At 70.0% G+C, this 53,092-nt stretch carries 61 protein-coding genes, 3 tRNA genes, 1 pseudogene and 1 riboswitch (1 of these 66 running past the window's edge); of the genes and pseudogenes, 28 read left to right on the plus strand and 37 right to left on the minus strand.

The window, feature by feature from the left end:
• Positions 1 to 152: 152 nt before the first annotated feature.
• Positions 153 to 431 (minus strand): acylphosphatase, encoded by a 279-nt coding sequence (locus ABFX50_RS17640; protein ID WP_346147672.1) that lies wholly within the window; start codon positions 429 to 431, stop codon positions 153 to 155.
• The gene (locus ABFX50_RS17645; protein ID WP_346147674.1) at positions 424 to 1,302 is read right to left on the minus strand and encodes a LysR family transcriptional regulator; all 879 of its coding nucleotides are present in this window, start codon (positions 1,300 to 1,302) and stop codon (positions 424 to 426) included. The genes ABFX50_RS17640 and ABFX50_RS17645 overlap by 8 nt, the downstream gene beginning before the upstream one ends.
• 79 nt (positions 1,303 to 1,381) lie before the next feature.
• On the opposite strand from ABFX50_RS17645, the gene ABFX50_RS17650 reads away from it, so the two are divergent.
• Positions 1,382 to 2,530: an MFS transporter gene (locus tag ABFX50_RS17650; protein WP_346147676.1), complete on the plus strand. Its 1,149-nt coding sequence runs from the start codon at positions 1,382 to 1,384 to the stop codon at positions 2,528 to 2,530.
• On the opposite strand, the gene mutM is transcribed toward ABFX50_RS17650, so the two are convergent.
• The 9 genes and pseudogenes from mutM to ABFX50_RS17695 form a co-directional block, all read right to left on the minus strand.
• Positions 2,478 to 3,305 carry a bifunctional DNA-formamidopyrimidine glycosylase/DNA-(apurinic or apyrimidinic site) lyase gene (mutM, locus tag ABFX50_RS17655; RefSeq protein WP_346147678.1) on the minus strand — a complete coding sequence of 276 codons (828 nt, stop codon included), beginning with the start codon at positions 3,303 to 3,305 and terminating at the stop codon, positions 2,478 to 2,480. The genes ABFX50_RS17650 and mutM overlap by 53 nt on opposite strands.
• Before the next feature lies 1 nt (position 3,306).
• Positions 3,307 to 4,026, minus strand: a complete 720-nt coding sequence (gene rnc, locus ABFX50_RS17660) for a ribonuclease III (RefSeq protein WP_183660455.1) — start codon at positions 4,024 to 4,026, stop codon at positions 3,307 to 3,309.
• Between the two features lie 213 nt (positions 4,027 to 4,239).
• Entirely contained in the window at positions 4,240 to 4,419 is a 180-nt protein-coding gene (rpmF, locus tag ABFX50_RS17665) for a 50S ribosomal protein L32 (protein WP_183656428.1), read from the minus strand.
• A 1-nt stretch (position 4,420) separates the two neighbouring features.
• The gene (locus ABFX50_RS17670) at positions 4,421 to 4,972 is read right to left on the minus strand and encodes a YceD family protein (protein ID WP_183656425.1); all 552 of its coding nucleotides are present in this window, start codon (positions 4,970 to 4,972) and stop codon (positions 4,421 to 4,423) included.
• A gap of 70 nt (positions 4,973 to 5,042) precedes the next feature.
• Positions 5,043 to 5,519, minus strand: a complete 477-nt coding sequence (gene coaD / locus ABFX50_RS17675; protein ID WP_183656422.1) for a pantetheine-phosphate adenylyltransferase — start codon at positions 5,517 to 5,519, stop codon at positions 5,043 to 5,045.
• Between the two features lie 14 nt (positions 5,520 to 5,533).
• Positions 5,534 to 6,097, minus strand: a complete 564-nt coding sequence (rsmD, locus tag ABFX50_RS17680; protein ID WP_346147681.1) for a 16S rRNA (guanine(966)-N(2))-methyltransferase RsmD — start codon at positions 6,095 to 6,097, stop codon at positions 5,534 to 5,536.
• Positions 6,098 to 6,487: 390 nt separating this feature from the next.
• A complete protein-coding gene (recG, locus tag ABFX50_RS17685) occupies positions 6,488 to 8,662 on the minus strand; it encodes an ATP-dependent DNA helicase RecG (protein ID WP_346147682.1) in 2,175 nt (724 codons plus the stop codon).
• Positions 8,663 to 8,696: 34 nt separating this feature from the next.
• On the minus strand, positions 8,697 to 9,479 hold the full coding sequence (locus ABFX50_RS17690; RefSeq protein ID WP_346147683.1) for a hypothetical protein: 783 nt from the start codon (positions 9,477 to 9,479) through the stop codon (positions 8,697 to 8,699).
• Positions 9,443 to 10,405, minus strand: a pseudogene (locus tag ABFX50_RS17695) (DAK2 domain-containing protein); the annotation flags it as partial. The gene ABFX50_RS17690 and the pseudogene ABFX50_RS17695, both read right to left, overlap by 37 nt.
• A gap of 40 nt (positions 10,406 to 10,445) precedes the next feature.
• Here ABFX50_RS17695 and rpmB point away from each other — a divergent pair.
• Positions 10,446 to 10,631, plus strand: coding sequence for a 50S ribosomal protein L28 (rpmB, locus tag ABFX50_RS17700; RefSeq protein WP_183656410.1), 186 nt, complete (start codon positions 10,446 to 10,448; stop codon positions 10,629 to 10,631).
• 73 nt (positions 10,632 to 10,704) lie between these two features.
• On the opposite strand, the gene thiD is transcribed toward rpmB, so the two are convergent.
• The 3 genes from thiD to ABFX50_RS17715 form a co-directional block, all read right to left on the minus strand.
• Complete coding sequence (gene thiD / locus ABFX50_RS17705) at positions 10,705 to 11,502, minus strand: bifunctional hydroxymethylpyrimidine kinase/phosphomethylpyrimidine kinase (protein WP_346147685.1); 798 nt, start codon at positions 11,500 to 11,502, stop codon at positions 10,705 to 10,707.
• A gap of 16 nt (positions 11,503 to 11,518) precedes the next feature.
• Positions 11,519 to 12,886 (minus strand): hypothetical protein, encoded by a 1,368-nt coding sequence (locus ABFX50_RS17710; protein ID WP_346147687.1) that lies wholly within the window; start codon positions 12,884 to 12,886, stop codon positions 11,519 to 11,521.
• 221 nt (positions 12,887 to 13,107) lie between these two features.
• Complete coding sequence (locus ABFX50_RS17715) at positions 13,108 to 14,145, minus strand: thiamine-phosphate kinase (protein ID WP_379505394.1); 1,038 nt, start codon at positions 14,143 to 14,145, stop codon at positions 13,108 to 13,110.
• Between ABFX50_RS17715 and ABFX50_RS17720 the strand changes: the two genes are divergently transcribed.
• Entirely contained in the window at positions 14,129 to 14,362 is a 234-nt protein-coding gene (locus ABFX50_RS17720; RefSeq protein ID WP_183656398.1) for an Lrp/AsnC family transcriptional regulator, read from the plus strand. The two genes, ABFX50_RS17715 and ABFX50_RS17720, sit on opposite strands and share 17 nt — an antisense overlap.
• Complete coding sequence (locus ABFX50_RS17725) at positions 14,359 to 14,781, plus strand: DUF3515 family protein (RefSeq protein ID WP_346147691.1); 423 nt, start codon at positions 14,359 to 14,361, stop codon at positions 14,779 to 14,781. The genes ABFX50_RS17720 and ABFX50_RS17725 overlap by 4 nt, the downstream gene beginning before the upstream one ends.
• Here ABFX50_RS17725 and ABFX50_RS17730 read toward each other — a convergent pair.
• The 4 genes from ABFX50_RS17730 to ABFX50_RS17745 are packed head-to-tail and all read right to left on the minus strand — an operon-like array spanning position 14,778 to position 18,548.
• Entirely contained in the window at positions 14,778 to 15,872 is a 1,095-nt protein-coding gene (locus ABFX50_RS17730) for a D-alanine--D-alanine ligase family protein (protein WP_346147693.1), read from the minus strand. The two genes, ABFX50_RS17725 and ABFX50_RS17730, sit on opposite strands and share 4 nt — an antisense overlap.
• 11 nt (positions 15,873 to 15,883) lie before the next feature.
• Entirely contained in the window at positions 15,884 to 16,822 is a 939-nt protein-coding gene (locus ABFX50_RS17735; RefSeq protein WP_346147695.1) for a PLP-dependent transferase, read from the minus strand.
• Entirely contained in the window at positions 16,819 to 17,829 is a 1,011-nt protein-coding gene (locus ABFX50_RS17740) for an NAD(P)H-dependent glycerol-3-phosphate dehydrogenase (RefSeq protein WP_183656390.1), read from the minus strand. Before ABFX50_RS17740 ends, ABFX50_RS17735 begins: the two co-directional genes overlap by 4 nt.
• A 5-nt stretch (positions 17,830 to 17,834) precedes the next feature.
• Positions 17,835 to 18,548, minus strand: a complete 714-nt coding sequence (locus ABFX50_RS17745) for a lysophospholipid acyltransferase family protein (protein WP_346147698.1) — start codon at positions 18,546 to 18,548, stop codon at positions 17,835 to 17,837.
• A gap of 80 nt (positions 18,549 to 18,628) precedes the next feature.
• Here ABFX50_RS17745 and cofC point away from each other — a divergent pair, with 80 nt between their 5' ends.
• On the plus strand, positions 18,629 to 19,276 hold the full coding sequence (gene cofC / locus ABFX50_RS17750; RefSeq protein WP_346147700.1) for a 2-phospho-L-lactate guanylyltransferase: 648 nt from the start codon (positions 18,629 to 18,631) through the stop codon (positions 19,274 to 19,276).
• A 42-nt stretch (positions 19,277 to 19,318) separates the two neighbouring features.
• On the opposite strand, the gene ABFX50_RS17755 is transcribed toward cofC, so the two are convergent.
• Positions 19,319 to 20,548, minus strand: a complete 1,230-nt coding sequence (locus ABFX50_RS17755) for an MFS transporter (RefSeq protein WP_346147701.1) — start codon at positions 20,546 to 20,548, stop codon at positions 19,319 to 19,321.
• Positions 20,549 to 20,604: 56 nt separating this feature from the next.
• On the opposite strand from ABFX50_RS17755, the gene ABFX50_RS17760 reads away from it, so the two are divergent.
• Entirely contained in the window at positions 20,605 to 20,805 is a 201-nt protein-coding gene (locus tag ABFX50_RS17760) for a hypothetical protein (protein WP_346147703.1), read from the plus strand.
• A 64-nt stretch (positions 20,806 to 20,869) separates the two neighbouring features.
• Here ABFX50_RS17760 and ABFX50_RS17765 read toward each other — a convergent pair whose 3' ends face one another.
• The 4 genes from ABFX50_RS17765 to leuC all read right to left on the minus strand — a co-directional run bounded on the left by ABFX50_RS17765 (position 20,870) and on the right by leuC (position 23,474).
• Positions 20,870 to 21,169 carry an HU family DNA-binding protein gene (locus tag ABFX50_RS17765; protein ID WP_183656376.1) on the minus strand — a complete coding sequence of 100 codons (300 nt, stop codon included), beginning with the start codon at positions 21,167 to 21,169 and terminating at the stop codon, positions 20,870 to 20,872.
• Positions 21,170 to 21,288: 119 nt separating this feature from the next.
• Positions 21,289 to 21,510 (minus strand): SCO5555 family protein, encoded by a 222-nt coding sequence (locus tag ABFX50_RS17770; protein ID WP_183656373.1) that lies wholly within the window; start codon positions 21,508 to 21,510, stop codon positions 21,289 to 21,291.
• Positions 21,489 to 22,076, minus strand: coding sequence for a 3-isopropylmalate dehydratase small subunit (gene leuD, locus ABFX50_RS17775; RefSeq protein ID WP_183656370.1), 588 nt, complete (start codon positions 22,074 to 22,076; stop codon positions 21,489 to 21,491). The genes ABFX50_RS17770 and leuD overlap by 22 nt, the downstream gene beginning before the upstream one ends.
• Positions 22,077 to 22,088: 12 nt before the next feature.
• Positions 22,089 to 23,474 carry a 3-isopropylmalate dehydratase large subunit gene (gene leuC / locus ABFX50_RS17780; RefSeq protein WP_346147705.1) on the minus strand — a complete coding sequence of 462 codons (1,386 nt, stop codon included), beginning with the start codon at positions 23,472 to 23,474 and terminating at the stop codon, positions 22,089 to 22,091.
• Positions 23,475 to 23,538: 64 nt separating this feature from the next.
• Here leuC and ABFX50_RS17785 point away from each other — a divergent pair, with 64 nt between their 5' ends.
• The gene (locus ABFX50_RS17785) at positions 23,539 to 24,255 is read left to right on the plus strand and encodes an IclR family transcriptional regulator (RefSeq protein WP_183656364.1); all 717 of its coding nucleotides are present in this window, start codon (positions 23,539 to 23,541) and stop codon (positions 24,253 to 24,255) included.
• A gap of 316 nt (positions 24,256 to 24,571) precedes the next feature.
• A complete protein-coding gene (locus tag ABFX50_RS17790; RefSeq protein WP_346147708.1) occupies positions 24,572 to 26,296 on the plus strand; it encodes a hypothetical protein in 1,725 nt (574 codons plus the stop codon).
• 107 nt (positions 26,297 to 26,403) lie between these two features.
• On the opposite strand, the gene ABFX50_RS17795 is transcribed toward ABFX50_RS17790, so the two are convergent.
• Positions 26,404 to 27,102 carry a CTP synthase C-terminal region-related (seleno)protein gene (locus ABFX50_RS17795; RefSeq protein WP_346147710.1) on the minus strand — a complete coding sequence of 233 codons (699 nt, stop codon included), beginning with the start codon at positions 27,100 to 27,102 and terminating at the stop codon, positions 26,404 to 26,406.
• Between the two features lie 70 nt (positions 27,103 to 27,172).
• Between ABFX50_RS17795 and ABFX50_RS17800 the strand changes: the two genes are divergently transcribed.
• The gene (locus ABFX50_RS17800; protein ID WP_346147711.1) at positions 27,173 to 28,018 is read left to right on the plus strand and encodes a LysR family transcriptional regulator; all 846 of its coding nucleotides are present in this window, start codon (positions 27,173 to 27,175) and stop codon (positions 28,016 to 28,018) included.
• A gap of 46 nt (positions 28,019 to 28,064) precedes the next feature.
• Here the strand turns inward: ABFX50_RS17800 and ABFX50_RS17805 are convergent.
• The 3 genes from ABFX50_RS17805 to ABFX50_RS17815 all read right to left on the minus strand — a co-directional run bounded on the left by ABFX50_RS17805 (position 28,065) and on the right by ABFX50_RS17815 (position 28,440).
• Positions 28,065 to 28,137: transfer RNA gene (locus tag ABFX50_RS17805), tRNA-Glu, on the minus strand.
• A gap of 17 nt (positions 28,138 to 28,154) precedes the next feature.
• Positions 28,155 to 28,230, minus strand: a tRNA-Glu gene (locus tag ABFX50_RS17810).
• A gap of 138 nt (positions 28,231 to 28,368) precedes the next feature.
• Positions 28,369 to 28,440, minus strand: a tRNA-Gln gene (locus ABFX50_RS17815).
• Positions 28,441 to 28,595: 155 nt separating this feature from the next.
• Here ABFX50_RS17815 and ABFX50_RS17820 point away from each other — a divergent pair.
• Complete coding sequence (locus ABFX50_RS17820; protein ID WP_346147713.1) at positions 28,596 to 30,563, plus strand: M3 family metallopeptidase; 1,968 nt, start codon at positions 28,596 to 28,598, stop codon at positions 30,561 to 30,563.
• Here ABFX50_RS17820 and ABFX50_RS17825 read toward each other — a convergent pair.
• Positions 30,541 to 31,092 (minus strand): PadR family transcriptional regulator, encoded by a 552-nt coding sequence (locus ABFX50_RS17825; protein ID WP_346147715.1) that lies wholly within the window; start codon positions 31,090 to 31,092, stop codon positions 30,541 to 30,543. The two genes, ABFX50_RS17820 and ABFX50_RS17825, sit on opposite strands and share 23 nt — an antisense overlap.
• Positions 31,093 to 31,122: 30 nt before the next feature.
• Between ABFX50_RS17825 and ABFX50_RS17830 the strand changes: the two genes are divergently transcribed.
• Complete coding sequence (locus ABFX50_RS17830; RefSeq protein ID WP_346147717.1) at positions 31,123 to 32,400, plus strand: MATE family efflux transporter; 1,278 nt, start codon at positions 31,123 to 31,125, stop codon at positions 32,398 to 32,400.
• Here ABFX50_RS17830 and gltX read toward each other — a convergent pair.
• Both gltX and ABFX50_RS17840 read right to left on the minus strand, forming a co-directional pair.
• Positions 32,294 to 33,655: a glutamate--tRNA ligase gene (gene gltX / locus ABFX50_RS17835; RefSeq protein ID WP_346148069.1), complete on the minus strand. Its 1,362-nt coding sequence runs from the start codon at positions 33,653 to 33,655 to the stop codon at positions 32,294 to 32,296. The genes ABFX50_RS17830 and gltX overlap by 107 nt on opposite strands.
• A 64-nt stretch (positions 33,656 to 33,719) precedes the next feature.
• Positions 33,720 to 34,484 (minus strand): fumarylacetoacetate hydrolase family protein, encoded by a 765-nt coding sequence (locus tag ABFX50_RS17840; protein WP_183656342.1) that lies wholly within the window; start codon positions 34,482 to 34,484, stop codon positions 33,720 to 33,722.
• A gap of 149 nt (positions 34,485 to 34,633) precedes the next feature.
• Between ABFX50_RS17840 and ABFX50_RS17845 the strand changes: the two genes are divergently transcribed.
• Genes ABFX50_RS17845 through ABFX50_RS17870 form a run of 6 tightly spaced genes read left to right on the plus strand, consistent with a single transcriptional unit; the run spans position 34,634 to position 37,118 of the window.
• Positions 34,634 to 35,107, plus strand: a complete 474-nt coding sequence (locus ABFX50_RS17845) for an Asp23/Gls24 family envelope stress response protein (protein WP_346148071.1) — start codon at positions 34,634 to 34,636, stop codon at positions 35,105 to 35,107.
• Positions 35,108 to 35,160: 53 nt separating this feature from the next.
• Complete coding sequence (locus ABFX50_RS17850) at positions 35,161 to 35,382, plus strand: hypothetical protein (protein ID WP_246452260.1); 222 nt, start codon at positions 35,161 to 35,163, stop codon at positions 35,380 to 35,382.
• Positions 35,379 to 35,567, plus strand: coding sequence for a hypothetical protein (locus ABFX50_RS17855; protein ID WP_183660650.1), 189 nt, complete (start codon positions 35,379 to 35,381; stop codon positions 35,565 to 35,567). The genes ABFX50_RS17850 and ABFX50_RS17855 overlap by 4 nt, the downstream gene beginning before the upstream one ends.
• On the plus strand, positions 35,564 to 35,905 hold the full coding sequence (locus ABFX50_RS17860; RefSeq protein WP_346147719.1) for an Asp23/Gls24 family envelope stress response protein: 342 nt from the start codon (positions 35,564 to 35,566) through the stop codon (positions 35,903 to 35,905). The genes ABFX50_RS17855 and ABFX50_RS17860 overlap by 4 nt, the downstream gene beginning before the upstream one ends.
• A complete protein-coding gene (locus tag ABFX50_RS17865) occupies positions 35,902 to 36,540 on the plus strand; it encodes a DUF6286 domain-containing protein (RefSeq protein WP_346147721.1) in 639 nt (212 codons plus the stop codon). The genes ABFX50_RS17860 and ABFX50_RS17865 overlap by 4 nt, the downstream gene beginning before the upstream one ends.
• A complete protein-coding gene (locus tag ABFX50_RS17870; protein WP_346147723.1) occupies positions 36,537 to 37,118 on the plus strand; it encodes an Asp23/Gls24 family envelope stress response protein in 582 nt (193 codons plus the stop codon). Before ABFX50_RS17865 ends, ABFX50_RS17870 begins: the two co-directional genes overlap by 4 nt.
• Before the next feature lie 41 nt (positions 37,119 to 37,159).
• On the opposite strand, the gene ABFX50_RS17875 is transcribed toward ABFX50_RS17870, so the two are convergent.
• Positions 37,160 to 37,363, minus strand: a complete 204-nt coding sequence (locus ABFX50_RS17875; RefSeq protein WP_183656327.1) for a cold-shock protein — start codon at positions 37,361 to 37,363, stop codon at positions 37,160 to 37,162.
• 135 nt (positions 37,364 to 37,498) lie between these two features.
• On the opposite strand from ABFX50_RS17875, the gene ABFX50_RS17880 reads away from it, so the two are divergent.
• Genes ABFX50_RS17880 through ABFX50_RS17890 form a run of 3 tightly spaced genes read left to right on the plus strand, consistent with a single transcriptional unit; the run spans position 37,499 to position 38,337 of the window.
• Complete coding sequence (locus ABFX50_RS17880) at positions 37,499 to 37,765, plus strand: hypothetical protein (protein ID WP_346148088.1); 267 nt, start codon at positions 37,499 to 37,501, stop codon at positions 37,763 to 37,765.
• 4 nt (positions 37,766 to 37,769) lie between these two features.
• Positions 37,770 to 37,961 carry an amidohydrolase family protein gene (locus ABFX50_RS17885; RefSeq protein WP_346148072.1) on the plus strand — a complete coding sequence of 64 codons (192 nt, stop codon included), beginning with the start codon at positions 37,770 to 37,772 and terminating at the stop codon, positions 37,959 to 37,961.
• Between the two features lies 1 nt (position 37,962).
• Positions 37,963 to 38,337 carry an antibiotic biosynthesis monooxygenase family protein gene (locus tag ABFX50_RS17890; protein ID WP_346147726.1) on the plus strand — a complete coding sequence of 125 codons (375 nt, stop codon included), beginning with the start codon at positions 37,963 to 37,965 and terminating at the stop codon, positions 38,335 to 38,337.
• Here the strand turns inward: ABFX50_RS17890 and ABFX50_RS17895 are convergent.
• A complete protein-coding gene (locus ABFX50_RS17895; protein WP_183656311.1) occupies positions 38,334 to 38,921 on the minus strand; it encodes an HD domain-containing protein in 588 nt (195 codons plus the stop codon). The genes ABFX50_RS17890 and ABFX50_RS17895 overlap by 4 nt on opposite strands.
• A 96-nt stretch (positions 38,922 to 39,017) precedes the next feature.
• Between ABFX50_RS17895 and ABFX50_RS17900 the strand changes: the two genes are divergently transcribed.
• Entirely contained in the window at positions 39,018 to 40,649 is a 1,632-nt protein-coding gene (locus tag ABFX50_RS17900; protein WP_346147728.1) for a heparinase II/III family protein, read from the plus strand.
• A 49-nt stretch (positions 40,650 to 40,698) separates the two neighbouring features.
• On the opposite strand, the gene cimA is transcribed toward ABFX50_RS17900, so the two are convergent.
• Entirely contained in the window at positions 40,699 to 42,273 is a 1,575-nt protein-coding gene (gene cimA, locus ABFX50_RS17905) for a citramalate synthase (protein ID WP_183656301.1), read from the minus strand.
• Positions 42,274 to 42,462: 189 nt separating this feature from the next.
• Positions 42,463 to 43,101 carry a DsbA family protein gene (locus ABFX50_RS17910; RefSeq protein ID WP_346147731.1) on the minus strand — a complete coding sequence of 213 codons (639 nt, stop codon included), beginning with the start codon at positions 43,099 to 43,101 and terminating at the stop codon, positions 42,463 to 42,465.
• 80 nt (positions 43,102 to 43,181) lie between these two features.
• Here ABFX50_RS17910 and ABFX50_RS17915 point away from each other — a divergent pair, with 80 nt between their 5' ends.
• From ABFX50_RS17915 to ABFX50_RS17935, 5 genes are all read left to right on the plus strand, one after another.
• Complete coding sequence (locus ABFX50_RS17915) at positions 43,182 to 43,826, plus strand: O-methyltransferase (RefSeq protein ID WP_183656295.1); 645 nt, start codon at positions 43,182 to 43,184, stop codon at positions 43,824 to 43,826.
• A 124-nt stretch (positions 43,827 to 43,950) separates the two neighbouring features.
• A complete protein-coding gene (locus ABFX50_RS17920) occupies positions 43,951 to 44,484 on the plus strand; it encodes a Uma2 family endonuclease (RefSeq protein ID WP_346147734.1) in 534 nt (177 codons plus the stop codon).
• Positions 44,485 to 44,530: 46 nt separating this feature from the next.
• Positions 44,531 to 45,100: a GNAT family N-acetyltransferase gene (locus ABFX50_RS17925; protein WP_346147736.1), complete on the plus strand. Its 570-nt coding sequence runs from the start codon at positions 44,531 to 44,533 to the stop codon at positions 45,098 to 45,100.
• A 10-nt stretch (positions 45,101 to 45,110) separates the two neighbouring features.
• Positions 45,111 to 45,962 carry an RNA polymerase sigma factor SigJ gene (gene sigJ / locus ABFX50_RS17930; protein ID WP_346147738.1) on the plus strand — a complete coding sequence of 284 codons (852 nt, stop codon included), beginning with the start codon at positions 45,111 to 45,113 and terminating at the stop codon, positions 45,960 to 45,962.
• Between the two features lie 48 nt (positions 45,963 to 46,010).
• A complete protein-coding gene (locus tag ABFX50_RS17935) occupies positions 46,011 to 47,141 on the plus strand; it encodes an NAD(P)/FAD-dependent oxidoreductase (RefSeq protein ID WP_346147740.1) in 1,131 nt (376 codons plus the stop codon).
• Between the two features lie 128 nt (positions 47,142 to 47,269).
• Here the strand turns inward: ABFX50_RS17935 and ABFX50_RS17940 are convergent, their stop codons facing one another.
• Both ABFX50_RS17940 and ABFX50_RS17945 read right to left on the minus strand, forming a co-directional pair.
• Positions 47,270 to 48,367 carry a branched-chain amino acid aminotransferase gene (locus ABFX50_RS17940; RefSeq protein WP_346147742.1) on the minus strand — a complete coding sequence of 366 codons (1,098 nt, stop codon included), beginning with the start codon at positions 48,365 to 48,367 and terminating at the stop codon, positions 47,270 to 47,272.
• 162 nt (positions 48,368 to 48,529) lie between these two features.
• On the minus strand, positions 48,530 to 49,582 hold the full coding sequence (locus tag ABFX50_RS17945) for a 3-isopropylmalate dehydrogenase (protein ID WP_346147744.1): 1,053 nt from the start codon (positions 49,580 to 49,582) through the stop codon (positions 48,530 to 48,532).
• A gap of 98 nt (positions 49,583 to 49,680) precedes the next feature.
• Positions 49,681 to 49,823, plus strand: a riboswitch (cyclic di-AMP (ydaO/yuaA leader).
• Between the two features lie 60 nt (positions 49,824 to 49,883).
• Between ABFX50_RS17945 and ABFX50_RS17950 the strand changes: the two genes are divergently transcribed.
• Positions 49,884 to 50,450: a C40 family peptidase gene (locus tag ABFX50_RS17950; RefSeq protein WP_346147746.1), complete on the plus strand. Its 567-nt coding sequence runs from the start codon at positions 49,884 to 49,886 to the stop codon at positions 50,448 to 50,450.
• Positions 50,451 to 51,053: 603 nt separating this feature from the next.
• On the opposite strand, the gene serA is transcribed toward ABFX50_RS17950, so the two are convergent.
• On the minus strand, positions 51,054 to 52,643 hold the full coding sequence (serA, locus tag ABFX50_RS17955; RefSeq protein ID WP_183656280.1) for a phosphoglycerate dehydrogenase: 1,590 nt from the start codon (positions 52,641 to 52,643) through the stop codon (positions 51,054 to 51,056).
• A 229-nt stretch (positions 52,644 to 52,872) separates the two neighbouring features.
• On the opposite strand from serA, the gene ABFX50_RS17960 reads away from it, so the two are divergent.
• Positions 52,873 to 53,092: the 5' end (the start) of a hypothetical protein gene (locus ABFX50_RS17960; RefSeq protein WP_183656277.1), read on the plus strand. Its footprint extends 653 nt past the window's final position; 220 of the gene's 873 nt are visible here — the first part of the coding sequence; the start codon lies at positions 52,873 to 52,875; its stop codon lies off the right edge, out of view.

The raw sequence follows: 53,092 nt of genomic DNA on the forward strand, positions 1-53,092 counted from the left end.
GCGCACTTCGTGTTCCGCGGGAGGGGTGCGCGTGGTACCTAACAAGAGTCGCACCGGCAGTGTGGGTGGTCAAGTCGAACGCACCGCACAGGGCTACCGTCGGGCACTCCCGACATATAAATATACCCTATTTGGCTGGTTTGGTGGAAGGGCTACCGCTCCACAAAGCCTCGCAAACTACCTCGGGCTTCACTCCAGCGTTCTACAACTCCATCGACTCGGCCGGGTGTGTCGCAACCCTTGATCAGCTCCAGGAGCTTGACTCCGGCCTCGCGAGGGCCCTCGGCCACCACCTCGACCCGGCCGTCGTCGGTGTTGCGCGCCCACCCCACCAGCCCGAGCTCCAGCGCCCTCGCCCTGGTCCACCATCGGAACCCGACGCCCTGGACGCGTCCGCGCACCCAGGCGGTCAGTCTCACCACGTCACTCATGATCCACTCCTGCCTGCTGGAAGGCGCGCACCGCGGCCGTCTCCCCCTCCTTGCGCCAGACCAGGCCGAGCACCGAGTCGGGCAGGCCGGCGACCGGCACGAACCTGACGTCGTCGCGCCCGTGGTAGGCGGCCGTGGGGGTGCAGAAGAGCATGGCGCCCCTGTTCAGCGCGACCTGAGTCAGGCCTTCCTGGCTGGTGGAGACAGTACCCGCCGAGGGGATGGGCCGGCCCATCGGCGTGCTCGTGGGAGCGACGAGCTCACGCCACCTGCGGGGCGCGGGATCGTCGAGCCCGACCAGCGGCAGCTGCGCGAGCTCCTCGGCCTCGATGCACGCCCTGTCCGCCAGTGGGTGCCGCGGCGAGAGAGCCACCTGCATCTGGACCTTGTTCAGGCCCGCCCCCGTCTCGAGGTCGGGCTCGTCCACGGGCAGCAGGGTGAAGCTCACGTCCACCCTGCCGGCGCGCAGCTTGCCGAAGGGGTCGGCCATCGGCACCTCGACCAGCTCCACCTCACAGGCGGGGTTGCGCCGCTCGAACTCCCTGACCGTGCTGGTGACGACCTCCGTCGGCGTGCCGAGGAAGCCGACCCGCAACACGCCCTCGACCAGCCGGGCGGCCGACCTCGCCCTGGTGAGCGCGGCTCCCAGCCCTTCGTAGGCGGGGCGCAGGTCGGCGAGGAAGCGCTCGCCCAGCGGCGTCAGCCGTACGCGCCTGCTGGTCCTGTCGAACAGCCTGGCGCCGACGCGGGTCTCCAGCGCCCGCACCAGCTGGCTGACCCTGCCAGGCGACAGGTAGAGCCGCTCGGCGGCCCTGGCGAAGTGCAACTCCTCGCTGAGCACGACGAAGCACTCCAGCTCCCTGAACTCCATCACGACTCCTTAGCCTGACTAAACCAAGGCTTCGATCTTCGCCATTGTTCCCGCACGTCGGGCCCAGAACGCTGGGGTCATGACGACAATCGAAACCGCCCGCGCGCCATGGCCTGCCGTGTCGTCCGTCGCGGTCGGCACCTTCACGATCGTGACCAGCGAGATGCTGCCCGTCGGCCTGCTGACGCCCATCGGCTCCACGCTGGGCGTCTCCGACGGCGTGGCCGGTCTGACCATGTCGGCGCCCGGAGTCGTCGCCGCCCTCTCCGCGCCCCTGCTGACCGTCGTGGCAGGACGGCTCGACCGGCGGATCGTGCTGATCACGTTGATGGCCCTGCTGGCCGGCGCCAACCTCCTGGCCGCCTACTCCCCCACCTACGCGGTGATGCTGGTCGCCAGGGTGCTGGTCGGTGTCAGCATCGGGGGCTTCTGGGCGTTCGCCGCCACCCTCCCCACTCGGTTGGTGCCCGAGCAGCACGTCGGCAGGGCCGCCGCGATGATCGCGGGCGGTGTCTCCGTGGCCTCGGTGCTCGGCGTGCCGGCAGGCACCCTGATCCTGTCGCTGGCCGGGTGGCGCACGGCGTTCGTGGCCGTCGCCGTGCTCGCCGTCGTGGTCCTGGTCGCGCTGGTCCTGGTGCTGCCGCCGCTGCCCGCCACCCAGGCGGTACGGCCCGCCCAGCTGCTCGCGGTCTGGCGCGACAGCGCGCTCAGGACCGCCCTGGTCGCCACCGCGCTCGTCGTGACGGGCCACTTCGCCGCCTACACCTACATCCGCCCCTTCCTCGAGCAGGTCTCCGGCGCGGGGCCCGCGCTGATCAGCGGCCTCCTCCTCGCGTACGGCGTGGCGGGCGTGGTCGGCAACTTCGGCTCGGGGGCCCAGGCCGCACGCGGGCCCAGGCAGATCATGGTGGTGCTCGCCGTGCTGATCGCCGTCTCCACCATGGGGATGCCGCTGGCGGGCGCCGCGATGCTGCTGCTGTGGGGCCTCTCCTACGGCGGCGTCTCGGTGACCGGACAGCTCTGGGTCGCCAGGTCGGGCGGCGGAGAGGCGGGCATGGCCATGCTGTCGTCGGTCTTCAACGCGGCCATCGCGCTGGGCGCGCTGCTCGGCGGGGTGATCGTGGACGCCGCCTCACCCAGCGCGGTGATGTGGTTCGGGGCCGTGCTCGCCCTGCTCACCGCGGCTTACGCTGGCACCTGGGGCAGGAGAAGGACGATCGGTTCATGAACGCCTCACGCCTGATCGGCGTGCCGCACCTCGAGCACGGCTGGTCGCGCCTGCCGTACGCCTCGAGGGAGCGGTCGAAGTAGCCGCTCTCGCCGTTGACGTTGACGTAGAGGCTGTCGAAGGAGGTGCCGCCCTGTAGGAGGGCGGCCCCCATGACCTGGCGGACCGCGGCGAGCAACTCGGCGATCTTCGGCTTGGTGAGGGTCTCGGTGGAGCGTGACCAGTGGAGCCTGGCGAGCCAGAGCGCCTCGTCGGCGTAGATGTTGCCGACACCGCTGATCAGCGACTGGTCGAGCAGGGCCCGCTTGATCTCCGTGCGCCTGGCCCTGAGCCTGCGGGCGAAGACGTCGTCGTCGAAGGCCGCCTCGAACGGGTCGGGGGCGATGTGCGCGATGGGCTCGGGCACGCCGTTCACCAGCGAGGTGAGCATGACGTGGCCGAAGGTGCGCTGGTCGACGAAGCGCAGGTCGCTGCCGCCGTCGGCGAAGGCCAGCCGCACCCTCAGATGCTTCTCGAGCACGGAGTCGGGCGAGACCACGAGCAACTGGCCGCTCATGCCGAGATGGGCGAGGATCGCCTCCTCGCCGTCGAGCGGCAGCCACAGGTACTTGCCGCGCCGCTCGGCGGAGGTGATCGTGCGCCCCGCGACCAGGAACGGCCCGATCTGGCGGCGCACGGCCCTCGGGTGCAGGACCTCGGCGACGCCGATCGTGCGCCCTGTCACCCAGTCGGCCAGGCCCCTGCGGACGACCTCTACCTCGGGAAGCTCAGGCATGCTAGCCCGCCGGCTGGCTCTCGCGCTGCTCTCTGCGCGCCCTGATGCGGGTCCAGGCCGCCTCGGCCGCCTGCTGCTCGGCCTCCTTCTTGCTGCGGCCCTTGCCCGATCCGTAGGACTCGCCGCCCACCCGCACCTCGGCGGTGAAGGACTTGGCGTGGTCGGGACCGCTCTCCTCGACGTGGTACTCGGGCACGCCCAGCGCCTCCGAGGCGGTGAGCTCCTGCAGCGAGGTCTTCCAGTCGAGCCCCGCGCCCAGCGAGGCCGAGCGCGTGATCAGCGGGTCGAACAGCAGGTGCACGACCCTGAAGGCCTCGTCGAGCCCGAGGTCGACGTAGACCGCGCCGATCAGCGCCTCGAGGGTGTCGGCGAGGATCGAGGACTTGTCGCGCCCTCCAGTGCCCTCCTCGCCCCTGCCGAGCCGCATGAAGCGGCCCAGGCCGAGGTGGCGGGCCACGTCGGCCAGCGCGCGCATGTTGACCACGGCCGCCCGCAACTTGGCCAGCTGGCCCTCGGGCAGGTCGGGGTGGTTGCGGTAGAGCGTGTCGGTGACCACCAGGCCCAGCACCGAGTCGCCGAGGAACTCCAGGCGCTCGTTGGTGGGCAGGCCGCCGTTCTCGTACGCATAGGAGCGGTGCGTCAGCGCCCGCTCGAGAATGTCCGCGTCGAGCCTGACGGAAAGAACCCGCTCCAGCTCGTCTCTGGCGACCTCGACGGCCACCGGCTTGGGACCTGCGCCCACGTGTTACCTCCTCAGAGCATCTCTCCGAAGCGCGTGGGCGAGGGAACTGAGAGATGCCCGAAAACGTGGTGGGCGTCGGGGACCAGCCCCGGCGTCCACCACGGCCGCGGGCGAACCGCCGCCGCACGCACCTGAGACGGTGACGCCGACCGGAGCAGCATGGGCACCGGCCGGCATTCCGTCATTGTGCGATCAGGCAGACGGCTCGATGACCTGACGGCGGTTGTAGGTGCCGCAGGTCGGGCACGCGATGTGCGGCTGCTTGGGCGAACGGCACTGCGGGCAGCTCACCAGCGCGACAGCAGACGTCTTCCACTGGGCGCGGCGGGAGCGGGTGTTGCTCCGCGACATCTTCCGCTTCGGGACGGCCACGTCACTTCTCCTGATCGTTATCGTTCTCGGAAATCAGACCTTGCAACGACGCCCAGCGAGCGTCGATCTTCTCGTGCCCGTGGTCAGGGCCGGCCTCGGCCAGCTTGACCCCGCAGTCCACGCACAGCCCCTGGCAGTCTTCCCTGCACACGGGGCTGAGCGGCAGTGCGAGCACCACCGCGTCGCGGAACGTCGGCTCGAGGTCGAGAAGTTCACCGTCGAGCAGTGAGTCCTCCTCCGAGGCGTCCTCGTCGGAGTAGAAGAACAGCTCCTGCAGGTTGACCTCGATCTCCGAGGACAACGGGTCGAGACACCGCGAGCACTCCCCCGCGAGGGGAGCGTGTGCGGTGCCCGAGACGAGCACGCCTTCCATCACTGCTTCGAGCCTGATGTTCAGCTCGACTTCGGTGTCCTTGGGGACACCGATCATGTCGACGCCGAGATTTGCCGGTGCCGGGAGGGACAGAGTCATCTGCCGCATCGAGCCCGGCCGCCTGCCCAGGTCATGAGTGGAGATCACCCAAGGGGCGCGGGGGTCGAGGTGCTGAGTCATCCTGCTCTCGCTAGGCATGGCGAAATATCGCCGTCGTACAAGGCCAGATAGCAACGATACCAGGCGCGGGTCAGCCCCTGAGCCGTTCGATCAAGAGCTTGTGCACCAGATCAGGGACGAGCCCGGAGACATCGCCACCGTACCGGGCGATCTCCTTCACCCTGGACGACGACAGGAACGAATATTCCGGATTCGTCGGCATGAACAGCGTCTCCACGCCCGACAGGCGGTAGTTGAGCTGCGCCATCTGCAGTTCGTAGTCGAAGTCGCTGACCACGCGGATGCCCTTGACGATCGCCGGGATGTCGTTCTGGCGGCAGAAGTCGACGAGCAGGCCGTGGAACTTCTCGACCCTGACGTTGGGGTAGTCCTTGGTGACCGTGGTGAGGATGTCGATGCGTTCCTCGACCGTGAACAGGCTCTTCTTCTCGACATTGATCAGTACGGCGACTGTCACCTCGTCATACAGCCGGGCGGCCCGGCCGATGATGTCGAGGTGTCCGTTGGTGATGGGGTCGAACGACCCTGGGCACACTACGCGGCGCACATCGCCTCCCACGTTTACGGGTTCCCGGCGGCGCGACCGTACCAAACGGACGCTTCGCCGTAACGACGGACCCTCTCCTCCTCGTAGCCAGGGGGCCACACCAGGTCCTTCCCCCTGCTCTCGCGTTCCACCGCGAGGAGCGCGTCCGGCGTGAGCCAGCCGTTGTCGCGCAGCAGTTCGAGCATCCTCGTGACGTCCTCGTCGGTGACCGCGTAGGGCGGGTCGGCGAAGACGATGTCGTACGGCTCGCCCTGCCTGGCCAGCAGCCGCTCCACCCTGTCGGCCACCACCGTCGCCTCGCCGAAGCCGAGCTCCCTGATGTTGGCCTTGATGGTCTTCACCGCCCTGGGGTCGGACTCCACCAGCAGCGCGTGGGCCGCTCCCCTGGACACCGCCTCCAGCCCGACCGCCCCCGAACCCGCGTAGAGATCGATCACCCTGGCGCCCGCGAGCCCGTGCAGCGAGTCGAGCGTCAAGAAGATCCCTTCTCTTGCCCTGTCACTCGTCGGCCTCGTCGTACGGCCCTGCGGCACCGCCAGCCGTCTGCCACCCGCGCTCCCCGCGATGATCCGCGTCATGCCACCCATTGTTCCGCATGTCAGCGCAGGTCAAGAGTGGACAAGTGTCTGCCTCGACTGCGCAAGGGTCGTAGCTATCGCTCCGATCGGCCCGCATGATGAGTTCTGCGACCTTCGAGGTGACCCAAATGAAGGTCGACCGGCGTGATCGTGAGCCCTTCCGCACGCCGGTTCCCTCGGCACCTGACCCGAGGGGTGGGCCCAGCCGGGGACGGCATTCGGGGGGAGGCCGTCCCCGGCGCTGGGCCCGTCACCACCGCAATGGCGGTGGTGACGGGCGGCGCAGGACGAACCTCCCGCAGAACGAAGCTTCCCGCAGGACGAGCTTCCCGCAGGACGCGGCTTCCCGCCGGGCCGGGGTCTCCGGCACGAACCTGCGTGGACCGGGCCTCAGGTCTTCTCCAGGTATCCCGCCCGCTCGTCGGCCAGCAGCCTGTCGATCTCGGCGCGCAGGCCGGGCAGGGACGACAGCTCGGGGTCGGCCGACAGCAGCGCCGCCGCCTCCTCGCGGGCGGCCACGATCACGTCCTCGTCCCTGAGCAGCTGCAGCATCTTGAGCGAGGAGCGCTTGCCCGACTGGGCCGCTCCGAGCACGTCGCCCTCACGCCGCTGCTCCAGGTCGACCCTCGACAGCTCGAACCCGTCGAGCGTGGAGGCGACCGCCTCGAGGCGCTCCCTCGCGGGGGTGCCCGCGGGGAACTCGGTGACGAGCAGGCACAGCCCGGGCAGCCCGCCTCGGCCCACGCGCCCCCTGAGCTGGTGCAGCTGCGAGACCCCGAACCTGTCGGCGTCCATGATGATCATGACGGAGGAGTTGGGCACGTCGACGCCCACCTCGATCACGGTGGTGGCCACCAGCACGTCGACGGCGCCCTGCGAGAAGGCGCGCATGATCGCGTCCTTCTCCTCGGGAGGGAGCTTGCCGTGCAGCACCTCGACGCGCAGCCCGTGCAGCGGCCCGGAGGCGAGCATCTCGGCCACCTCGAGCACCGCCAGCGGCGGCCGCTTGTCGTCGTCGCCCGCCGCGAGGTCTCCCTCGTCGCCCTCCAGGTCGCCGATGCGGGGGCAGACGATGTAGGCCTGGCAGCCGAGGCCGACCTCCTCGCGCACGCGCTCCCACGTGCGTTCGAGGTAGTGGGGCTTCTCCGCGGCGGGAACGACGTGGGTGGTGATCGGCGCGCGGCCCGAGGGCAGTTGCGACAGCGTCGAGACCTCGAGATCGCCGAAGACGGTCATGGCGACCGTGCGCGGAATGGGCGTGGCGGTCATGACCAGCACGTGGGGACGCCCGCCCGACACCTTCTCGCGCAGCGCGTCGCGCTGTTCGACGCCGAACCTGTGCTGCTCGTCGACGACGACGAGGCCCAGGTCGGCGAACTGGACGTGCTCCTGCAGCAGCGCGTGGGTGCCGACGACGATGCCCGCGGTGCCCGAGGCGGCGTCGAGCAGGGCCGAGCGGCGCGCGGCCGTGCCCATGGAGCCGGTGAGCAGCCCCACCGCGGTGCCGCCGAACATGCCGCCGGCCGCCAGGTCGCCCAGCATCGAGGTGATCGAGCGGTGGTGCTGCTGGGCCAGCACCTCGGTGGGCGCCAGCAGGACGGCCTGGCCCCCCGCGTCGACGACCTGCAGCATGGCGCGCAGCGCCACCACCGTCTTGCCCGCGCCGAACTCGCCCTGGAGCAGCCGGTGCATCGGGTGCTCCATGGCGAGGTCGGCCGCGATCTCCTCACCGACGGCCGCCTGCCCCTCGGTGAGCGAGAACGGCAGCCGCTCGTCGAAGGCGGCCAGCATGCCGCCCGCCACGCGCGGGCGGGCCTTGGCGGGCCAGGCCACCGCCGCGGCCCTGCGCTGCAGCAGGACGGCCTGCAGCACGAACGCCTCGTCGAACTTCAGCCTCTTGCGCGCCCTCGTCACGTCGCCGAAGTCTCGCGGCCTGTGGACGGCCACCAGCGCGTCGGCCAGGTCGGGCAGCTCGTGCCTGCGGCGCAGCTCGGCGGGGAGCGGATCCTCCAGCGGGCCGAGCGTGTCGAGGACCACCCCGACGGCCCTGCGGATGGCCCAGGGGGTGAGGTCCTTGCCCGCGGGGTAGATCGGCACGGGCGCGGCGGCGAACTCGGCCGCGTTCGCCTCGGTCTCCTCCTCGAACAGCTCGAACTCGGGATGGGTCAGCTGCCAGCGCGGCGTCGCCCTGGCGCCGAACAGCCCCACCTTGCCCGCGAACATGCCGCGCCGCCCGGTCTTCAGGCGCGACTCGGCCACGTGGGAGCCCTTGCCGAAGAACGACAGGTAGATCTTCTTGCCGGTGCCGTCGACGACCTCGACCTCGAGCCAGGTGCCGCCCCTGTTGCGCATGGGTTTGCGCATGAGCCTGGTGACCTCGCCGACGACCGTGACGTGCTCGTCGACCTCGAGCGCGTCGAGCGAGGTCAGCTCGCCGCGCTCGGCGTAGCGGCGCGGGTAGTGGCGCAGCAGGTCGCCGACCGTCTCCAGGTCGAGCACGCTGTGCAGCAGCTTGGCGGTCTTGGGATCGAGCGCCTTGCTCAGGGGCTCGTCGAATCGACTCACGTCAACCAGTTGTACCGCCTGCGACCGACAGGATTCACTCGACACCGATGAGCAACGGGTAACCGCCCTGCTCTCCGTCGTAGACGACGACCTCCACGTCGGGCCTGGTGTCCGCCAGCCGCTCCTCCACCGACGCGGCGAGCCGTACCGGCGCGCCCGCCCCTGTGACCAGGGTGACCAGCTCGCCGCCGCCCGCCACCATCCTGTCCACGATCAGCGCCGCGACCTCGGTCAGCGAGCCGCCGATGACCGCGACGTCGCCGTCGATCATGCCGAGCACGTCGCCCGGCGTGCACATGCCCGCGCTGGTGAAGGCCTGCCTGTCGGCCACCGTCAGATGCCCGTAGCGGGTGTGGCCCGCGGCGTCGGTCATGGCCACCACGTCGTCGTCGAAGCGGCGCAGCGGGTCGTGGACGGCCAGCGCGGCCAGCCCCTGCACGGTCGCCTTGGTGGGCAGCACGCTCACCACCACGCCGTCCTCGCGCGCGATCTCCGACGCCGCGACCGCGACCGCCCTCACGCCCTCGTCGTTGGGCAGCACCGCCACCTCGCTGCCCGCCTCGCGGATGGCCGCCAGCATCGCCGGCAGCGGGGGGCTCGAACCTGGCTCCCGCCGTACGACGACGGCCCCGCACTCCTCGAACAGGGCGGCGATGCCGTCGCCCGCGGCCACCGCGACCACCCCCTGCCGCCGCCGGCCCTGTGCGTGCGGCCGGGCGCGGCCAGGTAGGTCACCTTGATCCGGTGCGGCCTGCCCGCCCTCATGCCCGCCTCGATCGCCTGGCCCGCCTCGTCGACGTGCACGTGGACGTTCCACAGCCCGTCGCCGCCGACCACCACCAGCGAGTCGCCGAGCGAGTCGAGCTCGGCGCGCAGCTTGCCCACCGCCTCCTCGTCGGCGTCGAGCAGGTACATCACCTCGTAGCCTGCGCCCGACTCGGTCATCGGCGTCACCCTGCCCGTCGGCGGGGGCACGTCGTAGCGCTCGGCGTAGGAGTCGGTGATCACCGCGGCGAGCGCCTCAAGGATGATCGCCATCCCCGCCCCTCCGGCGTCCACCACGCCGCTGCGGGCCAGCACGTCCAGCTGGCCGGGGGTGCGCCGCGCCGCCGCCCTCGCCTCCGCCGCCGCTCCTCGCGCGGTCGCGGCGAGATCACCCGCGGGCACGGCCGCCGCCACCGCCTCGAGCACGGTCAGCACGGTGCCCTCGACCGGCCTGGCCACCGCCGACCTGGCCAGCTTCGCCGCCCTCGCCAGTCCCTCGCACAGGTCGGCGCCGGTGCCCTCGCGATCCTTGAGCACCTCGGCCAGCCCCCTGAGCGCCTGGCTGACGATGACGCCCGAGTTGCCCCTGGCCCCGACCAGCGCGCCGTACGCCATGGTCTGCCACACCACGGCGGCGCCCATGTCGTCGGGCAGCGCCTCCACGGCCTCGGCCGCGGAGAGCATCGTGAGGTGCAGATTGGTGCCCGTGTCGCCGTCGGCCACGGGGAAGACGTTCAGCGCGTCGATCTCCGCCCTCGCCCTTCCCAGGGTGTCGGCGGCCAGCCGCGCCCAGCGGCGCACCGCGGGCGGGTCGAGAACCTCCATGTGTGCTCCCTCGCGGCCCCGATGCGCTAGCGTTATTGCGGAGAATATCCCCAACACCCACCCGCTGCCGCTCGAGTTCGCGGTCAGGGGTGCGGATCGGATATCCTCGTCTGGCTGGCCGGTTGTCCCCGGCATGCCCTCCGCCCGCAACATCCAAGCGGACTGGGCTTATCGACTGAAAAGGAGCGATACCGTGGCTTCCGTCTGCGATGTCTGCCGCAAGGGCCCGACGTTCGGTAACAACGTGTCCCACTCCCACCGTCGCACCCGTCGTCGTTGGAACCCCAACATCCAGACGGTGCGCGCGGTCGTTGGTGGCACGCCCAAGAAGATGAACGTCTGCACCTCGTGCATCAAGGCTGGCAAGGTCACCCGCTAGTCTTCACAACTTCCGAAAGCCCGTCGCTCATCCGAGCGACGGGCTTTCGGCTTTCCGTGACGGCCCTGAACGGCTACGAGCGCCACATCCAGGCGTGGTCCACGGGGCCGATGCCGTCGCCCAGGGGGAAGCCGCGGCCGATCGCGCCGGTGACGTAGTCCTTCGCCTTGCCCGCCGCCGTCGGCACGTCGTCGCCCATCGCCAGGTACGACGCGATCGCCGAGGCGAGCGTGCAGCCCGTGCCGTGGGTGTGGCGGTTGTCCAGGCGCGGCGCCCTGAAGCGGAACTCCGCCGCTCCGTCCGTCAGCAGGTCGACGGGCTCGCCCGGCAGGTGCCCGCCCTTGACGAGGACCCAGGTGGGGCCGAGCGCCAGGACGGCGTCGGCGGCTCGGCGCAGGTCGCGCTCGTCCTCGACCTTGACGGAGGTGAGCTGCTCGACCTCCCACAGGTTCGGCGTGACGACCGTGGCGATGGGCAGCAGCAGCGTCCTGAGGGTGTCGACGGCCTCGGGCGCGAGCAGCGAGTCGCCGTGCTTGGAGACGCCGACGGGGTCCACCACGACGGGCGCGCCCGCGGCGGCCAGCGCCTCGGCGACCGTCTCCACCAGGATGGGCGAGGCCAGCATGCCCGTCTTGACGGCCTGCGCGCCGATGTCGCTCAGCACCGAGTCGAGCTGGGCGCGCACCGCTTCGGGCGGCAGCTCCCAGTACCCCTGGACGCCCAGGGAGTTCTGGGCGGTCACGGCGGCGATCACGCTCATGCCGTGGACGCCGAGCGCCAGCATCGTCTTCAGATCGGCCTGGATACCCGCGCCGCCGCCGGAGTCGGAGCCGGCGACGGTGAGGACGCGAGGAGGGGGCGAAACGGTCATGGCCCCATCCAACCATTCAGGCGACCGTGCACTCCCCGCCCACCATGCCGCAGGTCTGGGGCTCGGTGGCGGTGCCGTCCGCGGTGAAGGTGATCTGGACGGCCTCCCCCGCCTCCAGATCCGCGTCGGGCTGGATGACCAGCAGCTGGCCGTCCTGGCTCCACTGCGCGCCTCTCACGGCGGACACGGTGCCGTCCACGGGGACGCTGACGGTCAGGTCGGCCAGCGCCTTGCCCGACTCGTTGACGACCCGCAGTTCGGCGGTGTAGCCGGCCAGGCGCTGCCTGACCACGTCGAACTTGACGTTGACCGCGGCGCCGCCCCTGGCGGTGCCCCTGGTGCTGTTGGTGCTGCTGGTGGTGCCGCTGCCCACCTGCGAGGTGGCGGTCGGTCCCGGCTCCACGTCGCTGACGGGGGGCGGAGCGGTGTTGTCGGCCTCCCTCATCCCTGAGGGCTCGGCCGAGGCCGTGGGCTCCTCACTGGGCGCGAAGTCGTCCTCAGGCGTCGACCGCGGGGTGTTCTTGACGGTCGGCCTGGGCGTGCTGGTACGTCGGGGCGCCCGCGCCGAGGCCGTGGCCGTGGGGCGGGGCCTCACGTTCCTGGTCTCCGAGGGCTCCTCGCTCGGCTCCTCCGTGCCGCCTGCCACGGGAGCCTCCTCGGTGCCTTCGGCGGCGTCGGGCTCAGGCTCCGGCTCGGGCTCATCCGAGATCGAGGGGGGCGCCTGGGTGACCGACACCTTGCCCGCCGTCGGCGTCTTCTCCGACGAGCCGACCATCCGCACGCCGACGACGGTGCCGCCGAGCACGATCGCGACGGCCGCCACCGACAGGATGGCGACCTTGCCCCTGCCGCCGGACGACGCTTCACGCGGAGGGGCCGAGGGGCGTCGCCTCCCGCGCCTGCGGGAGCCCTTGTCGCCCGGCTCCTCGTCCCAGCCCGCGGGGCCCTCGTCCCAGCCGCCCGCGCCGAGGAAGCCGGTCTCCTGCACGTCGGAGGGCTCCTCCCAGGCGGCCACCGGCTGCCTGGGAGGCCCCGTGGCCACCAACCGGTCCGTCGGCGGGTTGTAGGCGGCCGTGGGCTCGCTCTCCGGTCCCACGCCCTCACCGCCGGGGGTCGCGTGCTGGCCGGCAGGGCCCGCGGGCTCACCGTAGGGCGTGGGTCCCCCCTGAGACCCTGGGACGCCGGCCTCTGGAGCGCCGCCGAAGGCGGACACAGGCCCGCCGAAGGCGTCGTTCGCCGACATCGGCCCCGTCGCGGGGCCGCCGAAAACGTCAGGCTGGTGCGGCGGCACGGCCCACTCTCCCGTGGAGGGCCCTGCCTGGACCTGCTGGTCGAGCTGGTCGGGCTGCGCGGGCCAGCCCGACTGCTCCACCACGGGGGCCATGAAGGCTCCCGTGGTTATGGGGTCGTCGAAGGAGCGAAAGTCCGCCTCCTGCGGGTCTTCCGAGTCGCGTCCCCCCTGAGACCACGCGTGCTCTGGTTCGCCGGTGCCGTGGCGGGCCATGGGCGCCCTTCCTGCCGGATACATGGGCCGCCCATCTTAATAACATCTTTAATACGCGTTTGTCTCAACTTTCACGGGGGTATCTTCTCGAAACCGACATTTCACTCTCTGAAGTGGTCCCACCCGCCGAGCCCCGTCGTACGGCCCGCGACCTGGACCTTCGCGCCTTCCACGACGTGTCCGACGACCGTCCAGTGGGGCGGCAGCCGTACCTCCGGAGGGAAGACTGCGGCCAGAGCGTGATCTTCGCCACCCGTGAGCACCCACTCGACCGGGTCGGCTCCGAGCTCCTTGGCGGCGGCGGCCACCGGCTCGCCGATCGGGAAGGCGGTGGGGTCGAGCGTGATGCCCACGCCGCTCGCGGCGGCCACGTGCCCGAGGTCCTGCAGCAAACCGTCGCTCACGTCGAGCATCGCGGCCGCGCCCATGCGCGCGGCCTCGGGCCCGCACGCGTACGGCGGACGCGGCCTCCTGTGCCCCTCGACCGCCTCGAGAAGCGGCCCACCCTCCGGCTCCAGCCCCGCCTCCAGCAGGGCGAGCCCTGCGGCCGCGTATCCCAGCCGCCCGGCGAAGGCCACGACCTGTCCAGGCCGCGCGCCCGAGCGGGTGACGGGCGCGTGCCCGCCGAGATCGCCGAGCGCCGTCACGCCGATGACCACGAGTTCGGAGCGGGTGATGTCGCCGCCCGCCACGCTGGCTCCCACGAGCGCGCACTCCTCGCGGAACCCGTCGGCGAGGCCGTCGACCCAGGCCACGGGAACGTCTGCGGGCATCCCGAGGCCCACCACGAGGGCTGTCGGAATCGCCCCCATAGCGGCGACATCGGAAAGATTCTGTGCTGCGGCCTTCCTGCCTATGTCATACGCGCTGGACCAATGGCGGCGAAAGTGCCTACCCTCGATCAACAAGTCCGTTGACACTACGACCCGCCCATCGGGCGCTCTCACCACCGCAGCGTCGTCACCGGGACCGAGCAGCACGCTCTCGCCCTGTGGCAATCGTCCGGTGATACGTGCTACAACTCCGAATTCGCCGAGATCTCCGACTGTGATGGCGCACCTCCTGTCGGCACACAGGGTACGGTGGCCCTTCGGCGCTGATCCAATCGCCCGGGAGGACGTAATGGTGCAGGCGTACATCCTTATCCAGACCGAGGTGGGCAAGGCCGCGGCCGTGGCTCGTGAGATCGCCGGCATCACCGGGGTCACCCAGGCCGAGGACGTGACGGGCCCCTATGACGTCATCGTGCGCGCCGAGGCTCGCAACGTCGACGAGCTCGGCAAGCTCGTCGTCGCGCAGATCCAGGCCGTCGATGGCATCACCCGTACTCTGACGTGCCCTATTGTCCACATATGAAGCAAGGTGTTGCCGTCCTGGCGCTGCTCCTTCTCGCCGGGTGCGGCAGCGCGGTCCAGGTGGAGCCGCCCGTCCCCCAGGGTGACGCGGTGGCCGCCTGCACCAGCCTCAGCCCCCTGCTGCCCGCCACGCTCGACGGCGCGGAGCGCACGACCTCCACACCCGAGTCGCCCTATGTCGCCGTGTGGGGATCGGCTGAGATCGCGCTGCGCTGCGGGGTGCCCCGCCCCGCGCGGATGGCGGCCACCGACCAGCTGGCCGAGCTCGACGGGGTCGGGTGGTTCGCCGACCCCACCGTGCCCACCCTGTTCACCGCCGTGACGAGCACCGCCTACGTGGAGGTGACGATCGCCAGGACGCACGAGGCCACCGGCGTCCTGATGGAGCTCTCAGGGCCGGTGAAGAAGGCCACCGGCTAGCGCAGACCCGCCTTGCGACCCAGCGCTAGCTGGATGAGGCGCTCGACCAGCTGGGCGTAGGTCAGGCCGCTGGCCGCCCACAGCTGGGGAGCCACCGACAGCGACGTGAAGCCGGGCATGGTGTTGATCTCGTTGAGGATCAGCCTGCCGTCGGAGGTGTAGAAGAAGTCCACCCGCGAAAGCCCCTCGCAGCCCAGCGCCTCGAAGGCGCGTACGGCCATCGCCCGCAGCTCCTCGGCCGTCTCGGCGGGGATGTCGGCGGGCACGGTCAGCGACATCTGGTCGGGGTAGTACTTGGCCTCGAAGTCGAAGAACTCCTGCCCGCCCTCGACCAGCACCTCACCGGGCGTCGAGGCGGCGGGCGGCTCGTCGCCGAGCGACTCCAGCACCGCGCACTCGATCTCGCGTCCGACGATGGCCGCCTCGACCAGCACCTTGGGGTCGTGGGCCTGGGCGAACTCGACGGCGGTCTCGAGCGAGGCCAGGTCGTGCGCCTTGGAGATGCCCTGGCTGGAGCCCGCGCGGGCCGGCTTGACGAAGACCGGCCAGCCCAGCTGCTCGACCTCCTTGACCACGCGGTCCTTGTCGAGGCGCCAGTCGCGCTCGCGCACCACCACGTACGGCCCGACGGGCAGCCCCGCGGCGGCCAGGATCGCCTTCATGTAGGCCTTGTCCATGCCGACCGCGCTGGCCAGCACGCCCGAGCCGACGTAGCGCACCCCAGCCATCTCCAGCAGGCCCTGGATCGTGCCGTCCTCGGCGAAGGGGCCGTGCATGACGGGGAAGACCACGTCCACCGTGCCCAGCTCGACCGGGATGCTGCCCGGCTCGTAGGCCACCAGCGCCGCCTCCCCCGAGGGCAGCGCCAGCTCCGCGCCCGAGGTGTCGACGACGGGCAGCTTGCCGTCCTCGATCGCGTATCGCTGGTCGCCGGCGGCCAGCACCCAGCGGCCGTCCTGGGCGATCCCGATGGGGACCACCTCGTACTTCGACCTGTCGATCGCCTCGAGAACGCTGCCCGCCCCCATGAGGGAGACGGCATGCTCCGAGTTGCGACCCCCGAAAACGACCGCGACGCGTGGCTTGCTCATGACGCCCGAATCTACCCTGCTTGTGAGTCAAGGGCTCGTGTCACGTCCGCGACGAGATCTTCGACGTCTTCGAACCCGATCGAGAAGCTGACCGCCTTGCCCTGTCTCACGGCCCATGTGCTGTCGCCGATCAGCCTCAGCGACTTGACCAGCTCGTCCGCGTCACCGCGTGGCGTGACGATCACGCGGGTGCCGAACCTGGTGCCCTCGGGCCCTGAGTCGAACAGCTGGCGCGCCAGGTGGTGGCCGGGGTCCTGCGGCAGGCCCGGATAGCCGACGGCGACGACCGAGGGATGCTTGGCCACGGCGGCGGCGAACTCCATGGCGGTCGCGCACCTGCGCCTGACCCGCAGCGTGAGTGTCCCCATGGCGCTGAGCAGGGCGGGCTCGTCGGCAGGCGACAGCGGGGCGCCGAGGTCCTTGGTGAGCCTGTGCATGAGGTCGTGCCTGCCGACCACGACGCCGCCCTCGCGGTCGCCGAGCAGGAGGCCGGTCGAGTGGAGCACCAGGTCGGCGCCGTGCTCCAGCGGCCGGCAGACGATCGGCGTGGCGAGGGTGGAGTCGACCACGAGCATCGCGCCGACCTCGCGGGCCAGGCGGTACAGGCCGCGCAGATCGGCCACGCCGGTGTCCGAGAGCGTCTCGGCGTAGATCAGCTTCGTGTGGCCGCGGACGGCCTGCCGTACCGCGGGCAGGTCGGCAGTGTCGACGAAGTCGGCGCTCACGCCGAACCTGCCGAGCACGTTGGCGACGAAGCCCGCCCTCGAGGGGGCGACCACGTGCGTGCCGCCGCGCAGGAACGACAGCAGGACGGCGGCGAGCGCCGCCTCACCCGTGGCGTAGGACTGGCCCGCCACGTTCTCCGGCGCCGCCGCCCCTTCGAGGGCCGCCACGGCGGCGGCGAACCGGCCCTCCGCCGGCGCGCGCACGCACCTGGTGTTCTCTCTCACACGCCGTATCTCTCCGGTTTGGGGGTGCGTGACATCAGCAGCACCCCTGCCTCGTCCGGGGTCATCCCGTCGTGGACGACGCCCACCACCACCTCGGTGATCGGCATCTCCACGTCGTGCTTCCTGGCCAGTTCGAGCACCGACTCGCAGGACTTGACGCCCTCGGCGGTCTGCTTGGTGGCCGCGACGACCTCGGCCAGCGTCATGCCCTTGCCGAGGTTCTCGCCGAAGGTGCGGTTGCGCGACAGCGGCGAGGTGCAGGTGGCGACCAGGTCGCCCATGCCCGCCAGGCCGGCGAACGTGTGCGGGTCGGCGCCGAGCGCCGCCCCCAGGCGTGAGATCTCGGCCAGGCCGCGGGTCATGAGCATCGCGCCGACGTTGTCGCCCATGCCCATGCCCGAGGCGACGCCGACCGCCAGCGCGATCACGTTCTTGACCGCCCCGCCCAGCTCCACGCCCACCACGTCGGGGTTGGTGTAGGGACGGAACCACGGCGGCACGTGACAGGCCTCCTGCAGGTGCTCCATGGTCCGCTCGTCGGGGCAGGACACCACGGTCGCCGCGGGCTGGCCCTGGGCGATCTCGGGCACCAGGTTGGGCCCCGAGACGACGGCCACCCGCTCCTGCGGCACCTCGGCGACCTCCATGATGACCTCGCTCATGCGCTTGGTCGTGCCGAGCTCGATGCCCTTCATCAGGCTGACGAGCACCGCGCCCTTCGGCAGGTGGGGCTTCCACGCGGTGAGGTTGGACCGCAGCGTCTGCGAGGGGACGGCCAGCACGACGAAGTCGGCGCCCTCCAGCGCGCGGGCGGGATCACCCGTGGCGCGCATCGTGGGGGGCAGTGTGACGCCCGGCAGGTAGTCGGGGTTCTCGTGGCGGCGGTCGATCGCCTCGACGATCTCGGCGCGGCGGCCCCACAGCGTGGTCTCCACGCCCGCCCTCGCCATGATCATGCCGAACGTCGTGCCCCATGATCCGGTCCCGAACACGGCGGCCTTGGTCATCCGCTTCACCGTCCAGCCGGATCGTAGGGGGTCTCCGGAGCTTTCTCTCCCCTGATTTCGGCAAGCTGAACGGTGATGGCGGCCATGATGTCGGCGGTCGCCTCACGCAACACGGACCCTCGCAACGGCTGCCCTTCGTATTTCGACAGGTCGACTGGTGGCCCGACCCGCACGGAGAACGTCTTGCGCGGGAGGAGCCTTGGTTTCTTCTGGCCGTAGGGCAGCAGCTCGTGCGCGCCCCAGTGCGCGACGGGGATCACCGGGGTGCCGGTCTCCAGGGCCAGGCGGGCCACGCCCGTCTTGCCCACCATCGGCCACAGGGCGGGGTCACGGGTGACCGTGCCCTCCGGGTAGAACAGGATCGCGCCACCCGCGCGCAGCCGCTGCTCGGAGATCTCCAGCGACCTGGCGGCCTCGCTGGTGCCCCTCGAGACGGGGATCGCCTGCAGCGCGCGGACCGCGACCTTGAGCAGCGGCACCCTGAACAGCGCGGCCTTGGCGAGAATGGTCGGCCAGCGCCCGTTGTTGTAGAGGAAGTGCGACAGCAGGACCGGATCGGCCCACGAGAGGTGATTGGTCGCGATGATGATGCCGCCGGTTCTCGGGAGGAGCTCGCCCCTGCGCCAGTCCTTCTTGACCAGCAGCCACGAGAGCGGTTTGACGATCACGACGGCGAAGGTCTCCCAGGGACGCGATGGTCTGCCGGGGCGGCGGCTCATGAACTCCTCCAAGAGAGACGGCTTGCGCCCCAAGTCTCCCGGTTGGCCGCGCAGGATGTCGAGACGAGATGCTTAAGCCTATGAGCTTCCGCTGGTCACTCGTCATCCCGGTGAAGACCCTGGTAGCGGCCAAGACCCGGCTGGCGGCCGCGACGGGCCCGCACCGCACCGCGCTGGCGGTCGCGGTGGCCAGCGACACGCTCTCCGCCGCGCTGGCCTGCCCCGCCGTGGCGCGCGTCATCGTGGTGCACGCCGACCCCGCCGCCGCGGGCCCGCTGGCGGCCCTGGGGGCCGTGGTCGTCCCCGACCCTGACCGCGGTCTCAACACCGCGCTGCACGCGGGCGCCGCGCATGCCGTACGGCTGGCGCCACACGACGGGATCGGCGCGCTCCAGGCCGACCTGCCCGCGTTGCGCGCCGCCGAGCTCGGCAGGGTGCTGGAGGCGGCGGCCGACTTCGACCAGTCGTTCGTGCCCGACGCCCTGGAGGTCGGCACCACCTTCTACGGCGTGCGGCCGGGGGCGCCCTTCGAGCCTCGCTTCGGCGGCGAGTCGAGGGCCAAGCACCTCGGAGGGGGCGCCAAGGAGCTCACGCCCGACGGGATCGACTCGGTCAGGCGCGACGTCGACACCCCCGACGACCTGCGCGCGGCCATCAGGCTCGGCCTCGGCCCGCACACCGCCGCGGTGGCGGCCCTGCTCGGTCTCGCGACCGGCCCCGGCCGCTAGACCGCTCACTCCCCTGTTCCTGCTCGGTCCAGGGCTGTTCGGCTAGGGCTGTTCGGCGCGCAGGGCGCGGATCCAGGGCGACACGATGAACGGCAGGTGTCCCACGACGGTGGCGAGACAGGCCACCCACAGCAGCGTCCAGACGCTCAGCTGCTCGGCCAGCAGGCCGCCGAGGATCCCGCCCACCGGCATCGCGCTCCACATGAGGAAGCGCATGCTGGCGTTCATCCTGCCGCGCAGGTGGTCGGGGGTGACGGCCTGGCGGTAGCTGCCCTGGCCGACGTTGAGCACGATCGCAGAGGCGACCGTCAATGCCATGCCGACCGGGTAGAGCACCACGCGCCAGCCGTCCGCGGTGAACCCGACGAGCAGAGGGAACAGTCCGGCAAGGACGGCCCCGCCGTACATGGCGCCGCCGTTGCCGTACCGGTCGATGATCTTGGGTGCGAGCACGCCGCCGACCACGCCGCCCACGCCCGTGGCCGAGACGATCAGTCCGTAGGCGCCGGCGCCGAGGTCGAGCTCGCGCACAAGCAGCAGCGGCTGCACGACCGCCCACAGGCCGTTGGCCAGCATGTTCAGTGCGCCGACCATGGCGATGAGGCGCAGCACGCGGTGGCCGAGCACGTACCTCAGGCCCTCGGCGACCTCCGCCCTGAGGTTCCTTCGCTGCGGTGAGTCGGGGCGCTCGTCGGCCCTGATCGTGGACAGGATGACCGCGGAGCAGGCGTAGGTGATCGCGTCGGCCAGCAGCGCGACGGGGGCCGTGAACACCTGGACCAGCCAGCCGCCGAGCCCTGGACCTGCCAGCCACGCCCCGCTGCGCAGCGTCTCCATGGTGCCGATGCCCCTCGGCAGGTCGTCCCTGTCCACGATGGACGGCACGAAGCTCATGTGCGCGACGTCGAAGAAGACCGTGCCCACGCCGACGATCAGCGCCACGACGTAGAGCTGCGCCAGCGACAGGACCCCCGCGAAGGCGGCCAGGGGGATGCTGAGCAGCGCCACGGCGCGCATGGCGTCGGCGGCGACCAGGATCGGACGGCGGCGCAACCGGTCGGCCCACACCCCCGCGGGCAGGCCGATGAGCAGGAAGGCGGCCATCTCGGCGGCGGTGAGCAGACCCAGCTGGAACGGGCTGGCCTCCAGTGTCAGCAGCGCGGTCAGCGGCAGCGCCACCAACGTCACCTGCGTGCCGAACTGACTCAGTGCGTCGGCGCCCACCATCCGCTGGAAGGCGGTGTTCCGCCAGATGCTCTGTTTCGTCGGCACGACCCGTGATCCTCACCCGCCTCCTTCTCGGCGGTCAAACCATTTACGCTGGGTTCGTGCAGGCGACAGTGCGGAGTTTCGATCCGGTGACCCGATCGGGGTCGGTGTTCCTCGACGACGGAAGCGTGCTGGAATTCGGCACGCGCGCGTTCGACGCCGGCCCGCTGCGGCTGCTGCGGACGGGCCAGCGGGTCAACCTCGTCCTTACGGGGGACGACATCACCTTCGTCACGCTGTCGACGTTTCCGCTGCCCTGATCACGTCAGGAAAACGACAAGCGCCCGGACCCATGAAAGGTGTCCGGGCGCGGTCGCGCTGCGGCTACTTCTTCTTCGCGGACTTCTTGCCGCTGACGTTCACCAGCTCCTTGAAGTCGGAGCCCGGACGGAACTTGGGCCCCCAGCTCTCGGCGACCTTGATCTCCGCGCCGGTTGACGGGTTCCTTGCGGTGCGCGCCGGCTTGTGAACCATCTCGAACGCGCCGAAGCCCGTGATCGAGACCTTGTCACCGGCCGCCACGGCCTTCTGGATGGCCTCGAGAATGGCGTTCACGGCCTCGGTGGCCGTCTTCTTGTCGCCCACCCGGTCCGCGATGGCGTCGACGAGTTCCCGCTTGTTCATTAGGTTTCGCTCCCCCTGTTACGGCTCGGGGTTCCAGCAGACGAGTCCAACGGTCGAGAAACCCCTTACGGGTTGAATCTAAAGCGGGACCGCCTGTGAACTCAATCACCCTGGCGGTTTTATTGGGCGTCCGGCGTGTCGAAATCGCTGGTCAGATCGGTAAGGAAGGTCTCCAGCCGGGTCGCCGCCCGGTCCGGATCACGCTTGGCGAGATCACAGATCGCCAGATATCTGCGGGAAAAGCGTTCTCGGTCGGCGGCGGGGAGCATGCGGACGCGGCGGTGCGCTTCGCGCAACCGCCGCGCCAGTTCGTCGTCTTCTAGACGGTCGTCGGCAGCCATGGCTGCCGACCATTCTCGTACGTGGTGATGTCGTCGGCGTGACGCAGGGTCAGGCCGATGTCGTCGAGGCCCTCCATCAGGCGCCAGCGAGTGTAGTCGTCGATCTCGAAGCCGACGCTCTCGCCCGCCCAGCGCACCTGGCGTTCGCCCAGGTCGACGGTGACGGCCAGCTTCGGATCCGCCTCGACGGCGGCCTGCAGCGCCTCGACCTTCTCGGCGGGCAGGATGACGGGCAGCAGGCCCATCTTGGTGGAGTTGTTGCGGAAGATGTCGCCGAACCTGGCGGCGATCACGACGCGGAAGCCGTACTGCTGGAGGGCCCACACGGCGTGCTCGCGCGAGGAGCCGGTGCCGAAGTCGGGGCCGGAGACCAGGATGCTGGCGCCCTCGTAGGACGGGTCGTTCAGGACGAAGGCCGGGTCCTCGCGCCAGGCGGAGAACAGGCCCTTCTCGAACCCGGTGCGGCTGACCTGCTTGAGCCAGACGGCGGGGATGATCTGGTCGGTGTCGACGTTGCTGCGGCGCAGCGGCACCGCCGTACCGGTGTGGGTGGTGAAAGCGTCCATGATCAGCGGTCCTTACAGGTCGGCGGGGGCGGTCAGCTTGCCGGTGACGGCGGTGGCGGCGGCGACGGCGGGAGAGACCAGGTGGGTGCGCCCGCCCTTGCCCTGACGGCCCTCGAAGTTGCGGTTGGAGGTCGAGGCGCTGCGCTCGCCCGGCGCGAGGGTGTCGGGGTTCATGCCCAGGCACATCGAGCAGCCCGCCTGCCTCCACTCGGCGCCCGCGGCCGTGAAGACCTCGTCGAGGCCCTCCTTCTCGGCCTGCAGCTTGACCAGCATCGAGCCGGGGACGATGAGCGTCCTGGTCCTGACCTGCCGTCCGCGCAGGATGTCGGCGGCGGCCCTCAGGTCCTCGAGGCGACCGTTGGTGCAGGAGCCGACGAAGACGGTGTCGACCTCGATCTCGCGCAGCGGCGTGCCCGCGGACAGCCCCATGTACTCCAGCGCCCGCTCGGCCGCGGCCCGCTCGGTGGGGTCGTCGAACGAGGAGGGCTCGGGCACGGCGGCGTCCAGCGGCAGGCCCTGCCCCGGGTTGGTGCCCCACGTGACGAACGGCGTCAGCGTCGAGGCGTCGATCTCGACGACCTTGTCGAAGACGGCGTCGTCGTCGGTCCTGAGCGAGCGCCAGTACTCCACCGCCTGGTCCCACGCCTCGCCCTCGGGCGCGTGCGGACGGCCCTTCAGGTACTCGAACGTCGTCTCGTCCGGCGCGATCATGCCGGCCCTCGCGCCCGCCTCGATCGACATGTTGCAGACGGTCATCCTGCCCTCCATGGAGAGCTTGCGGACGGCCTCGCCTCGGTACTCGACGATGTAGCCCTGGCCGCCGCCGGTGCCGATCTTCGCGATGATCGCCAGGATCAGGTCCTTGGCGGTGACACCCACGGGCAGCTCGCCCGAGACCTCGATCGCCATCGTCTTCGGCCGGTAGGCGGGCAGCGTCTGGGTGGCCAGCACGTGCTCCACCTCGGAGGTGCCGATGCCGAACGCGATGCCGCCGAAGGCGCCGTGCGTGGAGGTGTGAGAATCGCCACAGACGATGGTCATGCCGGGCTGGGTCAGGCCGAACTGCGGGCCGATGATGTGCACCACGCCCTGACCGGCGTCGCCCATCGGGTGCAGCCTGACACCGAACTCGGCCGCGTTCTTGCGCAGCGTCTCGACCTGCGTCTTGGAGACGGGGTCGGAGATCGGGCCGAGCACCGTCGGCACGTTGTGGTCCTCGGTGGCGATGGTGAGATCGGGCCGCCGCACCTTGCGCCCTGCCATGCGCAGGCCGTCGAAGGCCTGCGGGCTGGTCACCTCGTGAATGAGGTGCAGGTCGATGAAGAGCAGGTCGGGTTCGCCCTCGGCGCGGCGCACGACGTGCTGCTCCCAGACCTTCTCCGCGAGTGTGCGGCCCATGATCTCCTCCTTGAGACTTTGCCCCGACTTGCCTTCTCATATGTCGAGACGGCAGTATCGGTGTATGGACAACTCTAGCGGAGTCGGCGTACTGGACAAGGCCGTTCTCGTGCTCAATGCCCTCGAAGCAGGTCCGGCCTCCCTCGCCCAGTTGGTTCAGGCCACAGGACTGGCCCGCCCGACCGCCCACCGGCTCGCGGTTGCGCTGGAGCACCACAGGATCGTCTCGCGTGACACGCAGGGAAGATTCGTCCTCGGCCCCAGGCTTTCGGAGTTGTCCACGGCGGCGGGCGAGGACCGGCTGCTCGCCGTCGCCGCTCCTGTGTTGACCCAGCTCAGGGATCTGACGGGAGAAAGCGCGCAACTGTACCGCCGCCAGGGTGACGAACGGGTCTGCGTCGCCGCCGCCGAGCGCTCCAGCGGCCTGCGCGACACCGTCCCCGTTGGTTCGGCGCTGCCCATGACGGCAGGTTCGGCGGCGCAGATCCTGCTGGCATGGGAGGAGCCCGACCGCCTGCACAGGGGGTTGCGCGGGGCCAAGTTCACCGCCGCCACGCTCGCCTCGGTACGGCGGCGCGGATGGGCCCACAGCGTGGGAGAGCGCGAGCAGGGGGTGGCCAGCGTCTCCGCCGCCATAAGGGGTACGGGCGGCAAGGTGATCGCGGCCGTCTCTGTCTCCGGACCGATCGAGCGCCTGACGCGCACGCCCGGACGGCTGCACGCCGTTCCCGTGATGGCCGCGGCCGAGCGCATCACCGAGGCCATGCGCCGCGCCAACTGAACCTCCCTCTTCCGTGATCCCCAGGCCCGCCTTCGCCCCCGGCTCCCAGGACACGCCGGGCGAGCGGCGAGGGCGGGCGTCGGAACTCCGGCCGTTCCTCACCCGCCTTCCTCCCCCTCTCCCTCGCCCTCGCCTGCGTCACAGCCCCGCCTCCTTCGGGCGCGTCGGCAGGGAGACGCGGGACGCCCGCGGCAGGGGTTCGGTGGGCTTTGGACGCGCTCCCACACGCACCATCCCCCCATGTCATGACTTTTCGTGATCGGCGCTAGGGGCATTTCGGGGGCCGACCGCAGCCAGGGCGCACTAGCCTGAGTGCGTGACAGATCGCATCGAGGTAGCCGCCGCTGAGCTGCGTCCCCTGCTCGAAGAGTTCATCGTGTGGGCCCGGGAACACGCCCCAGGCAGCGACCCCGACCTGGTCGGCCCGGCGGCGCTGTGGCACAGGCTCGCCGCCTCCGACGACGTCCGCCGCTGGCGGCGCGCCGACCTGCGGCCCGTGCTGCTCGAGCGCATGCCCAAGGTCGTGGAGGATCCCGACGAAGCGGCCGATGGAACCATCGGCGCCGTCCGCGCCTACCTGACCTTCCTGTCGGACACCGACAAGCTGGTCGAACCGTCCGACTCCCTCGACGATCTGCTCGACGAACTCGACGAACTCGAGGACGACTTCGTCGAGGCCATGGAGGATCTCATCGACGACGTGGGCGACGACGACGTGCGTGAAGAGGGCGGCGACCTCGGCGACTTCGAGGCTCTCGCCGACGAGCTGGCCGATCTGCCCACGATCAGGCTGCGTCCCGACGCGGAGCTGGCCGCGGCCGCGCGTGCGGTGCCGCTGATCGCCAAGGCTCGTGACCTGGCCGTATGGGTCGGCGACGCGCGCGAGGTCGGCGAGGACAGCCTGCTGTCCGACGCCGAGGTCGAGGAGGCGCTCGGCGTCATCGGCCTGCCCAAGCCGCAGACCGACGGCCCGCTGTCCGCCGCCGTCCCGCAGCTGTGGAACATCTGGAACCTCGCCGTCGACCTGGAGTTCCTCGAGCCCGAGGGCGCCGGCACCGTCGGCGTCGACGACGACACCTCCGAGTGGCCCTTCGACGACGACGAGGACGTGCTCGACGCCTGGATGCTCGGCCTCAACTCGATCGACTACGGCGACCCCGAGCTCGAGGACGACGACCTCACGATGACGCTCGTCGGTCTCACCCGCGCGCTGCTGGTCCGCCTGCTGATCGGCGGCGGCTCGCGCAACCTGGGCGAGCTGCGCGAGGAGCTGGCCGAGGCCGCCGCCGACCTCGACGAGCTCGGCGCCGACGCGTGGAACGAGGCCCGCGACCACTACGGCGACCCGCTGGCGCCGGTGCTCGACTGGCTGGTCGGCTACGGCATGGTCACCGTCAACGGCGACGAGGTCGCGCTGACGGCCCTCGGTACCGAGGGCGTGGTGCACCTGGTCGACGACTCCGACATCGAGCTCGACGCCCGTCCTGCTATCGACGCGATGACCGCCCTCGAGCTGCTGGCCTTCAGCGCCGAGCTGCCCGAGGACGAGGCGGACGCCGAGTTCGCCGCCTGGATGGAGCTGCGTGAGCCCGCCGAGGCGGCCCGTGAGCTGCTCGAGGCGGCGGCGGAGGACGACACCGACGCGCTGATCAGGGTGCAGGCCGCGAGCGTGGTCGGCACGCTGGGCGAGGCCGCCGTCCCCGCCTGGCAGTCCGCGCTGAAGGAGCCGTCGCTGCGGCCGTACGCCGCCACGCACCTCACGCAGCTGGAGGTGGAGGACGCGCCCGAGCCCACCCAGGACGACACCCACTGGCTCATTCTCGACATGTGGACGATCTCCGCGGGTCTGGGGCGTTCGGAGTTCGTCAGTAGCCTGCGCGACATAGGGCCTGACCTGCTCAACAACCTGCTCGAGGTGATCTGGAAGATCCCGCACGCGCACGTGGAGGAGCTGCTGGAGCTGATCTCGCAGGTCCACCCCGACAAGAACGTGGCGAAGGCGGCCAAGCGCGCCCTGTTCAAGGCCCGCTCGACCGCCTGACCCCGACTGCCACCCGAAGGACCCCCACCCCGAGAGCCGCGAAGAGCGGCTCCTGGCCGGCTGTGGGGGTCCTTCACGGCTCGGGATTCGCCCGAAGCCTTGGAGGGCTACGGCCTGCCTGCGGTGAGGACACCGGCGGCGACCGCGCGGGCGAAGGCGGCGATGATCGGGTGCGGCCTGGTGCCGTCCCCCGACAGCTCCGGCTGGAAGAGCGTGGCCAGGAAGAACGGGTGTCCGGGCAGCTCGGCGGCGCGTACCTGCCCGTCCTCGTCGTGCGCGGTGAAGCGCAGCCCGCCCTCCTCCAGCGCGGGCAGATAGGCCGCGTTGAGGCCGAACGAGCAGTGGTAGCGCTCGATCGCGCGCTCGGTGCCGACGGCCTGGCCGACCAGCGAGCCAGGCGCGAGCCGTACCTCGCCCTCGTGACCCACCAGCGAGCAGGTCAGCGGCGCGAGCAGGAGGTCGCGCTCGGCGTCGGGCTCGTTCTCCGCGTGGGCGACGTCCAGATCGCAGACGTGGCGGGCGTACTCCAGCATCGCGTGCTGGAAGCCGCCGCAGGTGCCGAGGAACGGGATGGCGTGCTCGCGGGCGGTCCTGACCGCCCGCAACGCGCCGTCCTCGCTGCGGTAGGGGCTGCCGGGCAGCAGCCAGACGCCGTCGAAGCCCCGCAGGTCGTCCACCTGCTCGGTGGGGATCCAGTAGGCGTCGAGAGTGAGTCCTTCACGTTCGCGCAGCGCCTCCAGCAGCAGCGGCACGCGGACATGGGAGCGGACGGTGGCGGAACGGTCCCCGACCAGGGCGAGTCTCATGCCAGCCATCCTGCGGGTCCGCCGAGTTAAGCGCCAACGATAATCGCTGCTGCTCTGATAAGCATTGCTGATGGACCCCCATCTGCTCAGGACCTTCGTGACGGTCGCCCACCGGGGATCGTTCTCGGCCGCCGCCGAGGAACTCGGATACACCCAGTCGGCCGTCTCCCAGCAGATCGCCGCGCTGGAGGCCGATCTCGGGCTGGCGCTGCTGCGCCGCCGTCCGGTGGAGCCCACACCGGCGGGCGCCAGGCTGCTGGAACACGCCGAGCCGCTGCTGCTGCGCCTGCGGGCGGCGCGCGCCGACGTCCTGCGCGCGGCGGCCGCCCCCTCCCCCAGGCTCACTCTCGCCGCCTCCCCGCTGGCCCTCACCGAGGACCTGGCCGTACGGCTGGCGCGACCGCCCCGCGGGGAGCTCACGATCAGGGCAACCAGCCGCGACGACGTGGCCGCCGTGGTCGCCTCGGGAGAGGCGGACCTGGGCCTGGTCGACGGCATCGCCGCCCCGAGCGACCCGTTGCGCCTGCCCGACGTGGGCCCGTTGTCCACGATCGGCGTCGGCGAGCAGGACCTCGTCGTCGCCCTGCAGGAAGGTCATCCTCTGGCGGGCCGCGCGGGGCTGCGGCTGGCCGATCTCGTGGACGCGCTCTGGCTGCAGACCCCGCTGTGTCCTGTGGAACGGCTGCGCGACATCGCGGGAGACGGCTTCAGGATCGGCATGACCTACACGGGCGACGACCTCCACACCGTGCTGCGCCTGGTGGCGGCCGGGCACGGCCTGACCCTGCTGCCCGCGGGCGCCGCCTCGCCTGTGGCGGTGCCATTGGTCGCGCCTCGGGTCGTGCACAGGATCGAACTGCTGCACGGCACGCTGGCCGGCCACGCCGAGCGGGTGGCCGAGAACCTGCGGCGCTGAAAGGAAAAAGCCCGGACGCGTGAGCGGCCGGGCTTTTTCTTCGGTGTAGTCCCGACCGGATTCGAACCGGCGCTACCGCCTTGAGAGGGCGGCGTCCTGGGCCACTAGACGACGGGACCGAAGCAGCTTGTGACAGTGGTAGTCCCGACCGGATTCGAACCGGCGCTACCGCCTTGAGAGGGCGGCGTCCTGGGCCACTAGACGACGGGACCCTGTCCACAAGCGATGTGCCGGGGGCCTCCCCGGCAACGGATGTAACTCTACCGCACCTCGAGGAGCACAACCAAACTCACGGAACCAGCCCGGAAAAGCAAAAACGGATGCCCGATGATCGGACATCCGTTGCAGAGCTGGGGTACCAGGACTCGAACCTAGAATAACTGAACCAGAATCAGTCGTGTTGCCAATTACACCATACCCCACCGGCCACGACCCTCTTCCGAGGCCCGTTCGCTGGCGACTCCGAAAGAATAGCCCAGGTAGGGGGACAAGACCAAAACGATTGCTCAACAAGCGCGCCGACGCCTCGCACATGCCAAGCTGAAGGGGACAAAACACCACGTGGAGGAGCCAAGCGTTGGCTGAGAATCCGTTCTTCGCACCGAGCAGCCTGCCCTACCAGCTGCCGCCGTTCGAGGAGATCCGCGAGGAGCACTACCTGCCCGCGTTCGAGCGTGGCATGGCCGAGCACCTCGCCGAGGTCGACGCGATCGCGAACAGCACCGAGCCGCCCACCTTCGACAACACCCTCGCCGCCCTCGAGCGCTCGGGCCAGGTCCTGAAGCGTGCCGCGATGGCCTTCTTCAGCGTCGCCGCCTCCGACTCCACCGACGGCATGATGGCGATCGAGACCGAGATCTCCCCCAAGCTGACCAAGCACACCGACGAGGTCAAGCTCAACCGGGCGCTGTGGACCCGCATCAAGCAGGTCTCCACGGACGTGGCCGAGGAGTCGTGGCTGCTGGAGAAGTACCGCGAGGACTTCATCGGCGCGGGCGCCGACCTCGGAGAGGCCGAGCAGGCCAGGCTCAAGGAGCTCAACGAGGAGGTGTCGAAGCTCTCCACCGAGTTCTCGCAGAACCTGCTGAAGGCCTCCACGGAGGAGGCGCTGGTCGTCCACGACGCCAAGGAGCTCGACGGCTTCGACGAGGCCAGGATCGAGTCGATCAGGAAGGACGACGCGTACGTCCTTCCTCTGCTCAACTACACCAACCAGCCGGGGCTGGCCCAGCTGACGAACAGGGAGACCAGGCGCAGGCTCTACCAGCTGAGCGTCGAGCGGGCCCGGCCCAACTTCGAGCTGGCCATCAGGATCGCCACGCTGCGCGCCGAGCGGGCCGCTCTTCTGGGCTTCCCCAACCACGCCGCCTACACCGTCACCGACCAGACGGCCAAGACCGTCGAGGCGGTCGAGGCGATGCTCGGCCAGCTGGTGGAGCCCGCCGTACGCAATGCCAAGAAGGAGGCTCAGGCGCTCGCCGAGATGGCGGGCTTCGACATCGAGCCGTGGGACTGGTCGTTCTACGCCGAGAAGGTGCGCCAGGCCCGCTACGACTTCGACGCCGACGCGATGCGGCCCTACTTCGAGCTGAACAGGGTCGTCGAGGACGGCATCTTCTACGCGGCAGGCAAGCTCTACGGCCTGACCTTCACCGAGCGCCCCGACCTCAAGGGCTACCACCCCGACGTGACGGTCTTCGAGGTGTTCAACGAGGACGGCTCGGCGCTCGGGCTGTTCCTGCTCGACCCGTACGCCAGGCCGACCAAGCGCGGCGGGGCGTGGATGAACAACCTGGTCGACCAGTCGTACCTGTTCGGCGAGAAGCCCGTGGTGATGAACAACCTCAACATCACCAAGCCGGCCTCCGGCCCGACGCTGCTGACCTACGACGAGGTCAACACCGCCTTCCACGAGTTCGGCCACGCGCTGCACGGCCTGTTCTCCGAGGTGCGCTACCCCAGGGTGTCGGGGACCAACGTGCCGCGCGACTTCGTGGAGTACCCCTCGCAGGTCAACGAGATGTGGACGACCTGGCCCGAGATCCTGGCCAACTACGCCAAGCACCACGAGAGCGGCGAGCCCATGCCCGCCGAGCTGGTGGAGAAGATGAAGGCGGCGGAGAAGTTCAACCAGGGCTTCGCCACGGTGGAGTACCTCGCCGCGACGCTGCTCGACTGGGCCTGGCACAAGCTGGAGCACGGGCAGACGGTCGAGGACGCCGAGGCGTTCGAGGCCGAGGCGTTGGAGGCCGCGCAGATCGCCTTCCCCCTGGTCCGGCCGAGGTACAGGACCAACTACTTCCAGCACATCTTCGCCAGCGGCTACAGCGCCGGCTACTACTCCTACATCTGGAGCGAGGTGCTCGACGCCGAGAGCGTGGAGTGGTTCAAGGAGAACGGCGGGCTCACGCGCGCGAACGGCGACCACTTCCGCAAGGAGCTGCTCTCGCGGGGCGGCGGCATGGACCCGCTGACCGCCTTCCGCAACTTCCGCGGCCGCGACCCGCGCATCGAGCCGCTGCTCAAGCGCCGCGGCCTCGACTGAGCTCGGCGAGTGTCTCCTTGAGCCACTGACGCTCCGCCGTGCCTGTGGCTCTGGCGACCAGCAGCATGCCGCGGTGGAAGGGGTCGGAGACCTCCTCGGCCCGCAGCGGCCTGTCCCCTTCGTAGAAGAAGCTCGCGGGCGCCTCGAGGAAGTCGAGGCGCCTGCGCAGCACCCCGGCCTGGAGTGAGGGATCCTCCAGCGCCGACAGGAACGTCAGCAGCGCGAAGAACCGCGTCTGGTCGCTGATGTCCAGCTCGGACGGCTCCCGCAGCCGCCTGAGCAGCGCCTCCCGCCCTTCGGCGGTGATGGTGAGCACCTGCCTGCGCGCCGCGGCCGCGCCCTCCTCCTCGTGCCGTTCGAGCAGGCCCTTGGCCTCCAGCCTGGCGATGGCCGGATAGAGCGCGCCGTCGCTGACGGGCCTCAGATGCCCGCTCAACGCGGTGAGGCGCGATTTGAGCTCGTAGCCGTGCATCGGCCGCCGGTTGAGGAACCCCAGGATCATCAGCGTCAGATCACCGCCACTTGCCATGGAAGCATCGTATCGCTATACCTCTATTCGATGTATAACGAAAAGATGCTCAAGCTGGCCATCCCGATCTACGTTGAGCTGCTCACCGCCGTCGTCGCCGTGAGCGTGATCGACCTGCTCTGGGTCTCGGGGCTCGGCGAGGCCGCGATCGCCGCCGTGACCATGGCCACCACCGTCGAGTACTTCGCCTACGGGCTGATCCTGGCGCTGCCGACAGGCCTCACGGTCCTGGTCGGCAGGCGAGACGGCGTGGCCCCCGTCACCCCGCTGATCAGGTCGGGCTGGCTGCTGTGGCTGGCCGGCTCGACCGCGATCGCGCTCCCTTGCGTGCTGCTGAGGGAGCCGCTGGCCAGGCTCCTCACCGCCGACGCCGCCACGGCCGCGCTGGCCGCCGACTTCCTGCTCGTCGCGATGGCGGGGCTGCCGATCTACTTCGCCCAGACGGTGGCCGACGGCGTGCTCAAGGGGCTCGGCAACGCCAGGATCCCGATGCGCAACGCGCTGATCTGCAACGCCCTGGTGATCGCGCTGGACCCCCTGTTCATCTACGGCCTGGGCCTCGGCGTTCAGGGCGCGGCGCTGGCCACCGTGCTGGCCCGTGCCCTCACCCTGGCCGTCTCCCTGAAGACGCTGGCACGGCTGGCGCCCCGCGACGCCGAGGGCCGGGCAGGCGCCTGGCAGATCATCGGCACCGGCCTGCCCATGTCGGGAGACTTCCTGGCCCGTGCCGTGGTCGGCCTGCTCCTGATGGAGATCGTCGCCAGGTTCGGCCTCGCGGCCCAGGCCGGCTACGGCATCGGCCTGAAGATCATGCTGGTGGGGGTGATGGCGTTCTACGCCCTCAGGCAGGCCGCGATGATCCGTACGGCCCGATCAGAGGAGACGGGCTCGCCGCTGAGGACGGGGCTGCTGGCAGGGGTGGCGGTCGCGGCGGCGCTCAACCTCGTCGCCGCGCCCGCCGCGAGCCTGTTCACCGACGACCCCGAGGCGGCGGTGAGCTTCCTGCGCTGGATGACGCTCTACCTGATCCCCTTCGGCGGCCTGATCGCGGCGGGCGGGGTGGCCCAGGCGAGCGGAAGGGGCAGCCGCCTGCTGGCCGCCACGCTGGCGGGCTTCGCGGTGCAGCTGCCCCTCGCCTATCTGCTGAGCTCCTGGCTCGGTCTCACGGGTGTGTGGCTGGCCATGGCGGCCGGGACCACGGTCAGCCTCGCAGCCGCTCCAGTGCGGCGCGCAGGCGCTCCTGGACGCGCTCCCGGCCCAGCACCTCGATCGACTCGAACAGCGGCAGACCCACGGTGCGACCCGTGACGGCGACCCTGATGGGCGCCTGGGTCTTGCTGAGCTTGAGCCCTCCGAGGGCGGCGCCGACCTCTTCGAGCGCCTCCTTCAGCGACTCGGGGTCCCAGTTGACCGTGTCGAGCCTGGCCAGGTAGCCCTCGATGACCTCGGGGGCGTTCGCCTTCATCGCCTTGTCCCACGAGGCCTGGTCGAAGACCGGCTGCTCGAGGAAGAGGAAGTCGACGTTCTGCCTGATCTCCGACAGCACGGCGACACGGGTCTGGGCGAGCGAGGCGACCTTGCTGAACAGCTCGGCGTCCCAGGAGGGGTCGAGGTAGGGCAGGCAGCGCTCTTCGAAGGTCTCCAGCGGCAGCGCGCGGATGTACTCGCCGTTGAAGGCGCGCAGCTTCTTCTCGTCGAAGAAGGCGCTGGCGGAGTTGACGTCCTCGAGGCGGAACCTCGGGACCATCTCCGCCCACGGCATGATCTCGCGGTCCTCGCCGGTGCCCCAGCCGAGCAGCATGAGGTAGTTGACCATCGCCTCCGCGAGGTAGCCCTCGTCGCGGTAGGACTCGAGGGCCACCTTGTCGCGGCGCTTGGACAGCTTCTTGCGCTGCTCGTTGACGATCACCGGCAGGTGCGCCCACACCGGCGGCTGCGCGCCCAGCGCCGGCCACAGCAGCATCTGCTTGGCCGCGTTGCCGAGGTGCTCCTCACCGCGCACGACGTGGGTGATGTTCTGGGTGATGTCGTCGACGGCGTTGGCGACCACGTAGAGCGGCGAGCCGTCGGTGCGCGCGACGACGAAGTCCTCCTGCGCGTTGTTGGGGAACTCCACCCGGCCGCGGATGACGTCCTCGACCACGGTGACGCCCTCGTCCGGCGTGCGGAAGCGCACCGCGCCCGAGGTCAGCCCTCGCTCACGGCAGTGGCCGTCGTAGCCCTTGTGCTCCGAGCCCGTGCGCGCGACCAGGTCGTCGCGGGTGCAGTCGCAGTAGTAGGCCATGCCCTTGGCCAGCAGGAGCTCGACCGCCTCGCGGTGCTGGGGCTCGAAGGCCGACTGGAAGTAGGGCCCCTCGAAGACCGGGTTGGTGCCGTTGATGCCGATCCAGTCGAGCGCCGAGATGATGCCCTCGGTCCACTCGGGCCTGTTGCGCGTGGCATCGGTGTCCTCGATGCGCAGCACGAACCTGCCGCCGGACTGCTCGGCCAGCGCCCAGTTGAACAGCGCCGTGCGGGCGCCGCCCACGTGGAACATGCCGGTGGGGGACGGGGCGAAGCGCACCCGTATGTCAGTGGCGCGGCCGGCCCGCGTCGCGGCGCCGCCCACTCCGCTCACTGCGTCGGGTTCAGTCACGGGAGACCACCTTGTTCGTCAGAGTGCCGATGCCCTCGATGCCGACGCTGACCTCGTCACCGATCTCCATCGGGCCCACGCCCGCCGGGGTGCCGGTCAGGATGACATCGCCGGGAATCAGCGTCATGACCGCGCTGACGTAGGCCACCAGCGCGGGGATGTCGTTGATGAGCTGGGAGGTGCGTCCGCTCTGCCTGATCTCACCGTTGACCGTGGTGGTCAGCGCCAGGTCGGAGGCGTCGAGGTCGGTCTCGATCCACGGGCCGATCGGGCAGAAGGTGTCGAACCCCTTGGCCCTGGTGAACTGGACGTCCTTCTTCTGCAGGTCGCGAGCGGTGACGTCGTTGGCGCAGGTGTAGCCGAAGATGACGTCCTTGGCCCGCTCGGCGGGCACCTCACGGCAGAGCCTGCCGATCACCACGGCCAGCTCGCCCTCGAAGTCGACGCGCTCCGACTGCGAGGTGGGATAGGCGATGGCGTCGCCGTGGCCGACCACCGAGGTGGACGGCTTCATGAAGATGAGCGGCTCTTCGGGGACCTCGTTGCCGAGCTCCTTGGCGTGCTCGGCGTAGTTCCTGCCGATGGCGATGACCTTGCTGGGCAGCATCGGCGCCAGCAGCCGCACCTCGGCCAGCGGGTAGCGCTCACCGGTGAACTGGATCTGGTTGAACGGATGACCGGCGATCGTCGAGATGACGTCGCCCTCGACCACGCCGAAGACAACCTCGTCGCCTGTGGAGAACCTCGCTATACGCACATGACAAGGCTAGTGCCGTCCACCTGGTGCCTCGTCGGGTCCATTAATCCCCAAAACCCGCTTTAAACCCTGAATGGCACTGAACCGCCTGGTAACAGGTCGAAGTGAGTCGATATCGACACCGGGGGTGACTGATCGTGGCTGACACGATGGCCAGAGACAGCGGCACGGCGACGCCGGCCGTACCGAGAGCACGGACGCAGGGCGGCAGCTCGCTCATCACCGAGCAGGGCAGGACGACCATCGCCGACGGCGTCGTGGCGAAGATCGCAGGACTGGCCGCGCGGGAGGTCTCCGGCGTGTACAGCATGGGCGGTGGCACCGCGCGGGCCCTGGGCGCCATGCGTGGCATGGTCGGCGGCGAGAAGAGCGTGAGCCAGGGTGTGTCGGTGGAGGTGGGCGAGCGGCAGACAGCCGTCGACCTCGACCTCACAGTGGAGTACGGCGCGGCGATCCCCGACCTGGCCGGCGCGGTCCGCAGGAACGTGATCTCGGCGATCGAGCGGATGACCGGCCTGGAGGTGACCGAGGTGAACGTCAGCGTCAACGACGTGCACCTGCCCGAGTCGCCCAAGAACGAGGAGGAGTCCACCGAAAGGGAGAGGGGGCCACGAGTCCAATGACAGATGACGGGCTGGCCCATGCCATAGCGGAACGGGTACGGAGCTGCCCGGGTGTGGCGGATCTCTCGGGCGGCCCGTTCGGGACCGTGGCGACGTACCTGCCGGGCAGGCGGCTGAAGGGAGTGGCCGTTCGCGACGACGAGGTGGAGATCGCCATCGTCGCCCGGGCCGGCCGCTCCCTCCTCGAAACCGCCGACCAGGTGCGCAGCGTCGTCGTCCCGCTGACGGAAGGCCGCCGCGTGAACGTGGCGATCCAAGATCTGGAGGACTCATGAACACCATCCCCGTGCTGCCGATCATCGGCATGGCGGTCGGCATCATCCTGGGCCTGGCCGGCGCCTTCGGCGGGCTGGGGGCGTTCCTGCTGGTCCTCGTGCTCGGCGCGCTGGGCCTGCTGGTCGGGCGCATCGCGGAGGGCGGCGAGATCGACCTGTCGCACCTCACAGCGAGGCGACGATGACGGTTCCCGCCCACGGCGTGCTCATCCCCGCCCAGCGGATCCCCGCCGAGCAGCGGGGACGCACGCGTATCGAGGACAGGGTTGTCTCCAGCATCGCGCTGCAGGCGGCCAACGAGGTGGAGCAGGTGCGCGAGGTGCTGCACCGCCGCTCACCCGCCGCCAGGGTGGACGGCGACCTGACGACGATCCGCGTGGACGTGGCGCTGGACTATCCGGCGCCGGTCCGCACGATCGCCTCCGAGATCAGAAACCACGTGGCGCGCAGGGTGCTGGAGTTGACCGGCCTCGAGGTCGCCCAGGTCGACGTGCGCGTGACGAGCCTGGAGGTGAGGTCATGACGCTGGAGGCCAAGCCGGAGCCGCAGACGACGCCGCAGCAGCAGACCGCGCCGGAGACCGCTCCCGTCGCGCCGGTCGATCCGGCGGCCGACAAGGCCGCGCTCCGTGCCTTCAAACCGCGCAGGATGGTCGCCGCCTCCGTGGCGGCGCTGGTGTTGATCGGGATCGGCTTCGTGGCCGCCGTCGAGATCATCTCGACGCTCGTCAACAGGCCGGTCGGCTGGCTGCCCAAGGCTCCTGCGCTGTCGTGGGCCTCGGCGACCCCGTGGAGCAGCCCGCAGGTCCTGGCTGCGGCGAGCGTCCTCGTCCTGGTCGGGCTCGGGCTGCTGGCGCTGGCCATGAAGGCGGGCCGTCCTCATCTGGTGCCGGTGCGCACGGGCGATCCCGACCTGATCATCGGGCTGCAGCCGAAGGGCTTCGCCGCGGCGCTGGCCCGCGCGGCCGAGGACGTGCCGGGGGTCCACTCGGCCAAGGCCGGCGTGGGCGGCGGCAGGGTCGCCGTGACCGCCTACGCGTCAGGGTGGAACGACGCCAGGCTGACGGAGGCCGTACGGCACGCCGTCCTCGCACGGCTCGGCGCGCTCGGCCCCATCAACCACTACAGGGTGTCCGTCACGATGAAGGAGCGGCGATGAGCACCGGCCGCGCCAACCGCATCGGGCTGGCCGTCCTCGGCCTGGTCTGCCTCGTGTGCGGCGGGTTGGCGCTGGCCAGGGGGCTGCGCGCCTTCCCGCAGAACTGGGCGCCCGCCGACGAACCGCTGGTCAACGGGCCTGTCCGGGAGTTCTTCACCCGATTCTCCCCATGGCTCTGGTGGGCGCTGGCCGTGCTGGCGGTGGGCCTCGCGCTGGCCGGCCTGCGGTGGCTGGTCGCGCAGAGCCGCCACGAGACCATGGGCGAGGTCAGGGTGGAAGACGGAGCCGAGGGCCAGACGACCGTCACCTCGGCGGCCGTGGCGAAGGCGGCCGCGGCCGAGCTGACCGCCGTGCCGTCGGTGACGTCGGCGACCGCGGCGCTGGCGGGCGACCACGACCACCCCAAGGTACGGCTGCGCCTGGCGGCCGACGAGCGGATGCCGATGAGCGCGCTGCGGGAGGAGCTGAGCACGGTGACCGTGCCGCACATGAGGCTGGCGCTCGGGGCCGACCGGCTGCCGACGATCGTCAGGGTCAGCCTGGAACCGGCGGCTCCGCCCAAACGAGTGGTGAGATGAAGAAGCGGGGCCCCGGCGAAGGGGCCCCGCTTCATCGTTGGTTACAGCGGAACAACCTGCTCAGCCTGCAGACCCTTCGGCCCACGGGTGGTCTCGAACGAGACCCGCTGGTTCTCCTCGAGCGAGCGGTAGCCGTTGGTGGTGATGGCCGAGTAGTGCACGAACACGTCCGCGCTGCCGTCGTCGGGCGCGATGAACCCGAAGCCCTTCTCGGCGTTGAACCACTTCACGGTGCCTTCAGACAACTGCTTCTCCTTCTGATGAGCCCCGCTACTTCAGCAGGGCTGCGTTGCGGACCCTACCCCGCAATCGGCTCCGCAGACGAGCGAAGTACCAAGCCGGGTGCCAACAGTGGGCAAAAGATTGGCATCATCGGCCGCATGGAGCTCATCACGGCCGATCTACTCATTCCGGGCGACGGCCAGCCCGTACGGCAGGCGGCCGTCGTCATCGAGAACGGCCTCATTCGCTACGCGGGCCCCGCCCGGAACGCCCCCGACACGACGGGCGCGACGCGCACCTCCGCGCCCGTCGTCATGCCTGGTCTGTGGGACTGTCACACCCACCTGTTCGGCGCCCCCGACCTCGACCCCGCCCGCGTCCTCACCGTCTCCCCCGAGCTGCGCGCCGCCCGCTGCCTCCTCTAAGGCGATCAGGGCGGCCACCGCGCACGGCCCTCTCACGCTCGGTGCCCAGGCGCCGCGCAGCGGGGTGCTGGCCGAGGGGTACGACGCCGACGTGATCACGCTCGACGCCGACCCGCTCGACGACATCACGGCCATGTCCGATCCCGATCACGTGACGGGTGTGTGGAAGGCTGGCAGGAGGGTGAAGGGAGCCTGACATGTCCGTGGTGAAGATCAACGCGTTGACCGTGCCCGCCGAGATGCGCGAGGAGCTGGAGCGGCGTTTCTCCGGCAGGGCGGGGATGGTGGAGTCGTCCGACGGCTTCGAGTGGTTCGAGTTGCTGCGCCCCGTCGAGGGCACTGACACCTACCTCGTCTACACCCGCTGGCGCAGCGAGGAGGACTTCCAGGCCTGGCAGTCCAGCAGGGCCTTCCAGGCCGGCCACGCCCAGGCCGCAGGAGAGCGGCCCGGGCACGGCCACGGGCAGGGAGAGGGCCACGGGCAGGGACACGGTCACGGCCAGGGCCCCGCCGCCTCGGGCGCGCAGCTGTGGTCCTTCGAGGTCGTCCAGAGCACGGGGCCCAAGGGCTAGTGGTCGAGCGGGTTCGCCGCCACTCTCGCGGCGAACCCGCTCCGCACGAAGCTCGCCGCCAGGCTGTCCGGCTTGCGCGCGGCCTGGCTCTCGAAGCAGGCCACGAACTCCTCGGCGAGGCCGAGACGCGGGTAGCGGCCCAGCACCTCCTCGCGCACGTCGCCGGGGATCGCGTCGGTGCCGCGTCCAGAGACGTCCATGCCCGTCGACAGCTCCAGCAGGTGGCCCTCGGGGTCGTCGCGCACGTCGACCTCGTCCCACATGTGGCGGACGATCACCTCGGCCGCGCGCCGCCTGCGCTCCACCGGCCAGCCCGCGCCCGCGCCGAAGACCCACGCCACGTGCCCGCCCGCCTCCTCGAACGGCAGGCTGTGGTTGTCGAAGGCCTCGGCCAGGCCGAGATCGTGCAGCATCGCCGCCACGTAGAGCAGCTCGGCGTCGAAGTGGATGCCCCTTCTGCGCGCGTAGTAGGCGGCCCACAGATATGAGCGCACGGAGTGGTTGAGCAGCGCGGGCGAGTGATAGGCGGTCGCCACTTCGAGCGACGCTCGGCACGCCGATGTGTCCGGGATCACGAGGTTCATGCCGTCACGATAACGATGTCTCATACCAGCTTGACCAGGTGATCTTATTCCGGACAGCATGTTCCGCCCCCTCGGTTCGGCCCGGAAGGATCTGGCGTGCGTCGCCTCGCTCTCCCCCTCGCTCTCCTGCTCGCCCTCGGAGGGCCGGCCGACACCGCGGGCGCCACTGTGAAACGCACCGCGGAGTGCCAGGGCGACTGGCTGCCCGCCACGCCGACGGCGGCCGAGGTGATGAAGGGCGAGGTCGCCTTCCTCGACCTGCCGCCCGTCAAGGTCGGCCAGGACGTCGACTGGCGCACCAACCCGTACAAGAACCGCTCGTGGGGCATGGTGTTCCACTCGCTGCGGTGGATGGGCCGCCTGGTGGCCGAGTACGAGAACAACGGCGAGGAGCGCTACCTCGCCAGGGCCACGGAGATCGCCCAGGACTGGGTGAAGGACAACCCGCGCGGCCGGCCCGCCAGCCCGTACGCCTGGGCCGAGCACCCCATCGCGCTGCGCGCTCCCGCGCTGGTCTGCCTGAGCAGGCACGTCGACGCCAAGTGGCTCAAGGACAGCCTGTCCGAGCACGCCAGGGTCCTCGGCGATGACCGCCTCTACGAGTGGGGCCACAACCACGGCATCGACCAGGACATCGCGCTGCTCGGCATCGGCTGCCGCCTGAACGACAGGCGCTGGCAGGACCACGCGATCAGGCGCCTCACCAAGACCGTGAAGCTCGACATCGACTCGCAGGGCGCGCTGATGGAGCAGGCCCCCCGCTACGCGATCTACGTCCACGACCGGCTGAAGGTCGCCATGACCAACCTCAAGGACTGCGGCCGCAAGGTGCCAGGCGACATCTCCGCGCGCTGGTCGAAGCTGGGCGGCTTCATCATGCACTCCACCAACCCCGCCGGGTTCATGGTGCCGATCGGCGACGGCGGCGCCGACCACGAGCCCTCGGGCTTCCAGAACCCCTCGGAGAGGGTGAAGGTCTTCAAGGCCGGCTACGTGTACGGCAGGACCGACTGGGCCAAGCCCGAGTCGGCCTTCTACTCCATCAGGTTCGGCCCCGGCACGAAGTACCACGGCCACGAGGACCACCTCGGCCTCACCTACTACGCCCAGGGCAGGGACGTCCTGGTCGACGCCGGTTTCCACTCCTACGAGCCCACGCGCTACCGGTACTGGACCATGTCGCCCGAGGCGCACAACGTGCCGACCGTCGTGGGCGCCCGCTTCAGGCCGAGGACCGCGACCAAGTTGTCCAGGACCGCCTACGACTCGGGCCGCCAGCGCTACCGGCTCACCGACAAGGCGTACGGCGTGAGCCGTACCAGGTCGGTGCTGGTCAACCACGACGAGGACGTGATGGCCGTCCTGGACGGCGCGGGCGGCGGCAGGAAGGTCAGGAACATCTGGCGCTTTGACCCCTCGCTCAAGCTCGTCTCCAACTCCGGCGGCAAGGTCGTGCTGGCCGACGGGAAGTTCAAGGTCAGCCTGGTGCAGCTGTCCGGCTGCAAGCCGGTGGGCGGCCAGAAGGTGGAGCGCGGCGGCAGGCTCGGATGGGTGTCGCCCTCGTACATGGCCAAGAACCCGGCGACGACGGTCGTGTCTCCGGCCTCCGCGTCGCTGCTGACGGTGATCGTGCCCGGCACCGACCAGCCGAAGGTGTCGTGCGCGGGGGGCAAGGTCACCGTGCAGACCGCCGACGGCGCCGTCGGCTTCAAGGCGTCGATCTTCTAGACCGGCTCGTACCTGACGGGGCGGCCGGGTGGGCCGCCCCGCCGCAGCCTCAGACCTCTCTGCCCGAGCGCAGCAGGCCGTAGGTGACGGCCTGCTCAAGGGCCTGCCAGCTGGCCTCGATGATGTTCTCGTCGACGCCCACGGTGGCCCACTCGCCGCTCTCGTCGCTCGAGGTGATCAGCACGCGGGTGATGGCGCCCGTGCCGTGCGAGCCCTCCAGGATGCGCACCTTGTAGTCGACGAGCTCGAGCTTGGCCAGCTCGGGATAGAGCTTCTCCAGCGCCAGCCTGACCGCCCTGTCGAGCGCGTTGACGGGGCCGTTGCCCTCGCCCGTGGCGACGATGCGCTCGTCCTTGGCGTGGACCTTGACCGTGGCCTCGCTGACCACCTCGCCGCCCTTGGTGCGCTCCACGATCACCCGCCACGACTCAACCTCGAAGTGGCGCTTGCGCTCCCCGTGGACGGTGTCGCGCAGCAGCAGCTCGAAGGAGGCGTCGGCGGCCTCGAAGGTGTAGCCCTTGGACTCCAGGTCCTTCACCCTGCCGACCAGGGTCTTGGTGGACTCGGGGGTCAGCTCGTAGCCGAGCTCGCGGCCCTTGAGCTCGACCGAGGCGCGACCTGCCATGTCCGAGACCAGCATGCGCATGTCGTTGCCGACCATGGCGGGGTCGATGTGCTGGTAGAGGTTCGGGTCCACCTTGATGGCGCTGGCGTGCAGGCCCGCCTTGTGGGCGAAGGCGGAGGTGCCCACGTAGGGGGCGTGGGAGTTGGGGGTGACGTTGGTGACCTCGGTGATCGCGTGCGCGATGCGGGTCATGTCGGCCAGCGCCTGCGGAGGCACCAGGTCGAAGCCGCGCTTCAGCTGGAGGTTGGCCACCACCGTGAAGAGGTTGGCGTTGCCCGAGCGCTCGCCGTAACCGTTGGCGCAGCCCTGGACGTGCGTGGCGCCCGCCTTGACCGCGGCGAGCGTGTTGGCGACGGCGCAGCCGGTGTCGTCGTGGCAGTGGATGCCGACGCGCGCGCTGGTCTGCACGGCCGCGTGGACGACCTCGGCCAGCTCGTCGGGGAGCATGCCGCCGTTGGTGTCGCACAGGGCGATGACGTCCGCGCCCGCTTCGGCCGCGGTCAGCAGCACCTCCAGCGCGTAGGCTGGGTTGGACTTGTAACCGTCGAAGAAGTGCTCGGCGTCGAGGAAGACTCGCTGTCCCCCCGCACGAAGGTGAGAGACCGTATCGCGGATCATCGCGAGGTTCTCCTGGAGAGTCGTGCGGAGGGCCAGCTCCACGTGCCGGTCGTGGCTCTTGGCGACAAGGGTCACGACCGGCGCGCCGGATTCGCGCAGAGCGGCCACCAACGGGTCGTCGGCTGCCTTCACACCGGCTCGGCGGGTCGCGCCGAACGCGGCGAGCTGCGCGTGCTTCAGGTCGAGCTCTGTTTGAGCGCGCCTGAAGAACTCTGTGTCCTTGGGGTTGGCGCCCGGCCAGCCCCCCTCGATGAATCCGACGCCCAGCCCGTCCAGGTGCCGCGCGACAGCGAGCTTGTCGGCGACGCTGAGGTTCAGGCCCTCCTGCTGTGCGCCGTCTCGCAGCGTGGTGTCGTAGACGTGGAATCGATCGTCGGCCATCGAGATCTCCTGAGGAAAAGTCTGTGCAGAAAAGCAAAAGACCCCTCACGGACGTGAGAGGTCTGCGCGCTGGCTATGTCCCTTGTCAGCCAGCGCGCCTGCCGATAATGAGCAGAGCAGAACACATGATGCCTGCGAGTCTGCCATACGCATTCACCATCTGGCACATCGATCTCATATTTCGGGACGTCACACCGAGGTGCCCTGCTGTTCGATCGCCGACAGGTCCCTGATCGGCCGGCCGTCGAGGAGGAGCGTGGGGGTGCCGTCGATCCGGATCTTCGCGTTGTCCTCGAGGTGCTTGCCCGCGTGGCGCTGCGAGGTCACGCACTGCTCGAAGCCCGCGTCGGTGACGCCCGCGCTCCTGCCCGCGGCCACCAGCTCCTCGACCGTATAGCCGGTGGCCTGGCCGTGCGGGGCGGGCTGCATGCCGTACAGCTTGTCGCGGAAGGCGAGCCAGTTGGCCGAGGGCACGCAGCGCGCTGCCGCGGCGGCCCTGATGGAGTTGGAACGGCTGGGCTCGTCGGTGAAGATCGTCACGGTGTGGAAGACGACGGTGAGCTTGCCCTCACCGACCATCTGCTCCAGACGCCGGCCCGAGGTCTCGTGCAGCTCCTTGCAGAAGGGGCAGTCGAAGTCCTCGAACAGGTCGAGCACGGGCGCGTCGGCACCGGGCCTGCCCAGCAGCATCGAGCCGTCGGCTCGCCGGACGAGCTTGACGTCCTGCGCCGCGCTCCCCTTCGGGAGCCCCGCGATGATCAGCAAGCCGGCGAGTACGGCAAGTGCCACGAAGGCGCCGACCATCTTGGACCGTCCACGCCTCTCCACCGTCAACTCCACGTATGGCTCCGCCCATAAGATCCGCTTTCAACCGCGTGTCACCTTATCGGGTGGGGAGAATGTGCCCCATGAAGGCCTCTTACCTCTCGCCCGCCGTCGGGCAGTACATCCTGGCCCACTCGACCCGCCCCGACGAGCTGCTCGACGAGCTCGCCGCCGAGACGCGCGCGGCCACAGGGCCTGACGCGGGGATGCAGATCTCCCCCGACCAGGGCCGCTTCCTCACCATGATCACACAGCTCGTCAAGCCCACGCTGGCCGTCGAGGTCGGGACGTTCACCGGATACTCCTCGCTGTGCATCGCCAGGGGACTCGCCGGAGGGCGGCTGCGCTGCTTCGACGTGAGCGAGGAATGGACCTCGATCGCCCAGCGGTACTGGGAGAAGGCGGGGGTCGCCTCGAGGATCACTCTCACGCTCGGCCCCGCCACGGAGTCGCTGCGCGCCCTGGAGGAGCAGATCGACCTCGCCTTCATCGACGCCGACAAGATCAACTACCCGGCCTACTACGAGCTGGTGATGGAGCGGCTGCGCCCCGGCGGGCTGGTGCTGGTGGACAACACGCTGTGGGACGGCTACGTCGCCGACCCCTCGTACGAGGACGAGATGACCAGGAGGATGAGGGAGTTCAACGACCTGGTGATGAACGACCCGAGAGTCACCTCCGTGATGCTGCCGATCGCGGACGGCCTGACGATGATTCGAAAGAAGTAGCGAAATCATCTCCACGAGATGGTTACGATGTGTCGCGCGCTGAACACGTTGCGCTCGACCATCCGGAGGGGATGATAGTGACATGGCCAAGGTTCTGGAGCGACCGATCACAGAGATGCCGACAATGCAGGAAAGCTACAAGCGCGCCTGCGAGCTGTTTCCCAGCCACCGCGTCGAGTTCATCGACGGCCGGATCGTGGTGAACGACGTGCCTACCTGGGATCACAACAAGATCATTTCCCGACTGCTCAAGCTCATCATCAGCATTGTCACCGACCGTGACTGGGAGATCGGCACCAACATCAAGCTCTTTCTCGGCGCTCAAGCTGATCGCTACATTCCCGACCTGACCATCGTGCCGCCTCACCCACGCATGTGGGGAGATGACGAGGTCTACGGCGAGGACACCAACCTCGTCGTCGAGGTCGTCTCGCCCTCCAGCGTCCACGACGACCACGCCGTCAAGCCCCGCGAGTACGCCAGGGCGGGTGTCCCGCTGTACCTGCTGATCGACCCCGCGCAGAGCATCGCGATCCTCTTCAGCCTGCCCGCCGAGAAGGGCTACCAGCACAGGACCCAGGTAGAGCTCGGCACCGCGCTCGACCTGCCTGAGCCGTGGAAGCTCTCCATCGACACGGGCAAGCTCGTCGAGGCCTGACCCCCCGCCCCTTCCGGCGGCGCGAGCGTGGCCGGGAGAATGGGGCGTGCACATCATTCTGGAGACCGAGCGGCTGGTGTTGCGCCGCTTCACCGAGGACGACCTCGACCATCTGGTCGAGCTGGACAACGACCCCGAGGTCATGCGCCATCTCAACGGCGGCAGGCCCGTCGCCCGCGAACTGATCAGGGACGTCACGCTGCCCAGGTTGCTGTCCTACTACGAGCGTCCTGACGGGTTCGGGTTCTGGGCAGCCGAGGAGAAGTCCACGGGTGAGTTCATCGGCTGGTTCCACTTCAGGCCGGGCAAGGACGCCCCTCCCGGTGAGCTCGAGCTGGGCTACCGGCTGCGGAAGGCGGCGTGGGGCAAGGGCTACGGCACCGAGGGCTCCCGCGCCCTGATCGACAGAGGCTTCACCGAGCAGGGCGTGGAGCGGGTGACGGCCGGCACCCTGGCCGTCAACACGGGCTCGCGACGGGTGATGGAGAAGGCCGGGCTGACGCACGTGCGCACGTACTTCGACGACTGGCCCGAGGGCATCGTGCGGTCCGAGGAGGGCCTGGTCGAGTACGCGCTGACCAGGGCCGAGTGGGAGGCGAACAGGTCCGGCTTGTAGAAAGGAGGCCATGTCCGTCTCGCAGACCGAGTGGGAGCAGCATCGGCCGGCGGTCTTCGGCGCGGCCTACCGGCTGCTCGGGAGCGTGGCCGACGCGGAGGACGTCGTCCAGGACGTGTGGCTGCGCGCCGCGCAGGCCGATCTGGACGACGTGGTCGACCTGCGGGCCTGGCTCGTGACGGTCTCCGCGCGCACCTCCTACAACCTGCTCAACTCGGCGAGGGCCCGAAGGGAGAGCTACGTCGGGCCATGGCTGCCGGAGCCGCTGCTGACCGGGCCGGACGCGGCCGCCCCCGTGCTGGTGGACGAGTCGGTGAGCTTCGCGATGCTCCTGGTCATGGAGGAGCTCTCCCCGCCCGAGCGCGTGGCGCTGGTGTTGCACGACGTGTTCGCGCTGCCGTTCGACGAGATCGCCGAGGTGCTGGGCACCACCTCGGCCGCCAGCAGGAAGCTGGCCTCCAGGGCCAGGGGCCGCATCGCCAAGGCCAGAGGGCGGCAGCCGCCGTCCAAGGCCGAGACGGCCGAGGCGCTCCAGGCGTTCAAGGCGGCGGCGCAGGCCGGCGACCTGGCCAGGCTGGTCGAGCTGCTCCACCCCGAGGCCGTCTACGTCGCCGACGGCGGCGGCAGGGTGACCGCGGCCCGCATGCCCGTCCACGGTGGCGAGCGCGTCGCGATGCTGGCCATCCGGGTGGTGCTGCAGGCGCGGCCCGACAGCATCGAGCTGATCGAGCTGAACGGAGAGCCCGCGCTCGCCGCCCACCGCGACGGCGCGCTGCTGTGGGTCGACACGGTCGAACTCGTGGACGGCAGGATCGTCGCGATCAGGCGCGTGGCCAATCCCGAGAAGATCGGTCACATCTGAGCGAGCTGTCTTGTCTCCCTGCCGGAGCACACTGCAGAGGAGACCAAGATGGCTCACATCGTGATCGTAGGCGGCGGTTTCGCGGGCGTGTGGAGCGCCGCGGGCGCCGCACGGGTGCGCGGCGAGGCCGCCGACGTCCGCATCACCCTCATCTCGCCGAGCGACCAGCTGGTGCTGCGACCCCGGATGTACGAGGCGGAGCCCGACCTGGCCACGGTGGAGCTCAGCCGGGTACTCGAACCCATCGGCGTCGGGCACCTGCGGGCGACGGTGACCGCCATCGACACCGGGCGCGGCACCGTGACGGCCGGCGGCGAGGTGATCGCCTACGACCGGCTGGTGCTGGCGGCGGGCAGCGCCCTCGTGCGCCCCGACCTTCCTGGCGCGCAGCACCTGTTCGACGTCGACACTCTCGAGGGCGCGCGCAGGCTCGCCGGCCACCTCCGCGGACGGGACGGTTTCACCGCGGTGGTGGTCGGCGCGGGCTTCACCGGACTGGAGGTCGCCACCGAGCTGGCGGGACGCGGCCGGGTCGTGCTGGTGGACAGAAGTGACGTGGTCGGCGTCGAGCTGGGCCCCGGACCGCGCCCCACGATCGAGGCGGCGCTCGACAAGCTGGCCGTCGAGCGGCGGCTGGGGACCAGCGTGACCTCCGTGGGCCCCGACCACGCCATCCTGTCGGACGGCTCGCGGGTGGAGGCCGACGCCGTCGTCTGGACGGCGGGCATCCAGGCCAGCCCGCTGACCGCGCAGCTCCCCTCCGAGCGCGACCGGCTCGGCAGGCTGCTGGTGGACCGGCATCTGCGCGCCGGCCGCGCCGAGTTCGCCGCGGGCGACACCGCGGCCGCCCGCTACGACGACGGCCACTTCGTGATGCCGAGCTGCCAGCACGCGATCCCGCTCGGCATGGTCGCGGGCCACAACGCGGCGGCCGACGTGCTCGGCCTCGAGCTCAGGGAGTTCGAGGCAGGCCCCTACGTGACCTGCCTCGACCTGGGCGAGGCAGGCGCGGTCTTCACCAGGGGCTGGGAGCGCGCGGTGATGGCCTCAGGCGTGGACGGCAAGGAGGTCAAGCGGTGGATCATGGAGGTGATCCACCCGCCCGTCGACGACGCCGCGACCATCCTGGCGGCCTCCGACCACCCCTCCTTCGAGATCCCGTTCTACGAGAGCCGCTGACCGGCGCGGCGGGTCCAGGCAGAACCCCGGCGGCTTGGATCTGTCGCCGTGGGAAGCGCCCTCATCGCCGAGGCGCCGCCGACCAGGGGGTCGGCGGCGTGGTGGGGAAGGCGAGTCAGCGGGGCGGATCAGGAGATCTTGTGGATCCAGTGGTGGGTGTCGGGGCGGGTGCCGTACTGGATGCCGAGCAGCTCCTCGCGGATCTTGAGGGTCACCGGGCCCGGGGTGCCGTCGCCGATGGTCCAGGCGCGGTCGGCGCCCTTCACCGACCCCACGGGCGTCACGACCGCGGCCGTGCCGCAGGCGAAGACCTCGGTGAGCGTGCCCGACTCGCACCCCGCCTGCCACTCCTCGATCGAGATGCGCCCCCCCTCGGCCTCCAGACCCAGGTCGGCGGCCATGGAGAGGATGGAGTCGCGGGTGATGCCCGGCAGCAGGGTGCCGGTCAGGGCGGGGGTGACCAGCTTGTTGCCGAAGACGAAGAACAGGTTCATCCCGCCCATCTCCTCGACGTAGCGGTGCTCGTGGGAGTCGAGCCACACCACCTGGTCACAACCCTGGGCGACGGCCTCGCGCTGGGCGACGAAGGCCGCGGCGTAGTTGCCTCCGCACTTGGCGGCGCCGGTGCCGCCGGGCGCCGCACGGGTGTAGTCGGTGGACAGCCACACCGACACCGGCTTGACGCCTCCGGCGAAGTAGGAGGCGGCGGGCGAGGCGATGACCATGTACTTGTAGGTCTTGGACGGGTAGTTGACGCCCAGCCCGACCTGCGTCGCGATGATGAAGGGCCGCAGGTAGAGGCTGTGTCCCTCGCTCGTGGGCACCCAGTCGCGGTCGGTCTGGGTGAGGAGTTCGAGGGACTCGACGAAGGTGTCCTCGGGCAGTTCGGGCATGGCCATGCGCAGGCAGGAGGCGTTGAAGCGGGCCGCGTTCGCGTACGGCCTGAAGGTCACGATCGAACCGTTGGCCTGGCGGTACGCCTTCAGGCCCTCGAACAGCTCCTGGGCGTAGTGGAAGACGGAGGTCGCGGGGTCGAGGACCAACGGCCCGTACGGCTGGAGCCGCGCGTCGTGCCAGCCCTCGCCCTCGGTGTAGTCGATCGAGATCATGTGGTCGGTGAAGACCTGCCCGAACCCCGGACTCGCCAGTACCTGCTCACGCTCTGCCGCAGTGCGAGCGTGGTCGGAGAGCTGCACATCGAAGCTGAGCTTCTGAGCGGTGGTCATGACGGAAATCCTTCTCTTTTCGCGAGATTTGCCCTGAGTCCATTTTGCGCTGGACCGGGTAACGGGAACCTACAGCAAACGCCTGGCGGTTCTCGCTGGCCGCCAGGCGTCAATGAAGCACCGGCGGCTGCGAGGCCGCCGGGCTGGGGGTGCACACGGCGGTCAGGCGCCGCCGGATACTCGTGCGGTGATGTCGTCACCGATCTCGTGCGTGGTGCGGCCGGCCCATCCGGCCAGGCGCTCCACGATGTCGTCGGCGACGGCCTGCTCGACGCGGGCCGCCTCCTCGGTCAGGCCGAGGTGGTCGAGCATCATGGCGACCGACAGGATGGTGGCCGTCGGGTCGGCCTTGCCCTGGCCCGCGATGTCGGGGGCGCTGCCGTGGACCGGCTCGAACATGCTGGGCGCGGTGCGGTCGGGGTTGATGTTGCCGCTGGCGGCCAGGCCGATGCCACCGGCGATGGCGGCGCCGATGTCGGTGATGATGTCGCCGAAGAGGTTGTCGGTGACGATCACGTCGAAGCGCTCGGGCTGGTTGACGAAGAACATCGAGGCCGCGTCGATGTGCTGGTAGTCGGTGGTGACCTCGGGGAACTCGGGCGCGATCCTGTTGACCGTGCGCTGCCACAGGTCGCCCGCGTAGGTGAGCACGTTGGTCTTGTGGACCAGCGTGAGCTTCTTGCGCGGCCGCTCGGCGGCCCTGGCGAAGGCGTAGCGGACCACGCGCTCGACGCCGAAGGCGGTGTTGAGCGACTCCTGGGTGGCGATCTCGTGGGGAGTGCCGCGGCGCAGGACGCCACCGGCTCCCGCGTAGAGGCTCTCGGTGCCCTCGCGGACGACGACCATGTCGATGTCGCCAGGGAGGGTGTCGGCCAGCGGGGTCTCCACGCCGGGGAAGAGCTTGACCGGGCGCAGGTTGACGTAGTGGTCGAGCTCGAAACGCAGGCGGAGCAGGAGTTCACGCTCGAGGATGCCCGGCGGCACGCTGGGGTCGCCGATGGCGCCGAGCAGGATGGCGTCGTAGCCGCGCAGCTCCTGCAGGACCTCGTCGCTCAGGGTCTCCCCGGTGGCGTGGTAGCGGGTGGCGCCCAGATCGTAGTGCGTGGACTCGATCTTGACGCCGACCGCCTCGAGGACCTTGAGCCCTTCGGTGACGACCTCGGTGCCGATCCCGTCGCCGGGGATGACGGCCAGACGAATGTTGCGCGACTCCATGGGCGGTACCTTACCGGCTCGTCTCGATGGACGAACACTCATCTCACTTGTCGGACGTCCAGTTTTGTCCTGTTTGCGGTGCTTTGACCCTTTCGTTAGAGTCCGTGCTGCCTAATCCGTTGCGGAGTGCACGGAGCCGGGGACCCATTTCCCCCTGGGGCGAATCGGTGTCCCCACACCGTAGGGCGGCTTCCACGCCCGAGCCCGTCAGCTAACCCGGTCGGCCACGTGGAAGGACAGTCCCCTGTCTCGCATCACCACGACCGCGGTCCTCTGCGGTCTTCTCGCCGCAGGAGCCCTCGTGACGGCATCCCCCGCCGTCGCGGACACCACCGGCTCCGACACCCCCTCGAGCTCCGCCACCGGCAAGGGCTCGGCGAGCAGCATCACCGGCGCCGACGTCAAGAAGGCGCGAATCAGCGAACAATCCACCCCCGCCTGGCGGGTCGCCCTCAAGTTCGCGCTGGCCAAGCGCGGCACGCCGTACGTCTGGGGCGGCACGGGCTCCGGCGGCTACGACTGCTCGGGCCTGATGCTCAAGGCCTACGAGAAGGCGGGCATCGAACTGCCCAGGGTGGCCGCCGACCAGTACCGGGCCTTCTCGAGGAAGATCTCGTGGGACAACCTCAAGCCCGGCGACCTGGTCTTCTTCAGCGGCCTCGGCCATGTGGGCATGATCTCCAGGCCGGGACACATGGTGCACGCACCCCGCTCGGGTGACGTGGTGAAGGAGGAGAAGCTCAGCGCCTGGCGACGGCAGGCGTTCGTCGGCGCGGTGCGTCCAGACCCCAAGGGTGTGGCGCTCGCGATGAAGCAGGCCAAGGCCAAGCAGGAACCCGCCCCCGCGATGCTGACCGCCACCCTGTAGGCGGCGGCACGCCCGTACGAGGCCGTCCCCTCGCGCTCCCGCCACCACGGCAGGCGCGGGGGGACGACTGCGCTTTCGCGGAGAGTGTCAGCGGTGGGGTCGCCCCGGTGGAGCAGGGGGACCTCCACCGGAACGGCCCGGCTCAGCGAGGGGAGGGGGAACCGCCGTTGTCCCTGCGGTCCAGCGCGGTCTGGACGGCCTCCGCCGCCTCTTCCTCATGCTCTTCCGCACGGTTCCATGGGTACATGTCGTACACGTGACTCATCTCATTTCGCGGACGCGTATGAATCGGACGTCGGACTCCGGTCGCGAATCCGACCGGGCCTGAGCTCGTGCGGTCCGGGTCACGGACCGGACGAAGGGGACTTAAGGCCGACACAACGCCGCTCACCGCGACGGGTCGTCGACCTGCCCTAACAGGCCCCGTCGCGGCAGGTAATAAGTACGAGTACCCAGCGCATTACTTCAAAAGTACCTGGCACGGTCCAGACTGTCTCGTAGGACGTCCGAATATCTCACGATATGAGACATCGGTGACAGTCGCCCCCGAACGCGCGAACGCCCTCCCGCGGTGCGCGGGAGGGCGTTCCATGCGAGACGGGGTCAGTCGGTCAGGTCGACCGAGCGGCCGCTGTCCGCGCCGATCTCTGCCACGATCTGGTCGACCACGTCGGCGGGGATCGCCGAGTCGACGGTCAGGGCGATGAGCGCCTTGCCGCCCTTGACGTCGCGCGCCACCTGCATCGAGGCGATGTTGATGCCGTGCTCGCCCAGCAGCCTGCCGACGACGCCGACGATGCCGGGACGGTCGGTGTAGGTGAGGAAGGCCAGGTGGTCGGTCGGCTCGATCTCCATCTCGTAGCCGTTGACCTCGACGATCTTGGTGACCTGACGCGGGCCCGAGAGCGTTCCCGACACCGAGACGGTACGGCCGTCGGCCAGCACGCCGCGGACGCTGACGACGTTCCTCCAGTCGGGGCTCTCCGAGCTGGTGATCAGCTCGACCGTCAGGCCGCGCTCCTTGGCCAGGAGGGGGGCGTTGACATAGGTGACCGCGTCCTCGATGACGTCGGTGAAGACGCCCTTGAGCGCGGCCAGCTCCAGCACCCGCACGTCCTGGCTGGCGATCTCGCCGCGGACCTCGACGTCGAGCTTGGTGGCGGTCTCACCGGCCAGCGCGGTGAAGACGCGGCCCAGCTTCTCGGCGAGCGGCAGGCCGGGCTTGACCTCCTCGGCCACGGCGCCGCCCTGGACGTTCACCGCGTCGGGCACGAACTCACCGGCGAGCGCGAGCTTGACGCTGCGCGCGACCTGGGTGCCGGCCTTCTCCTGCGCCTCGTGGGTGGAGGCGCCGAGGTGCGGGGTGACGACGACCTGGTCCAGCTCGAACAGCGGGCTGTCGGTGCAGGGCTCCTTGGCGAAGACGTCGAGACCCGCGCCCGCGACACGACCCTCCTTGATCGCGGAGTAGAGGGCGCCCTCGTCCACGATGCCGCCGCGCGCCACGTTGACGATCCGCACCGACGGCTTGACCTCGTGCAGCTCCTTGTCGCCGATGAGACCGAGGGTCTCCTTCGACTTGGGCAGGTGCACGGTGATGAAGTCGGCGGTCTTGAGGGCCTCCTCGAGGCTGACCAGCCTGACGCCCATGGCCGCGGCGCGCGCCGGCGGCAGGTAGGGGTCGTAGGCGATCAGCTCGACGCCGAACGGCTGCAGGCGCTGCGCGACCAGCTGGCCGATCTTGCCGAGGCCGAGGATGGCGACGATCTTCTCGTCCAGCTCGACGCCGGTGTACTTGGAGCGCTTCCACTCACCGTTCTTGAGCGCGGCGTGCGCCTGGGCGGTGTTGCGGGCGCTGGCCAGGATGAGCGCGACGGTCTGCTCGGCGGCGCTGGTGATGTTGGAGGTCGGCGCGTTGACGACCATGACACCGGCCTTGGTGGCCGCCTCGACGTCGACGTTGTCCAGGCCGACGCCCGCGCGCGCGACGACGCGCAGCTTCGGGGCGGCGGCGATGGCCTCGGCGTCCACCTGGGTGGCGGAGCGGACGATGAGCGCGTCCACGTCGGCGAGCGCGGGCAGGAGCTGGGAGCGGTCGGCACCGTCGGTGTGGCGGACCTCGAAGTCCGCACCAAGCACGGCGAGACCTGCTTCCGACAGCTCCTCTGCGACCAGAACGACGGGCTTGTTCACAGGTGGATCCTTAAGGGGTCATGCGACGGGCTGAGGGACACGGCAGCGGGCCCCTCGGATCCCTCAGAGTCTATCCGGCCTTGTGAACGCATTCACGAGGGTCTCAGGATCTGGGCGTGTTACCCAGCAGCCGAGCGAGTCATCCCAACCCGAGCCAACTTTGTCTTGATCGGGAGATTTATTCGCTATTAGCCTGATAAGCCGTGGGCTACTACCTATCGTTCACCCTATGAGCATCGGGAACCCCGCTCTCGCCGACGTGCTCGCCCAGCATGGCAGTCCGCACCTGCTGCTGGCCGCACTCGCCGATGGGGGAATCCTGGTGGCCGTGCGCTCTGACCGCTCGGTCGTCCTGGGCACCACCCAGGTCGGCGACCGCGTGCTGCTCGGTTACACAGGCCCCCAGACCTACGCGCGCCACCGGGGTGGCCACTCGCTGTCGGCCTGCG

The organism is Nonomuraea recticatena, from assembly GCF_039533245.1.
Classification (GTDB): domain Bacteria; phylum Actinomycetota; class Actinomycetes; order Streptosporangiales; family Streptosporangiaceae; genus Nonomuraea; species Nonomuraea roseola.

Bases quoted from the DNA above. Each gene is read 5' to 3' on its own strand.
- ABFX50_RS17710 (WP_346147687.1), bottom strand. From the start codon at position 12,886: ATGGCCCCCGTGGTGGAGCAGTCGGGCTGGCCCGCGCAGCCCGACCAG.
- ABFX50_RS17865 (WP_346147721.1), top strand. From the start codon at position 35,902: ATGACGCTGGAGGCCAAGCCGGAGCCGCAGACGACGCCGCAGCAGCAG.
- ABFX50_RS17935 (WP_346147740.1), top strand. From the start codon at position 46,011: ATGGCTCACATCGTGATCGTAGGCGGCGGTTTCGCGGGCGTGTGGAGC.
- ABFX50_RS17720 (WP_183656398.1), top strand. From the start codon at position 14,129: ATGGTGCAGGCGTACATCCTTATCCAGACCGAGGTGGGCAAGGCCGCG.
- ABFX50_RS17770 (WP_183656373.1), bottom strand. From the start codon at position 21,510: ATGGCTGCCGACGACCGTCTAGAAGACGACGAACTGGCGCGGCGGTTG.
- ABFX50_RS17650 (WP_346147676.1), top strand. From the start codon at position 1,382: ATGACGACAATCGAAACCGCCCGCGCGCCATGGCCTGCCGTGTCGTCC.
- ABFX50_RS17890 (WP_346147726.1), top strand. From the start codon at position 37,963: ATGTCCGTGGTGAAGATCAACGCGTTGACCGTGCCCGCCGAGATGCGC.
- ABFX50_RS17895 (WP_183656311.1), bottom strand. From the start codon at position 38,921: ATGAACCTCGTGATCCCGGACACATCGGCGTGCCGAGCGTCGCTCGAA.
- ABFX50_RS17860 (WP_346147719.1), top strand. From the start codon at position 35,564: ATGACGGTTCCCGCCCACGGCGTGCTCATCCCCGCCCAGCGGATCCCC.
- ABFX50_RS17670 (WP_183656425.1), bottom strand. From the start codon at position 4,972: ATGACTCAGCACCTCGACCCCCGCGCCCCTTGGGTGATCTCCACTCAT.
- ABFX50_RS17740 (WP_183656390.1), bottom strand. From the start codon at position 17,829: ATGACCAAGGCCGCCGTGTTCGGGACCGGATCATGGGGCACGACGTTC.
- ABFX50_RS17845 (WP_346148071.1), top strand. From the start codon at position 34,634: ATGGCCAGAGACAGCGGCACGGCGACGCCGGCCGTACCGAGAGCACGG.
- ABFX50_RS17830 (WP_346147717.1), top strand. From the start codon at position 31,123: ATGTATAACGAAAAGATGCTCAAGCTGGCCATCCCGATCTACGTTGAG.
- ABFX50_RS17640 (WP_346147672.1), bottom strand. From the start codon at position 431: ATGAGTGACGTGGTGAGACTGACCGCCTGGGTGCGCGGACGCGTCCAG.
- rsmD (WP_346147681.1), bottom strand. From the start codon at position 6,097: ATGACGCGGATCATCGCGGGGAGCGCGGGTGGCAGACGGCTGGCGGTG.
- ABFX50_RS17725 (WP_346147691.1), top strand. From the start codon at position 14,359: ATGAAGCAAGGTGTTGCCGTCCTGGCGCTGCTCCTTCTCGCCGGGTGC.
- ABFX50_RS17645 (WP_346147674.1), bottom strand. From the start codon at position 1,302: ATGGAGTTCAGGGAGCTGGAGTGCTTCGTCGTGCTCAGCGAGGAGTTG.
- ABFX50_RS17825 (WP_346147715.1), bottom strand. From the start codon at position 31,092: ATGGCAAGTGGCGGTGATCTGACGCTGATGATCCTGGGGTTCCTCAAC.
- ABFX50_RS17870 (WP_346147723.1), top strand. From the start codon at position 36,537: ATGAGCACCGGCCGCGCCAACCGCATCGGGCTGGCCGTCCTCGGCCTG.
- thiD (WP_346147685.1), bottom strand. From the start codon at position 11,502: ATGACCGTTTCGCCCCCTCCTCGCGTCCTCACCGTCGCCGGCTCCGAC.
- ABFX50_RS17795 (WP_346147710.1), bottom strand. From the start codon at position 27,102: ATGAGACTCGCCCTGGTCGGGGACCGTTCCGCCACCGTCCGCTCCCAT.
- ABFX50_RS17785 (WP_183656364.1), top strand. From the start codon at position 23,539: ATGGACAACTCTAGCGGAGTCGGCGTACTGGACAAGGCCGTTCTCGTG.
- cimA (WP_183656301.1), bottom strand. From the start codon at position 42,273: ATGGCCGACGATCGATTCCACGTCTACGACACCACGCTGCGAGACGGC.
- ABFX50_RS17745 (WP_346147698.1), bottom strand. From the start codon at position 18,548: ATGAGCCGCCGCCCCGGCAGACCATCGCGTCCCTGGGAGACCTTCGCC.
- cofC (WP_346147700.1), top strand. From the start codon at position 18,629: ATGAGCTTCCGCTGGTCACTCGTCATCCCGGTGAAGACCCTGGTAGCG.
- ABFX50_RS17880 (WP_346148088.1), top strand. From the start codon at position 37,499: ATGGAGCTCATCACGGCCGATCTACTCATTCCGGGCGACGGCCAGCCC.
- mutM (WP_346147678.1), bottom strand. From the start codon at position 3,305: ATGCCTGAGCTTCCCGAGGTAGAGGTCGTCCGCAGGGGCCTGGCCGAC.
- ABFX50_RS17920 (WP_346147734.1), top strand. From the start codon at position 43,951: ATGCAGGAAAGCTACAAGCGCGCCTGCGAGCTGTTTCCCAGCCACCGC.
- ABFX50_RS17800 (WP_346147711.1), top strand. From the start codon at position 27,173: ATGGACCCCCATCTGCTCAGGACCTTCGTGACGGTCGCCCACCGGGGA.
- ABFX50_RS17940 (WP_346147742.1), bottom strand. From the start codon at position 48,367: ATGACCACCGCTCAGAAGCTCAGCTTCGATGTGCAGCTCTCCGACCAC.
- leuC (WP_346147705.1), bottom strand. From the start codon at position 23,474: ATGGGCCGCACACTCGCGGAGAAGGTCTGGGAGCAGCACGTCGTGCGC.
- ABFX50_RS17715 (WP_379505394.1), bottom strand. From the start codon at position 14,145: ATGTACGCCTGCACCATTACGTCCTCCCGGGCGATTGGATCAGCGCCG.
- ABFX50_RS17915 (WP_183656295.1), top strand. From the start codon at position 43,182: ATGAAGGCCTCTTACCTCTCGCCCGCCGTCGGGCAGTACATCCTGGCC.
- ABFX50_RS17855 (WP_183660650.1), top strand. From the start codon at position 35,379: ATGAACACCATCCCCGTGCTGCCGATCATCGGCATGGCGGTCGGCATC.
- ABFX50_RS17730 (WP_346147693.1), bottom strand. From the start codon at position 15,872: ATGAGCAAGCCACGCGTCGCGGTCGTTTTCGGGGGTCGCAACTCGGAG.
- ABFX50_RS17945 (WP_346147744.1), bottom strand. From the start codon at position 49,582: ATGGAGTCGCGCAACATTCGTCTGGCCGTCATCCCCGGCGACGGGATC.
- leuD (WP_183656370.1), bottom strand. From the start codon at position 22,076: ATGGACGCTTTCACCACCCACACCGGTACGGCGGTGCCGCTGCGCCGC.
- ABFX50_RS17765 (WP_183656376.1), bottom strand. From the start codon at position 21,169: ATGAACAAGCGGGAACTCGTCGACGCCATCGCGGACCGGGTGGGCGAC.
- sigJ (WP_346147738.1), top strand. From the start codon at position 45,111: ATGTCCGTCTCGCAGACCGAGTGGGAGCAGCATCGGCCGGCGGTCTTC.